The following is a 56577-nucleotide window of genomic DNA, read 5'->3' as shown; positions in this document are numbered from 1 at the left end:
CCGCGTCGCCGGGGTGCTCCTGGCGCAGGAAGGACAGGAGCTGCTTCTTCGGATCGGCCTTGGGCACGATCCGGTACTGGATGTTGGGCCGGTCGAAGCTGGCCTCGAAGTGCCGGGCCTGCGGCATGGCCAGCCGCTCGGTGATCTCGCGGTGCGTGGCGTGGGTGGCGGTGGCCGTGAGCGCGATGCGCGGTACGTCCGGCCAGCGCTGCCCCAGCAGGGACAGGGAGAGGTAGTCCGGGCGGAAGTCGTGCCCCCACTGGGAGACGCAGTGCGCCTCGTCGATCGCGAACACCGAGATCTTGCCGCGCCCCAGCAGATCCAGGGTGGCGTCGAGCCGCAGCCGCTCGGGTGCGAGGTAGAGCAGGTCCAGCTCGCCGGCGAGGAACTCCGCCTCGACCACGCGCCGCTCGTCGAAGTCCTGTGTGGAGTTGACGAACCCGGCGCGCACGCCCAGCGCCCGCAGCGCGTCCACCTGGTCCTGCATCAGCGCGATCAGCGGGGAGACCACGATGCCCGTACCCGGCCTGACCAGGGACGGGATCTGGTAGCACAGCGATTTGCCGCCGCCGGTCGGCATGAGCACGACGGCGTCGCCGCCCGCGACCACATGCTCGATGATCGCTTCCTGGTCGCCCCGGAAGGCGTCGTACCCGAAGACCCGGTGGAGCACGGCCAGCGCCTCGCTGTCCGCTCCGGTCGTCCTGCCCTCGTCCGCCATCACACTCGTCCCGCCCGTCCCGATCATCGCCCGTCCCCCGCGCCCTTGCGTCCTGTGCCGTACGCCGTGCCGTACGTCCTGTGCCCTGCGTCCTGTACCGTCCGTGCTTCCTCCAGCCCCTGCCACCATAGGCGCCCGCACCGACAGCCTCAGAGTTATCCACAGGCTCCACCCGTGCGGGCCGCAGAGGGACCAGGGAACCGGCTCCGCGGCTCGCTCGTACGTACGACGGGGCCCGGCCCCCATGGAGGAGGCCGGGCCCCGTCGTGCGTACCGCCGCCCGGCGCGCCGGGCGGGAGCGGAGCGTCAGCGGACGAACACTCCCGCCTGCCCCGCCAGATCAAGGAAGTACTGCGGCGCGACACCGAGCACCAGCGTGACCGCCACTCCCACGCCGATCGCGGTCATGGTCAGCGGTGACGGCACGGCGACCGTCGGCCCCTCGGGGCGCGGCTCGCTGAAGAACATCAGCACGATGACGCGGATGTAGAAGAACGCGGCGATGGCCGAGGAGATCACACCGACCACGACGATCGCGCCCGCGCCGCCCTCCGCCGCCGCCTTGAACACGGCGAACTTGCCCGCGAAACCGGAGGTCAGCGGAATACCGGCGAAGGCCAGCAGGAAGACCGCGAACACGGCCGCCACCAGCGGTGATCTCCGGCCGAGCCCGGCCCACTTGGACAGATGGGTCGCCTCGCCGCCCGCGTCCCGCACGAGCGTGACCACGGCGAACGCGCCGATCGTCACGAACGAGTAGGCGCCCAGATAGAACAGCACGGACGAGACGCCGTCGGGCGAGGCCGCGATGACACCGGCGAGGATGAAGCCGGCGTGGGCGATCGACGAGTAGGCGAGCAGTCGCTTGATGTCGGTCTGGGTGATGGCGACGATCGCGCCGCCCAGCATGGTGACGATGGCGACGGCCCACATGACCGGCCGCCAGTCCCAGCGCAGACCGGGCAGGACGACGTACAGGAGTCTGAGGAGCGCGCCGAAGGCCGCGACCTTCGTGGCCGCCGCCATGAAGCCGGTGACCGGTGTGGGCGCGCCCTGGTACACGTCGGGCGTCCACATGTGGAACGGCACCGCTCCGACCTTGAACAGCAGGCCCATGACGACCATGGCGGCGCCGATGAGCAGCAGCGCGTCGTTGCCCATGGTGTCGGCGAGGGCGGGGTTGATCTCGCCGATGGTGCCGTCGACTACCTGGGCGATCGTCGCGTACTTCACCGAGCCCGCGTAGCCGTAGAGCAGGGCGATGCCGAAGAGGGTGAAGGCGGAGGCGAAGGCGCCGAGCAGGAAGTACTTGACGGCGGCCTCCTGCGACATGAGCCGCTTGCGGCGGGCCACGGCGCAGAGCAGGTAGAGCGGGAGGGAGAAGACCTCCAGGGCGATGAACAGGGTCAGCAGGTCGTTGGCCGCCGGGAAGATCAGCATGCCGCCGATCGCGAAGAGCAGCAGCGGGAACACCTCGGTGGTGGTGAACCCGGCCCTCACGGCCGCCTTCTCGCTGTCGCTGCCGGGCACGGACGCCGCCTGGGCGGCGAAGGAGTCGACCTTGTTGCCGTGCGTCTCGGGGTCGAGGCGGCGTTCGGCGAAGGTGAAGACGCCGAGGATGCCGGCCAGCAGGATCGTGCCTTGCAGGAACAGGGCCGGTCCGTCGACGGCGATGGCGCCCATGGCGGCGATGCCGGCCTTGGTGGTGCCGTAGCCGCCCGCCGCCAGCGCGACGACCGCGGCGAAGGAGGCCGCGAGGGCGACGACGGAGACGAACACCTGCACGTAGTAACGGGACTTGCGCGGGACGAAGGCCTCGACGAGCACCCCGATGATCGCCGCGCCGATGACGATCAGGGTGGGCGACAATTGCCCGTATTCGATCTTCGGCGCGTCGATCTTGGTGATCGGGTCGGCCGCGGTTGTCCACAGGCTGTGGACGGCTGATGCGCTCACTTGGCCGCCTCCACCTCGGGCTGGGGGTCCTTCTTCTGGACGTCGGACATGGTGTGCTCGACCGCCGGGTTGACGATGTCGGTGAGCGGCTTCGGATAGACGCCCAGGAAGATCAGCAGGACGATCAGCGGCGCGACCACCGCCAGTTCCCGCACCTTCAGGTCGGGCATCCCCTCGACCTCGGCCTTCACCGGGCCCGTCATCGTCCGCTGGTAGAGGACGAGGACGTAGAGCGCGGCGAGGACGATGCCGACGGTGGCGATGATCCCGACCGCCGGATAGCGCGAGAACGTGCCGACCAGGACCAGGAACTCACTGACGAACGGGGCGAGTCCGGGCAGCGACAGGGTCGCGAGGCCGCCGATCAGGAACGTGCCGGCGAGCACCGGCGCGACCTTCTGGACTCCTCCGTAGTCGGCGATGAGCCGCGATCCGCGCCGGGAGATCAGGAAGCCCGCCACCAGCATCAGCGCGGCCGTCGAGATCCCGTGGTTGACCATGTAGAGCGTCGCGCCGGACTGGCCCTGGCTGGTCATCGCGAAGATGCCCAGGATGATGAACCCGAAGTGCGAGATCGACGCGTACGCCACCAGCCGCTTGATGTCGCGCTGGCCGACCGCGAGCAGCGCCCCGTAGATGATGCTGATCAGCGCCAGGACGAGGATCGCGGGTGTCGCCCAGGTGCTGGCCTCCGGGAAGAGCCCGAGGCAGAAGCGGAGCATCGCGAAGGTGCCGACCTTGTCGACGACGGCCGTGATGAGGACGGCGACCGGCGCGGTGGACTCCTGCATGGCGTTGGGCAGCCAGGTGTGCAGCGGCCACAGCGGCGCCTTCACCGCGAAGGCGAAGAAGAAGCCCAGGAACAGCCACCGCTCGGTGCTGGTCGCCATCTCCAGCGTGCCGTTGGCGCGGGCCTCGGCGATCTCCGGGAGCGAGAAGTTCCCGGCGACCACGTACAGGCCGATCACCGCGGCCAGCATGATCAGACCGCCGACCAGGTTGTAGAGGAGGAACTTCACGGCGGCGTACGAGCGTTGGGTCGCCGCCGTCTCCTCGCCGTGCTCGTGGGCCCGGTCCCCGAAGCCGCCGATGAGGAAGTACATCGGGATGAGCATGGCTTCGAAGAAGATGTAGAAGAGGAAGACGTCGGTGGCCTCGAAGGAGATGATCACCATCGCCTCGACGGCCAGGATCAGGGCGAAGAAGCCCTGCGTGGGCCGCCACCGCTTGTTCCCGGTCTCCAGCGGGTCGGCGTCGTGCCAGCCCGCGAGGATGATGAACGGGATCAGCAGGGCGGTCAGCGCGATCAGCGCCACCGCGATGCCGTCCACGCCCAGTTCGTACCGCACCCCGAAGTCCGCGATCCAGGCGTGCGACTCGGTGAGCTGGTAGCGGTCGCCGTCCGGGTCGAACCGGACCAGCACGACCAGGGCGAGCACGAGCGTGGCCAGCGAGACGATCAGCGCCAGCAGTTTCGCGGCGTTGCGCCGCTGGGCCGGGACGGCGGCCGTGGCGATCGCCCCGAGGGCCGGGAGCGCCGCCGTCGCTGTCAGCAGAGGAAAGGACATCGGTATCAGACCGCCCTCATCAGCAGGGTCGCGGCGATGAGGATCGCAGCGCCGCCGAACATCGAGACCGCGTACGAGCGGGCATAGCCGTTCTGGATCCGGCGCAGCCGCCCGGAGAGGCCGCCCATCGAGGCCGCCGTGCCGTTGACGACGCCGTCGACCAGGGTGTGGTCGACGTAGACGAGTGAGCGCGTGAGGTGCTCTCCGCCGCGGACGAGGACGACGTGGTTGAAGTCGTCCTGGAGGAGGTCGCGCCGGGCGGCCCGGGTGAGGAGCGATCCGCGCGGGGCGACGACGGGGACGGGCTTGCGCCCGTACTGGAGCCAGGCGAGGCCGACGCCGATGACCATCACGGCGACCGTGGAGATCGTCACCGTCAGGGCGCTGATCGGCGGGTGGCCGTGCGTGTGGCCGGTGACGGGCTCCAGCCAGTGGACGAACCGGTCGCCGATGCTGAAGTAGGCACCGCCGAAGACCGATCCGACCGCCAGGACGATCATGGGGATCGTCATGACCTTGGGCGACTCGTGCGGGTGCGGCTCGTGGCCGTGCTCGTCGGGCTGCCAGCGCTTCTCGCCGAAGAAGGTCATCAGCATCACGCGCGTCATGTAGAACGCGGTGATGGCCGCGCCCAGCAGGGCCACGCCGCCGAGGATCCAGCCCTGGGTGCCTCCCTTGGCGAAGGCCGCCTCGATGATCATGTCCTTGGAGAAGAAGCCGGACAGACCGGGGAAGCCGATGATGGCGAGATAGCCGAGGCCGAACGTCACGAAGGTGACCGGCATGTACTTCCTGAGGCCGCCGTACTTGCGCATGTCGACCTCGTCGTTCATGCCGTGCATGACCGAGCCGGCGCCGAGGAACAGCCCGGCCTTGAAGAAGCCGTGCGTCACCAGGTGCATGATCGCGAAGACGTAGCCGATGGGGCCGAGGCCCGCGGCGAGCACCATGTAGCCGATCTGCGACATCGTCGAGCCGGCCAGCGCCTTCTTGATGTCGTCCTTCGCGCAACCGACGATCGCACCGAAGAGGAGCGTGACCGCGCCCACGACGGTGGTGACGAGCTGCGCGTCCGGGGCGGCGTTGAAGATGTTCGCCGAGCGGACGATCAGGTAGACGCCCGCGGTCACCATGGTCGCGGCGTGGATGAGGGCCGAGACCGGGGTCGGGCCCTCCATCGCGTCCCCGAGCCAGGACTGCAGCGGCACCTGGGCGGACTTGCCGCAGGCGGCCAGCAGCAGCATCAGCGCGATCGCGGTGAGCGTGCCCTCGCTCGTCTCGCCGACCGCCCCGAGGACCGGCCCGAAGGCGAAGGTCCCGAAGGTGGTGAACATCAGCATGATGGCGATGGACAGGCCCACGTCACCGACGCGGTTGACCAGGAAGGCCTTCTTCGCGGCGGTGGCGGCGCTGGGCTTGTGCTGCCAGAAGCCGATCAGCAGGTACGAGGCGAGGCCGACGCCCTCCCAGCCGACGTACAGCAGCAGGTAGTTGTCGGCGAGGACGAGCAGCAGCATCGCCGCGAGGAACAGGTTCAGATAGCCGAAGAAGCGGCGCCGGCGCTCGTCGTGCTCCATGTACCCGATCGAGTACACATGGATGAGCGAGCCGACTCCGGTGATCAGCAGGACGAACGTCATCGACAACTGGTCGAGTTGGAAGGCGACGTCGGCCTGGAAGCCCTCGACGGGGATCCAGCTGAACAGGTACTGGCCCATCTCGCGGTGTTCGGCGTCCTTGCCGAGCATGTCGGCGAAGAGGACGGCACCGATGACGAACGAGGCGGCGGCGAACACGGTGCCGACGAGATGGCCGACGGCGTCCAGGCGCCGGCCGCCGCACAGCAGGACGGCCGCTCCGAGCAGGGGCGCCGCGATCAGCAGCGCAATCAGGTTCTCCACGATTCTTCCGACCCCTTACAGCTTCATCAGGCTGGCGTCGTCGACCGAGGCCGAGTGGCGGGACCGGAACAGCGACACGATGATCGCGAGTCCGACCACGACCTCCGCGGCGGCGACGACCATCGTGAAGAAGGCGATGATCTGGCCGTCGAGATTGCCGTGCATCCGGGAGAAGGCGACCAGGGCGAGGTTGCAGGCGTTGAGCATCAGCTCGACGCACATGAACACCACGATCGCGTTCCGCCTGATCAGGACGCCGGTGGCGCCGATCGTGAACAGCAGGGCAGCGAGATACAGGTAGTTGACGGGATTCACTTCGCTGCCTCCCCGCGCGTGCCGCCGTTGCCGCTCTTGCCGCCGTTGCCGCCGTTGCCGCTGTTGGTGCGCTCCAGGCGGTCCTCGGCGCGCTGTTCCAGGGCCTTGAGGTCGCTCAGCGCCTCGGCCGAGACGTCACGGACCTGACCCCGGTCCCGCAGGGTCTTGCTGACGGTCAGATCGGACGGGGTGCCGTCGGGCAGCAGGCCCGGGATGTCGACCGCGTTGTGCCGGGCGTACACACCGGGAGCCGGCAGCGGCGGGAGGTGCTTGCCGTCGCGTACGCGCTCCTCGGCCAGCTCGCGCTGGGTCTTGGCGCGCTCGGTGCGCTCGCGGTGGGTGAGGACCATCGCGCCGACGGCGGCCGTGATGAGGAGGGCGCCGGTCAGTTCGAAGGCGAACACGTAGTCGGTGAAGATCAGGGCCGCGAGGCCCTCCACATTGCCGCCCGCGTTCGCCGTGCCGAGGCCGTTGAACTCCGTCAGCGAGGCGTTGCCGATGCCCGCGATCAGCAGGATGCCGAAGCCGAGGCCGCACAGGAGGGCCAGCCAGCGCTGGCCCTTGATGGTCTCCTTCAGGGAGTCCGCCGCGGTGACGCCGACGAGCATCACCACGAACAGGAACAGCATCATGATCGCGCCGGTGTAGACGACGATCTGCACGACGCCCAGGAAGTAGGCGCCGTTGGCGAGGTAGAACACCGCCAGGATCACCATGGTGCCGGCGAGGCAGAGCGCGCTGTGCACGGCCTTCTTCATGAAGACGGTGCACAGGGCGCCGATCACCGCGATCGTGCCGAGCACCCAGAACTGGAACGCCTCACCGGTGGAGGTGGTGTAGGCGGCGAGCTGCGCGCTCATGCCTGTGCCTCCTCTTCTTCCGGCTTCTCACCCTTGGAGGTGGCGACCTGACGCACCGTCCCGGGCGCGGCCTCGGTGACCAGGCCCCGGTAGTAGTCCTGTTCGTCCGTGCCGGGGAAGATCGAGTGCGGCGAGTCGACCATGCCCTCGTCGAGACCGGCGAGCAGCTGCTCCTTGGTGTAGATGAGGTTGGCGCGGCTGGAATCGGCGAGTTCGAACTCGTTGGTCATCGTGAGCGCGCGCGTGGGGCACGCCTCGATGCACAGGCCGCACAGGATGCAGCGGGCGTAGTTGATCTGGTAGACGCGGCCGTACCGCTCGCCCGGGGAGTAGCGCTCCTCGTCCGTGTTGTCGGCGCCCTCCACATAGATGGCGTCGGCGGGACACGCCCAGGCACACAGCTCGCAGCCGACGCACTTCTCCAGGCCGTCCGGATGGCGGTTGAGCTGGTGCCGACCGTGGAACCGCGGGGCCGTGGTCTTCTGCTGCTCCGGATACTGCTCGGTCAGCCGCTTCTTGAACATGGCCTTGAAGGTCACGCCGAAGCCGGCGACGGGGTTCTGGAACCCCTGCTTGTTCTCTTTCGGTTCCTCAGCCATCGGACGCCTCCCTCCCATTCGAAGATCCGTCACTGTCAGTATCGGACCCACCACTGACAATCAGCTCCCGCTCCCGGCGCGGACGCCTGCGCGGCACCGGTGGGAGGGTCTGTCCGGGCAGGGGCGGTACGGGGAATCCACCGGCCATCGGGTCGAACCCGGCCGGTTCCACGGGCTGGTCCTGGGCCTCGCGCCGGTCGCGGAACATGTCCGCGACCACGGACAGCAGGAACAGGACGATGACGGCGCCGGTGACGTACAGGGCGATCTCGGCGAAGTCGTAGTTCTCGTTCCTGAGGGTCCGTACGGTCGCGACGAGCATCAGCCAGACCACGGAGACGGGGAGGAGGACCTTCCAGCCGAGCTTCATCAGCTGGTCGTAGCGGACGCGTGGGAGGGTGCCGCGCAGCCAGATGAAGAAGAACAGCAGCAGCTGCACCTTCACCACGAACCAGAGCATCGGCCACCAGCCGTGGTTGGCGCCCTCCCAGAAGGTGCTGATGGGCCAGGGGGCCCGCCAGCCGCCGAGGAAGAGCGTCACCGACACGGCGGAGACGGTCACCATGTTGACGTACTCGGCGAGCATGAACATCGCGAACTTGATCGACGAGTACTCGGTGTTGAAGCCGCCGACGAGGTCGCCCTCGGACTCCGGCATGTCGAACGGGGCGCGGTTGGTCTCGCCGACCATGGTCACGATGTAGATCACGAACGACACCGGCAGCAGCACGATGTACCAGCGGTCCTGCTGTGCCTCCACGATCGCCGAGGTCGACATCGACCCGGAGTAGAGGAAGACGGAGGCGAACGCGGCGCCCATGGCGATCTCGTACGAGATCATCTGCGCGCAGGAGCGCAGGCCGCCGAGCAGCGGGTAGGTGGAGCCGGAGCTCCAGCCCGCCAGGACGATGCCGTAGATGCCGACGGAGGCGACCGCGAGGATGTAGAGCATCGCGATCGGGAGGTCGGTGAGCTGCATCGTGGTGCGCTGACCGAGGATCGAGATCTCGTTGCCGGCCGGGCCGAAGGGGATCACCGCGATCGCCATGAACGCCGGGATGGCCGCGACGATCGGTGCGAGGACGTAGACGACCTTGTCCGCGCGTTTGACGATGAGGTCTTCCTTGAGCATCAGCTTGATGCCGTCGGCGAGCGACTGGAGCATGCCCCAGGGGCCGTGCCGGTTGGGGCCGATACGCAGCTGCATCCAGGCGACGACCTTGCGTTCCCACACGATGGAGAACAGCACGGTGATCATCAGGAAGGCGAAGCAGAAGACGGCCTTGATGACGACCAGCCACCAGGGGTCGCGGCCGAACATCGAGAGGTCTTCGGCGGCGAGGTAGTACGGGCTCATGCCTCCACCTCCTCGGGGGTCTCGGCGGGGAGGGTCGCGGGGCCGATACGGACGAGCGCGCCGGGCAGCGCCCCGGTGTCGGAGGCGACGCCCGAGCCGGTGGAGTTCAGCGGCAGCCAGACCACGCGGTCGGGCATCTCGGTGATCCGCAGCGGCAGTTCGACGACCCCGGCGGGGCCGCTGACCGCGAGGACGTCCCCGTTCTTGACGCCGGCCTCGGCGGCCGTGGCGGCGGACACGCGCGCGTGGGCGGCGTGCCGGGTCCCGGCGAGCGCGTCGTCGCCGTCCTGGAGGCGGCCCTGGTCGAGCAGCAGCCGGTGCCCGGCCAGTACGGCCTCTCCGGCGGCCGGGCGCGGCAGCCCGGCCGCGACCTCCACGGGCTCGTGGGCCCGCGCCCCGTCCCAGGCGCCGAGGCGGTCCAGCTCCGCGCGCGTGGTGCGCAGATCGGGCAGCCCCAGGTGGACGTCCATGGCGTCGGCCAGCATCTGCAGGACCCGTCCGTCGGTGGGGGCCACCTGGCGGGTCATCTGGTCGGGCTTCAGCGCGGCCTCGAACATCCGCACGCGGCCTTCCCAGTTGACGAAGGTGCCCGCCTTCTCGGCGACGGCGGCGACCGGAAGGACGACGTCCGCGCGTTCGGTGACCTCACTGGGCCGCAGCTCCAGCGAGACCAGGAAGCCCACCGCGGACAGCGCCTCACGCGCGCGTGCCGGGTCGGGCAGATCGGCGAGTTCCACACCCGCCACCACCAGGGCCCCGAGCTCTCCGGTGGCGGCGGCCTCGACGATCTGCCCGGTGTCCCGGCCGTAGCGCGCGGGGAGTTCGGCGACGCCCCAGGCGGCGGCGACCTCCTCCCGCGCGCGCGGGTCGGTGGCCGGACGTCCGCCCGGCAGCGCCGACGGCAGGGCGCCCGCCTCGACGGCGGCGCGTTCCCCGGCCCGGCGCGGAATCCACACCAGCTTCGCACCGGTCAGGGACGCGGCCCGGACGGCTGCGGTGAGCCCGCCCGCGACGGCCGCGAGGCGCTCTCCGACGACGATCACCGCGCCCTCGGCGCGCAGCGCCTCACCGGCCCGGGTGCCGTCGTCGTCGAGGCCGAAGCCGCTGGCGAGGGCGTCCAGCCACTCGGTCTCGGTGCCGGGCGCGGCCGGCAGCAGCGTGCCGCCGGCCTTCCCCAGGCCCCGGGTGGCGTGCGTGGCCAGCGAGAACACCTGCTGCTTGTGCTTGCGCCAGGCCTTGCGCAGCCGCAGGAAGACGCCGGGCGCCTCCTCCTCGGCCTCGAACCCGACCAGCAGGACCGCGGGCGCCTTCTCCAGGAAGGCGTACGTGACGCCCGTACCGTCGAGGTCACGGCCGCGGCCGGCGACCCGGGCGGCCAGGAAGTCGGCCTCCTCGCCGCTGTGCACGCGCGCGCGGAAGTCGATGTCGTTGGTGTCGAGGGCCACGCGCGCGAACTTGCTGTACGCGTAGGCGTCCTCGACGGTGAGCCGACCGCCGGTGAGGACACCGGCCCGGCCGCGCGCGGCGAGCAGCCCGCGGGCGGCGGCCTCCAGGGCCTCCGGCCAGGACGCGGGCTCCAGGACGCCGTCGGCGTTGCGGACGAGGGGGGTGGTCAGCCGGTCCGGGCGCTGCGCGTACCGGAACGCGAACCGCCCCTTGTCGCAGATCCACTCCTCGTTGACGTCCGTGTCGTTGGCCGCGAGGCGCCGCATGACCTTGCCGCGCCGGTGGTCGGTGCGGGTCGCGCAGCCGCCGGAGCAGTGCTCGCACACGGACGGCGTGGAGACGAGGTCGAAGGGGCGGGAGCGGAATCGGTACGCCGCCGAGGTCAGCGCGCCGACGGGGCAGATCTGGATGGTGTTCCCGGAGAAGTACGACTCGAAGGGGTCGCCCTCTCCGGTGCCGACCTGCTGGAGCGCGCCCCGCTCGACCAGTTCGATCATCGGGTCGCCGGCGACCTGGTTGGAGAACCGGGTGCAGCGGGCGCACAGCACGCACCGCTCGCGGTCGAGGAGCACCTGGGTGGAGATCGGCACCGGCTTCTCGTAGGTGCGTTTGCGGCCCTCGAAGCGGGAGTCGGTGTGGCCGTGGGACACGGCCTGGTTCTGCAGGGGGCATTCGCCGCCCTTGTCGCAGACGGGGCAGTCCAGGGGGTGGTTGATGAGCAGGAGTTCCATCACCCCCTTCTGGGCCTTCTCCGCGACCGGGGAGGTGAGGTGGGTCTTGACGACCATGCCGTCCGTGCAGGTGATCGTGCAGGACGCCATGGGCTTGCGCTGGCCCTCGACCTCGACGATGCACTGACGGCAGGCGCCCACCGGGTCCAGGAGGGGGTGGTCGCAGAAGCGGGGGATCTCGACGCCGAGTTGTTCGGCGGCCCGGATGACCAGGGTGCCCTTGGGCACGCTGATCTCGGCGCCGTCGATCGTCAGCGAGACGAGATCTTCCGGCGGGACCGCCGCCTCCCCGCCCCCGGAGGGAGCGCTGGTGGTCACGGTCATGCGTTCACCTCCGCGTGCTTGTCCTTGTCGGCCCAGGCGGTCGACCTGGCCGGGTCGAAGGGGCAGCCCCGGCCCGTGATGTGGTCCTCGTACTCCGCGCGGAAGTACTTGAGGGAGGAGAAGATCGGCGAGGCGGCGCCGTCGCCGAGGGCGCAGAAGGACTTGCCGTTGATGTTGTCGGCGATGTCGTTCAGCTTGTCGAGGTCGCTCATGACGCCCTTGCCGGCCTCGATGTCGCGCAGCAACTGCACGAGCCAGTAGGTGCCTTCACGGCAGGGGGTGCACTTGCCGCAGGACTCGTGGGCGTAGAACTCGGTCCAGCGGGTGACGGCCCGGACGACGCAGGTGGTCTCGTCGAAGCACTGGAGTGCCTTCGTGCCGAGCATGGAACCCGCGGCGCCCACTCCTTCGTAGTCAAGAGGGACGTCGAGGTGCTCGTCGGTGAACATCGGGGTCGAGGAGCCGCCCGGCGTCCAGAACTTGAGGCGATGCCCGGGTCGCATTCCGCCGCTCATCTCCAGGAGTTGGCGGAGGGTGATGCCGAGCGGCGCCTCGTACTGACCGGGGCTCGCGACATGGCCGCTGAGGGAGTAGAGCGTGAAGCCGGGGGACTTCTCGCTCCCCATCGACCTGAACCATTCCTTGCCTTTTTGCATGATCGCGGGAACTGACGCGATGGATTCGACGTTATTCACGACAGTCGGGCACGCGTAGAGGCCCTCGACGGCAGGGAAGGGGGGACGCAGCCGCGGTTGGCCACGGCGGCCTTCGAGCGAGTCCAGCAACGCGGTCTCCTCACCACAGATGTACGCGCCGGCGCCGGCGTGCACGGTGAGCTGGAGGTCGAGTCCGCTGCCCAGGATGTTCTCGCCGAGGAAGCCCGCCTCGTACGCCTCGCGTACGGCCTCGTGCAACCGCCGCAGTACCGGGACGACTTCACCACGCAGATAGATGAAGGCATGCGAAGACCTGATGGCATAACAGGCGATGACAATGCCCTCGATGAGGCTATGCGGGTTCGCGAAGAGGAGCGGAATGTCCTTGCACGTTCCGGGCTCCGACTCGTCGGCGTTGACAACTAGATAATGTGGTTTTCCATCACCCTGGGGAATGAACTGCCATTTCATTCCGGTCGGGAATCCCGCGCCGCCGCGGCCCCGCAGTCCGGACTCCTTGACGTACGCGATGACGTCGTCCGGTGACATGGCCAGCGCCTTGCGCAGCCCCTCGTACCCCTCGTGCCTTCGGTAGACGTCGAGCGACCATGGCCTGTCCTCGTCCCAGAAGGCCGACAGCACGGGTGCGAGCAGTTTCTCCGGGCTGGTGCCCTTGATCTCGGGTGCCAACGTCATCACTCCCCCTCCTCGGCACGCGGGGCCCCGTCCTGGGGCGCTGCGTCCTGCGGCTCGTCGTGCGGGCCGCCGTCCCGCGGATGGACCACGCGCGCGGGTCCGGTCTCTCCTCTGGCCAGGCGGAGACCGACCAGCGACGCGGGTCCCGCACCGCCGCTCGCCTCGACGGCCCCTGGCCGCTCGTCGGGGAAGCCGGCGAGGATCCGCGCGGTGTCCTTGAAGGTGCACAGCGGTGCCCCGCGCGTGGGCTCGACCTCGGCCCCCGCGCGCAGGTCGTCGACGAGCCGCTTGGCGCTGTCGACGGTCTGGTTGTCGAAGAACTCCCAGTTGACCATCACGACAGGCGCGAAGTCGCAGGCCGCGTTGCACTCGATGTGCTCCAGGGTGACCTTGCCGTCGCCGGTGGTCTCGCCGTTGCCGACACCGAGGTGGTCCTGCAGCGCCTCGAAGATCGCGTCGCCGCCCATCACCGCGCACAGGGTGTTGGTGCAGACGCCCACCTGGTAGTCGCCGGACGGCTTGCGGCGGTACATGGAGTAGAAGGTGGCGACCGCGGTGACCTCGGCCGTGGTCAGGCCGAGCACCTCGGCGCAGAACCGCATACCGGTGCGGGTGACATGGCCCTCCTCCGACTGCATGAGATGCAGCAACGGCAGCAGGGCGGACCGGGGGTCCGGGTAGCGGGCGATGACGTCGGCCGCGTCCCGCTCCAGCCGGGCTCGAACGTCGTCCGGGTAGTCGGGCGCGGGCAGTTGGGGCATGCCCAGGCTGACGCCCTCGGGGGTGGTGGTCACCGGTCGACGCCTCCCATCACGGGGTCGATGGACGCGACGGCGACGATGACGTCGGCGACCTGGCCGCCCTCGCACATCGCCGCCATGGCCTGCAGATTGGTGAAGGACGGGTCACGGAAGTGGACCCGGAAGGGGCGGGTTCCTCCGTCGGAGACGACGTGCACCCCGAGTTCGCCCTTGGGCGACTCGACCGCCGTGTACGCCTGTCCCGGCGGGACGCGGAAGCCCTCGGTCACCAGCTTGAAGTGGTGGATCAGGGCCTCCATGGAGGTGCCCATGATCTTCTTGATGTGGTCCAGGGAGTTGCCGAGTCCGTCCGGTCCCAGGGCGAGCTGGGCGGGCCAGGCGATCTTCTTGTCGGCGACCATGACCGGGCCGGGCTCCAGCCGGTCCAGGCACTGTTCGACGATCCGCAGGGACTGGCGCATCTCTTCGAGGCGGATCAGGAAGCGGCCGTAGGAGTCGCAGGTGTCGGCGGTCGGGACGTCGAAGTCGTACGTCTCATAGCCGCAGTACGGCTGGGCCTTGCGCAGGTCGTGCGGGAGGCCGGCGGAGCGCAGGATCGGGCCGGTGGCGCCGAGGGCCATGCAGCCGGACAGGTCGAGGTAACCGACGTCCTGCATACGGGCCTTGAAGATGGGGTTCCCGGTGGCGAGCTTGTCGTACTCGGGAAGGTTCTTCTGCATCTTCTTCACGAACTCGCGGATCTGGTCCACCGCGCCGGGCGGCAGGTCCTGGGCGAGTCCGCCGGGCCGGATGTACGCGTGGTTCATGCGCAGGCCGGTGATCAGCTCGTAGATGTCGAGAATGAGTTCACGGTCACGGAAGCCGTAGATCATGATCGTGGTGGCGCCCAGCTCCATGCCGCCGGTGGCGATGCACACCAGGTGCGAGGAGAGCCGGTTCAGCTCCATGAGGAGCACACGGATGATCGAGGCGCGGTCGGGGATCTGGTCCTCGATGCCGAGGAGCTTCTCCACGCCGAGGCAGTACGCCGTCTCGTTGAAGAACGGCGTCAGGTAGTCCATGCGCGTCACGAACGTGGTGCCCTGCGTCCACGTGCGGTACTCGAGGTTCTTCTCGATGCCGGTGTGGAGATAGCCGATGCCGCAGCGGGCCTCGGTGACGGTCTCGCCGTCGATCTCCAGGATGAGCCGGAGCACGCCGTGGGTGGACGGGTGCTGGGGCCCCATGTTGACGATGATGCGCTCGTCGTCGGACCGGGCGGCGGTCTCGGCGACCTCGTCCCAGTCGCCGCCGGTGACCGTGTAGACGGTGCCCTCGGTGGTCTCGCGCGGAGTTGCGTGCTGTGTGCTCATGAGTACGACCTCCGCTGGTCCGGAGCCGGGATCTGGGCGCCCTTGTACTCGACGGGGATGCCGCCGAGGGGGTAGTCCTTGCGCTGCGGGAAGCCCTGCCAGTCGTCCGGCATCATGATCCGCGTCAGCGCGGGGTGGCCGTCGAAGACGATGCCGAAGAAGTCGTACGTCTCGCGCTCGTGCCAGTCGTTGGTCGGGTAGACCGGGACGAGCGACGGGATGTGCGGGTCGGCGTCGGGGGCGGAGACCTCCAGGCGGATCAGCCGGTTGTGGGTGATCGAGCGCAGGTGGTAGACGGCGTGCAGCTCGCGGCCCTTGTCGCCGGGGTAGTGGACGCCGGAGACGCCGGTGCACAGTTCGAAGCGGAGGGCCGGGTCGTCGCGGAGGGTCCGGGCGACGCGCGGCAGATACTCGCGCTCGATATGGAAGGTGATCTCGTCGCGGTCGACGACCGTCTTGTCGATCACGTTCTCGGGGACGAGGCCCTGTTCCTCCAGGGCGCCCTCCAGTTCGTCGGCGACCTCGTCGAACCAGCCGCCGTAGGGGCGGTTCGCCGCACCGGGGAGGCGGATGGAGCGGACCAGGCCGCCGTAGCCGGAGGTGTCGCCGCCGTTGTTCGCGCCGAACATGCCGCGCTGGACACGGATCTCCTCACCGCCGTCGCCGCGCTGGCCGGGGAGGTTGGAGGCGGCGAGGTCCTTCTCGGGGTTCACCCCGTTCGAGCCGCCCGGGTCGCCGGAGGCGTTCTTGCCGTTCGCGTCGCTCATCGCAGCAGCCCCTTCATCTCGATGAGGGGGAGCGCCTTGAGCGCCGCTTCCTCCGCCTCGCGGGCCGCCTCCTCGGCGTTCACGCCGAGCTTGGACGTCTGGATCTTCTGGTGGAGCTTGAGGATCGCGTCCATCAGCATCTCGGGCCGTGGCGGGCAGCCCGGGAGATAGATGTCGACGGGGACGATGTGGTCGACGCCCTGGACGATCGCGTAGTTGTTGAACATGCCGCCGGACGACGCGCACACCCCCATGGAGATCACCCACTTGGGATTCGGCATCTGGTCGTAGACCTGCCGCAGCACCGGCGCCATCTTCTGGCTGACCCGGCCGGCGACGATCATCAGGTCCGCCTGACGCGGCGAGCCCCGGAACACCTCCATACCGAAGCGCGCCAGGTCGTAGCGCCCCGCGCCCGTGGTCATCATCTCGATGGCACAACAGGCGAGGCCGAAGGTGGCGGGGAAGACGGATGCCTTGCGTACCCAGCCCGCGGCCTGCTCGACGGTGGTCAGCAGGAAACCGCTCGGCAGTTTTTCTTCGAGTCCCATGGTCTTAGAGGCCCCTCAGTCCCATTCCAGGCCGCCGCGACGCCAGACGTACGCGTAGGCGACGAAGACGGTGAGCACGAAGAGCAGCATCTCCACGAGCCCGAAAACACCCAGGGCGTCGAAGGTGACGGCCCAGGGGTAGAGGAAGACGATCTCGATGTCGAAGACGATGAAGAGCATCGCCGTCAGGTAGTACTTGATGGGGAAACGCCCGCCGCCGGCCGGCGTGGGGGTGGGCTCGATCCCGCACTCGTAGGCCTCTAGCTTCGCCCGGTTGTAGCGCTTCGGGCCGATCAGCGTGGCCATGACCACGGAGAAGATCGCAAAGCCTGCCCCGAGGGCTCCCAGTACGAGGATGGGCGCATAAGCGTTCACCGCTCCTCGCTCCTCTCAGTCGGCACTGACTGCTGGCGGATGGCGTGGGCCCTGCTCTCCCGCCCCACCGGTCCCACGAACTCCGCCCGTCCCGACGAAGATCGCGAACATGTGAAGCAGGTCACAAGCCCAACTGCCCCGCATCCTATGCCTGCCGGTCTGTGATCTGCGACACGGGGTGCGGCACCGAGTTTGTGATCTCCACCACCTGACGATGGATCATGAAGTCGGATGAGCGTCGATCTTCATACGCGAAGCGCCAGACTGATCACCAGAAGTGACATTTTCATGCGTTACCGCTGGTCACGTAGGGCGTCTCTATATCAAGAGGATTCCGCTGCATGCAAATTGGTGCTGGACGGGGCCGCTTGGTAGAGCGCGGCGCTCACACCCCGGAGGGAGGTCCGGCACGAATGTGGACGTGTGCACGCGTTCACGAGCACCGAGGGCGACCACTCCCGCGCGGGACGCGGCGGGCACGGGTGACCGTTCCGTGACCTGCGCCACATCGGAGCGAGATCAAATCAACGGGCCTTGGCCACTCGCTGCGATCGATGGTAAGCACAGGGCAATTCGGGCGTAATCACGAAAGCGCATGATCAAAGGCCTGTTCGATCGTGTCCGCTATGCCCGTTACGGCGTCAATAAAGAGTGACGCGCAGGGAATTTGGCGCCTCCGTTGAACAACTGTGGCGCAGCACACGTTTCTTGAAGGTATGGAGGAGTCGCTGGTACCGCTTGTTCCCATGTCCCACACCGCTCACATACGCAGCCACCGGAAACCCCGCCGCAACGCGTCCTCGATCGCGATGCGCGCCGGAGTCGCCGGTGGTGTTCTCAGCACCGTGGCAGTGGCCGGCGCCTCGACGTCGGCCTTCGCCGCGGAGCCGGTGACGCAGACGCTCGAACCGCCCACCCTCACGGCCGACCTGGCCACGCAGGCCGCGCAGTCCGCGGACGCCACGCAGGCGATGGCGGCCGACTACCAGTTGCAGGCCGAGCGCGAGACGGCCGCCGAACAGGCGGCCAAGCAGGCCGAGAAGGACCTGGCCAAGGCCAAGAAGGAGGAGGCCCGCAAGAAGGCCGCCGCCGAGGCCGAGCGCAAGGCCGAGGCCGAGCGTGCCGCGCGCGACAGTGAGCGGACCACCCTCACGTCCACGTCCGGCTCGACGAGCACCACGACGACGCCGGCCACCGGCAGCGTCGGTGAGGTCATCGGCTTCCTCGAGGCGCAGGTCGGCGACGCGTACATCATGGGTGCCACCGGCCCCGACGCGTGGGACTGCTCCTCGCTCGTCCGGGCCGCGTTCAAGCAGGTCGGCGTGGACCTTCCCCGGGTCTCCCAGGACCAGTCGACGGTCGGCACCGAGGTCTCGCTGTCCAACCTTCAGGTCGGCGACATCCTGTACTGGGGCGCGAAGGGCTCCGCGTACCACGTGGGCGTCTACATCGGGAACGACCAGTACCTCGACGCGGCGAACCCCTCCAAGGGCGTCGTGATCCAGGACCTCTCCGACTACCCGGCGACGGGTGCGGTGCGCGTCCTCTGACCGACCCGGTCGCCCAAGGCGTTTTCGAAGGGCCGCTCTCCCCATAGGGGGACAGCGGCCCTCGGGCTGCCCTCAGGAAGGGCCACAGCGGCCCCACAGGGCGCTCCCGCCCCACGCCGAAGGTGTTCCACGGGTCGAGGCGACGCCGGGCCCCTCAGCGGCCTTCCAGGGTTCCGGCCGCGGGGACCCCCACGGCCGGCCGTGCCCGGGTCACGCCTTCGGGGCCACCTTGCTCAGGCCGTTGATGATGCGGTCCATCGCGTCGCCGCCGGTCGGGTCGGTGAGGTTGGCCAGCATCTTCAGCGTGAACTTCATCAGCATCGGGTGGGTCAGGCCCCGCTGCGTGGCGAGCTTCATGATCTTCGGGTTGCCGATGAGCTTCACGAACGCGCGGCCCATCGTGTAATAGCCGCCGAAGGTGTCCTTGAGGACCTGCGGGTAGCGCTGCAGGGCGAGTTCGCGCTGTCCGGGGGTGGCGCGGGCGTGGGCCTGGACGATGACGTCGGCCGCGATCTGCCCGGACTCCATGGCGTAGGCGATGCCCTCACCGTTGAACGGGTTCACCATCCCGCCGGCGTCGCCGACCAGCAGCAGGCCCTTGGTGTAGTGGGGTTGGCGGTTGAACGCCATCGGGAGGGCGGCGCCGCGGATGGGGCCCGTCATGTTCTCGGGGGTGTAGCCCCACTCCTCCGGCATGGACGCGCACCAGGCCTTCAGGACGTCGCGCCAGTCCAGCTCCTTGAACGCGGCGGTGGTGTTGAGGACGCCCAGACCGACGTTGGACGTGCCGTCGCCCATGCCGAAGATCCAGCCGTAGCCGGGGAGCAGCCGGTCCTCGCCGGGGCCGCGCTTGTCCCACAGTTCCAGCCAGGACTCCAGGTAGTCGTCGTCGTGGCGCGGGGAGGTGAAGTACGTACGGACGGCGACGCCCATCGGACGGTCCTCGCGGCGGTGCAGGCCCATCGCGAGGGAGAGCCGGGTGGAGTTGCCGTCGGCCGCCACCACCAGCGGGGCGTGGAAGGTGACTTCCCGCTTCTCGTCGCCGAGCTTGGCGTGCACACCGGTGATCCGGCCGGTGCGGTCGTCGATGATCGGCGCGCCCACGTTGCAGCGCTCGTACAGCCGGGCGCCCGCCTTCTGGGCCTGGCGGGCGAGCTGCTCGTCGAAGTCGTCGCGCTTGCGGACGAGTCCGTAGTTCGGGTAGGCGGCGAGATCCGGCCAGTCGAGCTGGAGGCGGACGCCGCCGCCGATGATCCGGAGCCCCTTGTTGCGGAGCCAGCCGGCCTCCTCGGAGATGTCGATGCCCATCGACACCAGCTGTTTGGTGGCGCGGGGCGTGAGGCCGTCGCCGCAGACCTTCTCCCTCGGGAAGCTGGTCTTCTCCAGGAGCAGCACGTCCAGTCCGGCCTTGGCCAGGTAGTACGCGGTGGTGGAACCGGCTGGCCCGGCCCCGACGACGATCACATCGGCGGTGTGTTCGGTAAGGGGCTGGGGCTCGGTCACGACGGGTTCTCCCCAAGAAGTAGAAGGATCGGAGCGAAGGTTCACCGGCCGACCGGAAACGGGAGCACCGGAACCGGAGGAGCCAGAAGAGCCAGAAAACGTGTGCCGACAGGCGTCGGACATGGGCAGTCTATTCAGCGGTACCGATCTTCGGCTGAAGGGCTGCCCCTGTGAACAGAGCTCTGCCCGACGTACGGCTGCGCGTCCCCACCGACGAGGACGCCTTCGCCTGGCACCGGATCTTCGACGATCCCGACGTCATGGAGTTCCACGGCGGCCGGCCCGCCGAGCTGTCCGTCTACGAGGAGCTCACCGCGCGCCAGCGCCGCCACGACGCCGAGCACGGGTTCTGCCTGTGGACGATCCTCGACGAGGAGGGCCGGGCCATCGGATTCACCGGCGCGCAGCCGTGGCCCCGGGAGTGGGGTCCGACGGGCGAGATCGAGATCGGCTGGCGGCTCAGCCGCGACCACTGGGGCAAGGGATACGTGACCGCCGCCGCGGCGCAGACCCTGGAGCGGGTGCGGGAGGCCGGCGTCGGCAGCGTCGTCGCGATGGTCAACGCCCGCAACGAGCGGTCCATCGCCGTGACACGACGGCTGGGCATGGAACTGGCGGAGACGTACACGACACCCGTCACACAACAGCTCGGGCACTGCTACCGCCTGACCCTGTGAGGGATCGGATGTTCGAGATTTCGACAACTCGTCACCCACGGTAGCGATTTGGCGCAGATTGCCACGCAGTGCTTCCGGCCGGGGTCGCTCGGCGGTTACCCTGCCGGTACCGCTGGGGGTGAACATCTGTGCGTATAACACCCAAGTCATTCGAAGTGCGTGTGCCACGGTTCGTCGGCCTGATGTCCGTGGACGCGCGCGAGACGGCCGAGGCGGACGGGGTCACCCTCGTCTCGCCCGACCGGCCCGACTTCCCGCTCACCGTCGTGGACTACGTCGTACGCCAGTACCCGCCGCCGGGCGTGAAGGTGCCGCGCGGGGCCGCCGTCACCGTGTGGTTCGAGTCGGGGGACGACGGCGGGGGTGTGCGGGAGCCCCGGCGCGGGGGCCCTCCGCCCGGATTGCGGAGGGCGCTGGACGAGCCGGGGGATCCGTTCGCGGTGGTTCGGTAGCGCGAGGCGCGAGGCGCGAGGCGCGAGGCGCGAGGCGCGAGGCGCGAGGCGCGAGGCGCGAGGCGCGAGGCGCGAGGCGCGAGGCGCGAGGCGCGAGGCGCGAGGCGCGAGGCGCGAGGCGCGAGGCGCGAGGCGCGAGGCGCGAGGCCAAGTGACGCGGCACTCGCCCCGCCCCCCTACTTCTGCCAGAGCAGGACCGCTGCCGCCCCTCCCCCGCCGATCGCGAAGGCCGCCGCGATGGTGAGGCCCCAGAGGAGCGTGCGGCTGCGGGGCTCGGCGGGCGGGCCGGGCGGCACCTGGTGGTGGCCCAGCTCGACGAGCGGAGGCTCGTACGGCGCCGGGATCGGGAGCGATGACATAGGCGGGGTCGACGGGGTCGACGGCATCGGTGGGACCGGTGGGATCGGCGGGGCGATCACCGCCGTACGCCCTCCGGTCATCCGGACCAGATAGGGCGCGAGGAAGGTGGCGCCGAGGATCCAGAGGAGGCCGAAGAGGAGCGCCTCGGGGAGGTCGAGGCCGACGTCCACCTGGCCCGCGGCCGAGAACTCGCTGGTGAAGTCGGTCGTGGCGGATCCGGAGGCCTCCATGCCGAAGCCGCTGACGCCGGTGAGGAGGAGGAAGAGGCCGAAGAAGACACCTGCGGCGAGGAGTTGCTCGCCGCGGCCCGAGGAGCGGCGGGCCGCGAGGACGCCGAGGATCAGGGCGCAGACCGCGCCGAGTGCCAGCACGCCCACGACCGCCCAGGAGTTGACGGCGTCGCCCAGCTCGGAGAGCCCGAACGACTCGCTCTCGTAGCCGCCGTACGGGCCGGACTCGACGAGCCCGTAGCCGTCGGACGAGCCGCCGCCGAACGACGAGTCGTCGCCGTACCGGGTGCGGCCCGCCTCACCCGTGACGGACGCGCCCCAGGAGAGGCCGAGGAGGTTGACGGCGAGGTTGGGCAGGACGAGCAGGACCAGGAGGAGCGGGTTGAGTTCCTCCTCCCATTCGGACCGCCATTCGTCGTTCGCCGCGAGTACGACGAAGGTGACGAGCGAGCAGAGGGCGAGGACGATCGCCATGGCGATCACGGCCGTCCCGGTCGCCCGGAACAGGGCCCGGGGGCCGGGGCGGGCGGCCGGCCAGGCGGCCAGGTCGTCGCGTTGCAGCAGCCCGGCCGAGACGGCGGCGGTGAGCAGCAGGGCGCCCAGTGCGGCGCGCCAAGGGGACGTCGAGACCTCGACGAACGCGATCTCGGGCTGGGCGAACAGCCCGAGCAGCAGTACGGCCGCCGTCACCAGCAGCGTGACCCGCACGGCCGCTTCGAGCCCGGCGGTACGGCTGCCGACGGGCCCCGCGCCCGGCCGACCGGCACCGGCGTACGCCCCACCGCCATACGCCCCGCCATACGCCCCGCCGTACGCCCCGCCGTACGCCCCACCGCCGTACGCCCCGCGTGTCACCAGGCGCGTACGGAGCTGTCGTACGCCGATGCAGAGCGCCCCGATGAACAGCAGCGTCACCGCGAGCGGGACCAGGGTCAGGGTGACGGCGCCCTCGGCGGACTGGAAGTCGCCCGTGTAGTCGCCGCCGCCGGACTCGGAGGCCGTGAAGCCGCCGCCGAGACCCTGGAGGAGACCGGCGAGGGCGAGGCCCAGCCGGTCGGCGAAGCCCACGAAGTCCTCCTCGTCCTGGGTGCCCTGGCCGTACGAAGGGACGGCCAGGGCGAGGGCGGCGACGAGGAGCAGCCCGACCGGCCAGAGCGCGGCCAGGGCGGAACCGCCCCAGTCGCCCCGGAAGGCCCGGCCGAGGAAGGCGCCGACGGGTGAGGGCCGGGCGGGGAGGGGCGCGTACTCGGGAGGGGGCGGCGGCGGGCCGAGGGGCGGCGCGCCCGGTGGGGCCGGTGGAACCGGCGTTGGGATGGCCGGTGGAGAGGCCGATGGCGGGGCCGGTGGGGCCGGTGGGGCCGTCGGTGGGACCGGTGGGCGTTCCCGTCCGCACTTCATGCAGAAGCGCGCCTCGTCGGGTCCCGGTGTTCCGCAGTGCGGGCAGTAGGCCGTCATGGATCCCCCGTCGTATGACATCACCGGCGCGTACCGATGTATCAACGGACGGTAGTTTCTGTTGACCGGTTCCCGTCAACACGATTACCCGGCGAGCGCCCCTCGTTCGGGTGAACTCCGCACCTCGCAGGCCGATTTGGCGGCTACGAGTGGGCCTTGAACCCCCGGTGGAGCGCGGCGATCCCGCCCGAGAGGTTCCGCCAGGCGACCTTGTCCCAGCCAGCCTTCCGCAGGCGCTCGGCGAGGCCGGCCTGGTCGGGCCAGGCGCGGATGGACTCGGCGAGATAGACGTACGCGTCCGGGTTGGACGACACCGCGCGGGCGACCGGCGGCAGCGCGCGCATCAGGTACTCGGTGTAGACGGTCCGGAACGGCGTCCACGTCGGGTGCGAGAACTCGCAGATCACGACGCGCCCACCGGGCTTGGTCACCCGGTACAGCTCCCGCAGCGCGGTGTCGGTGTCCTGCACGTTCCGCAGGCCGAAGGAGATGGTCACCGCGTCGAAGGTGTCGTCCTTGAACGGCAGCTTCGTGGCGTCGCCGGCGGTGAACGGCAGCCAGGAGTGGCGTTCCTTGCCGACCCGGAGCATGCCGAGGGAGAAGTCGCAGGGGACGACGTACGCGCCGGTCCGCGCGAAGGGCAGCGAGGAGGTGCCCGTACCGGCCGCGAGGTCCAGGATCTTCTGCGCGGGCCGGGCGTCCACCGCCTTCGCGACGTCCTTGCGCCAGCGGCGGTCCTGTCCGAGGGACAGCACGTCGTTGGTCAGGTCGTACCGTTTCGCCACTCGGTCGAACATCGAGGCGACTTCGTGCGGCTGCTTGTCCAGGGATGCGCGGGTCACGGGCCCATTGTGGCAGTACGGGCCGGACGCACCCACGTCCGGCCCACCCACTGCCCACGGCAGCGGCCTCGGCTTCTACGACAGCGGCCTCGGCGTCCAAGTCAGCAGCCTCGGCTTCTACGACAGCGGCCTCGGCGTCCAAGTCAGCAGCCTCGGCTTCTTCCTCGCCGCCACGTCCTCCACCCAGCCGCAGAGCAGGACGAAGGCACCGATCAGCAGCCAGCCGATGCCGAACATGAACCACTGGCTCTCCAGCGGGAGGTACTTCTCGAACGCGGGGACGTTCCAGAACCGGTCGATCAGCGGGACGGCGAGGATCAGGGCGATCTCGTGCCACAGGTAGATCGTCACCGCGCGGGAGTTGAAGATCGTCACCGTCCGGTCCAGGCGCCGGAAGCGGGTCAGTCCGGCGAAGTCGACCTTGAAGCGCGCCTTCGCGTAGAGCAGGAGCGTCACGAAGCCGGCGGAGAAGAACGCCTGCGCGAGGGGGATGTCGTCGAGGTCGTACGAGCCGGTCTCCTCCTGGTGGGTGAAGGCGTACCAGGCTCCGAAGCCGAGGGCCGCGAGGGAGAGGGCGGTGACCGCGAACGGCTTCAGCCGGGCGAGGACGCCCTCGCGGTGGGCGAAGCCGAGGATCCAGCAGAAGAGGAAGGTGGCCAGGTCGGTCAGGGCGTTGCCGAAGCGGTCGTCCGGGGGCTCCCAGAGGAAGTGGAGGACCAGGATGGGGGTGAGGGAGAGGAGGAGGACCGGGACCGGGGCCGGCCGGAACAGCCTCAGCAGGGGTGGGGAGAGGAGCACGAACCAGAGGTAGGTGCGCGGGTACCAGAGGATCTCCCAGGCCTGTTCGCCCCAGGCGTTGCCCGGGGGTCGCCCAGCGGGACGACCCAGAAGACGATCTGCCGGCCGGGCATCCAGCCGTGGACCAGCATCGCGGTGACCACGAAGAGGCCCCAGAACCAGAAGGGGGGCAGGAGGCGGCGGACTCGGCTCCTGATCACCTGGGGGGCGGGGCGTTCCAGGGACTTCGCCATGAGGGTGCCGGCGAGGGCGAACATGATGCCCATGGAGGGGAACACCATGCCGGCCCAGGGCCAGCCGAAGGTGTGGTAGGTGACCACGCGGATGAGGGCGAGGGCGCGCAGCGTGTCGAAGTAACGGTCGCGCCCGGTGGTTCGAGGCTGGGGCTCGGTGCTCTCGTGCGCCTGGACCACGGCGGGCTCGGCCACAACAGCGGTCGCGGGGGCACCCCCGCTCCTGTGCGACCCCATCAGCTCGCCCCCGCCGGGGTGCCGACCTCGCCCGTGCGCTTCAGTTTCTGCCAGCGCAGGCGGCCTCCTGTGAGGGCGGTGATGCAGGAGTGGATGAGGACGAGGTACATCATCTGGCGGTAGGCGAGTTGCTGGAGGGGCAGCATCAGCAGATAGCGGTACTTCTCCTTGTCCAGCTTCAAGGCGTAGGCCACGCAGACGAGTTGGACGCCGAGGACCGCCAGCCAGGCCAGCAGGGACGCCTGGAAGTCGACGAAGATCATCGCGTAGACGGTGAAGACGTCGATCAGCGGGGCGAAGACCGGGGTGATGATCTGGAAGATCACGACCAGCGGCATGCCGACACGGCCGAAGCGACCGGACGGGCCGCTGTCCGTCAGGGACTCGCGGTGCTTCCAGAGGGCCTGCATCGTGCCCTGCCCTCGTAGAGGGTGGCCCCGGTGGCGGTGCGATGGGCGGCCTGGGCGTCCGAGGTGCCCGGGGTGCCCTGCCCGTCGGCGGCGGCGGCCCCGCCCTGTGCCGCACCCTGTGTCCCGCCCCGCGCCTCGGTCCCGTGGGCGCCGCCGGGGGCACCCGCCCGCTGACCGGCGGCCGAACCGTCCGCCGAACCGTTCGCCGCGTCGTCGTCCTGCTGCAGGGCGCCGCTGACGGTGGTGAAGGTGTGGCCCTTGGCCTTCATCTTCTCGATGTACGTACCGAGGGCCTTGACGGTCCGGGAGCGGTCGCCGCCCGCGTCGTGCATGAGGACCGAGGCGCCCCTGCCGTCCTCCGGAGTGGCCCACTTGATGATCTTCTTGACGCCGGGCCGCTTCCAGTCGTCGCTGTCGGTGTCGACTGGAAGCGGCTGGTGTAGCCCTCCTCGCCGAGCTTCTTGTAGACGGGCCAGCTGTAGTTGTCATGGCGTCCGTCTCGGAGGAGTACGGGGCGCGGAAGAGCGTGGTGGTGATGCCGGCGGCGCCCGCGAGGGCGAGCTGTGTCTGGGGCATCTCCCGGGTGATCCGGGCGTCGCTCTGGTACGACAGGTCGACGTGGGTGAAGGTGTGGATGCCGGTCTCGTGCCCGTCCTCGACCATGTCCTCGACGATGGCCGGGTAGCGCGACGCCATCGAGCCGGCCACGAAGTAGGTCGCGGGGACGTCGTACTCCTTGAGGACCGTGAGGATCTCCGGCGTCCAGGTCGGGTTCGGGCCGTCGTCGAAGGTGAGCGCGATGGTCTAGTCCGGCACGGACCGGGTCTGCGCCTCACCGCTGCGGAAGGTCAGGATGGGCCCGCCGTCGAGGATGTCGTCGGGTACGTCGCTGGAGCTGGCCCCGGTGCGGACGCGCTGGTCGCCGCCGACCTCCGCGCGCAGATAGCCGTCGAGCAGCATCACGCTGGTCAGCCCGAGCAGAAGCAGCAGGGCGAGGATGACCCGGGGTTTCTGCAGGGCGGCGGCCTTGCCGGTGGCGCGCTGGAGCTTGGAGGGGGCGCGTCGGCGACCGCGGCGCGCGGGTGTCGTGGTGCTCATGAGGTGGTGCGCTCCCGTCAGTTGGCGGACGCGGACGGGGACGGTACGGCGGTGGGGGCGCCGGAGGGCGCGGTGCCGCCGGGGACTCCGCTGGGGGCGCGCGAGGGGATGCCCTCGGGGGCGACACCGCCCTGGGGCTGCGGGCCGTTTCATCATGACCATGAACTACGCCAGCGCGTACGACGGTGACATGGGCGACTACGCGGAGCAGGCGGCCGAGGCGACGCATGAACAGCTGATGGACATCTTCGGCACGAGTGAGTCGACGGCGTGGGGGGCGTTGGCGTTGACCTCGATGCTCGGTGTCAACGACGTCGACAACGAGACGTTCACGCCTCAGGACGCGGCGCGGGTGCGGGCGTTCGCCGAGGAGAAGGGGGTGGCTTGGGTTCCCATGTGGGCGACGTTCCGGGATCAGGAGTGCGATTCGGGGGCGTCGGCGGAGGATGCGTTGACGGTGTGCAGCGGGGTCGATCAGGAGGACGGGGCGTTCGGGGAGGCGTTTTCGGGATGAGAGGGGGTGGTTCTGTCGTCGGCGGGCTACGGGTTGTCCGTGGCTGATCGCGCAGTTCCCCGCGCCCCTCAAGGGTTAGCGGCGGCGGTGGACCAGGCGCCCCGCGCACACCGTGGCCATACAGACGTCGGCCTCGTCGAAGATCGCCAGGTCTGCTCGGCCCTGCTCGACAATCAGCGTGGGACTCAGCGAGGGCAGGAGCACCACGTGGTTGCGCTCGGCCGCCGAGCGGAGTTCCGGGGTGTTCGTGTGCTGTTCCAGTACCGCCGTCGCGCCCGACTTGAGCACCGCGTGGACGCGTTCGCGGGGGGAGGGGGCGTCCGGGAGGGGGCCCTCGTGCACGCGGCCGGGGCCCAGGACTCCGGGCCAGTGTCGTACCCGGGCGTTCGGGAATCGCTCTCGGACCTCGGTCAGCGGGCCCAGGCCCACGACGCGGGTGCCGTCCACCGCGACGGCGCCGGCGTTCACCCGGTCCGCGTCGTCGCCCCAGCCGTACCGGACCTCGTCGGCGGCGTGAATCGTCAGCACATGAACCCTGGTCGGACGCTAGTTGGCGTTCAGCAGCTTCAGTTCGGGGTGGGCCGTGCCGCCCTCGATGGCCGTGGACGAGATGTGGGACATGACGCGCTCGTCGACAGGGTCGTTCGCCGGGTCGTCGTGGACGAGGAGGTGCTCGTAGGTCGTGGCTCGCTGGGCAGGGACGCGGCCCGCCTTGCGGATCAGGTCGATGATCTCCAGCCGGTTGGAGCGGTGCTTGGCCCCGGCGCTGGAGACCACGTTCTCCTCCAGCATGATCGAGCCGAGGTCGTCCGCGCCGTAGTGCAGAGAGAGCTGGCCGACCTCCTTGCCGGTGGTGAGCCACGAGCCCTGGATGTGGGCGATGTTGTCCATGAAGAGCCGGGCGATGGCGATCATGCGCAGATACTCGAAGAGCGTGGCCTGCGTACGGCCCTTGAGGTGGTTGTTCTCGGGCTGGTAGGTGTACGGGATGAAGGCCCGGAAGCCGCCCGTCCGGTCCTGGACGTCACGGATCATCCGCAGGTGCTCGATGCGCTCGGCGTTGGTCTCGCCGGTGCCCATGAGCATCGTGGAGGTGGACTCGACGCCCAGCTTGTGCGCGATCTCCATGATCTCCAGCCAGCGCTCGCCGCTCTCCTTCAGCGGGGCGATGGCCTTGCGGGGGCGCGCGGGGAGCAGCTCCGCGCCGGCGCCGGCGAAGGAGTCCAGACCGGCCGCGTGGATCCGCGTGATCGCCTCCTCCACACCCACCTTGGAGATCCGGGCCATGTGCTCGACCTCGGACGCGCCGAGGGAGTGGATGACCAGCTGCGGGAAGGCCTTCTTGATGGCGGCGAAGTGCGTCTCGTAGTACTCCACGCCGAAGTCCGGGTGGTGGCCGCCCTGGAACATGATCTGCGTGCCGCCCAGTTCGACGGTCTCCGCGCAGCGGCGCAGGATGTCGTCGAGATCGCGCGTCCAGCCCTTGTCCTTGGCCTTCGGCGGGGCGTAGAACGCGCAGAACTTGCACGCCGTGACGCACACGTTCGTGTAGTTGATGTTCCGCTCGATGATGTACGTCGCGATGTGCTCCGTGCCCGCGTACCGCCGCCTGCGGACCGCGTCGGCGGCGGAGCCGAGCGCGTGCAGCGGGGCGTCGCGGTAGAGGACGAGCGCCTCCTCCGGAGTGATCCGCCCACCCTGTGCGGCACGGTCGAGAACGGCTGTGACATCAAAAGACGTGAGCTCGGCCTTCTCGGTCACCGGGAGTGTCCCTTTCCTCAGGGTCGAACGGACCAGGCCAGCCTACGCCAGGGCATCGGATCGGCCGACGGCGGCTCAGGCCGCGTACGCCTCCAGCAGCAGTCCCGCGAACGCGCCCGCGATCATGAACGGGCCCAGGGCGATCAGCTGTCCGCGTACGGCACGGCCCCGGGCCGCGAGGACCAGGGTGTACGCGCTGCCGATCAGCGCGCCGGCGAACGTGCCGAGGTACAGGGCGCCCCAGCCGTACCAGCCGAGGACGGCGCCCAGGCCGAGGGCCAGCTTCACGTCGCCGAAGCCGAGGGCGGCGGGTCTGATGAGGAAGAAGAGGAAGTAGAGGCCGCCGAGGGCGAGCGCGCCGTACAACGCGGTGCGCCACTGGCCCACGTGCTCGGGTACGAACGCGACCGCGCCCAGGAGGGTGAGGGCCAGCGCGGCGAAGGGGAGGGTGAGGGGGTCGGGGAGGCGTTGTGCCTTGAGGTCGACCAGGGTGAGGAGTACGCCGAGGGGGGCGAGGAGCAGCCATACGGCGAGTTCGGGGCGGGTGCCGGTGGCCAGGGCGAGGGCCGCGCAGACCAGGGCGGTGGTGGTGGCGACGGTCGGGGTGGCGGGGCCGTAGGAGCAGGAGGGGGTTTCCTGGCAGCGGGCCGGGCCCAGCCAGCCGTTCGCGGTGCCGGTGAGGGGGTGGCCCTCCGGGCACTCCTGATGCCAGGGCTGGTCGGCGTCGACCGTGAAGCGGTAGGCGGGGCGGGGGAGGAGGGTGCCTGTGGCTGCTCCCCAGAGGGCGGCGACGAGGGTGAGCGCGATCAGCCAGGGGTCGAGGGGCACGGGCTCAGCCTATGTGGGGGGCCGGGTGTTCGGCTGCGGGTCCGGTGGGGGCTTCTCGCGCAGTTCCCCGCGCCCCTGAAAGCAACGGCCCCTGCGGGCCGTTGAAAAAGCACGGGGCGCGGCCCCTGCTTTTTCCGGGGCGCGGGGAACTGCGCGACCAGCCCCACCGGACCCGCGGACGAACAACCCGCCCCCTTCACTTCACCTTCGCCAAGCGCGCCGTGGGATCCCCCGCGTCCGCGTTGTCCGCGGTGTATTCGAGTTCCGCGCCCACGAGGGTGAGGGTGACCTCGTGGGTGTTGCTGGTGCAGGTCTTGGGGTTGTTCTTGGTGTCGGCGGTGCTGGTGACGAGGATGTGGTCCTCGGTGACCTCCTTGAGGACGAACGTGTCGTCGCAGGCGCCGCCGAGCAGGTCGACGGAGCGGAAGCTGCCCAACCGGTCGCCCACGGCGCCCTGTTCGAGGGTGACCGTGAAGGTGCCGGCGGGGAGGTTGCCGTCGAGGGCGTAGCCGTCGCCCTTCCAGGTGCCGAGGTACCTGTCGGGGAGGTCGCCCGCCCCGTCCTGTGGTTCCGAGTCCTGCGTCTCGTCGCTGGGGCCGCTGCTCGCCGACGGTGCCTTGCTCGCCGCGTCACCCCCCTCGTCGTCGCCCTGGAGCATGCCGAGGCCGAACAGGATGCCCACGCCCACCATCGCGCACGCCCCCGCGACCGCGAGGGCGACCGAGCAACTCACGCGTCGGCCGCGCCCGTTCGCCGCGGTCGTGGAGCTGGCGGCCACGCTCAGGGACAGCTTGCCCGGCGCCGCGGAGGGAGAGGGTGAGGAGGCCGCCGCCGGTGGTGCGGTGTCCGCCACCACCGCCTCGGCCCGCTGCCCCGGTACGTGCGTCACGGGCCCCGTCTGCGGTGACATCACCGGAGGCGGTCCGAACACCCCGCTCGCGGCCGGGACTTCGGCGCCCGTCGACGTGCCCGTGCCCGCCACCGACTCCGCCACCCCCACCGACGGGTTGCTGAAGCCCACCGGCCCGGACGGAACCTGCTCCGCCGCCTCCAGGTTGAGCAGTTGCACGGCGCTGCGGCCGACCTGTTCCACCAGGGGGCCCGGCAGCCAGCCCGCCGCCACCAGGCGGGCCGCGCCCTGCGGGGCCAGGGTGCGGGCGACCTCGTCGGGGGTCGGGCGGGCGGTGGGGTCCTTGGCGAGACAGTGCTCGACCAGATCGTGGAGATCGCCCTCCAGGCCGTCCAGTCGGGGCTGTTCGTGGACCACCTTGTAGAGGAGGGCGGCGGAGGAGTCGCCGGGGAACGGAGACTGTCCCGTCGCGGCGTACGCGAGGACCGCGCCGAGGGAGAAGACGTCCGCCGCGCCGGTGATGCCCTTGCCGAGGATCTGCTCGGGGGACATGTAGCCGGGGGAACCGATGGAGACGCCCGTCGAGGTGAGGGAGGCCGTGCCGTCCGTGGCGCGGGCGATGCCGAAGTCGATGAGGAGCGGGCCGTCGACCGTCAGCAGCACATTGGACGGCTTCACGTCCCGGTGGACCAGGCCCAGCGCGTGCACCGCCGACAGTGCTTCCGCGAGGCCCGCGCCGAGGACCCGTACGGAGTGGGGCGGGAGCCGGCCGCCGTCCGCGATCGCCGCCGCGAGGGACGGACCGGCCGCGTAGCCCGTCGCCACCCAGGGGACCGACGCCTCCGGGTCCGCGTCCAGGACGGGGGCGGTCCAGGAACCGCCCACCCGGCGGGCCGCGTCGACCTCGCGCCGGAAACGGGCGCGGAACTCCTCGTCCAGGGCGAAGTGCGGGTGCACGACCTTGACCGCGACGGTCCGGCCGCCCGCGCTGCGCCCCAGATAGACCCGGCCCATCCCGCCGGACCCGAGCCGGCCGAGCAGCCGGTAGGGCCCCACGACCGTGGGCTCGCCGACATCGAGCGGTTGCATGGACGACCCCTCCCCGTACGAACTCTCCCCGCCGCACGACTCCCCAGCAGCGTAGTGCCGTACGCCCGAATGGGAATGCGAACGTCGGCGGCCGATCCTCGGCCGGTCGCCCTGAGCCAATCCCACGGAAGGCCCAATTCGTCAAACGAAATTCCGGGAAGTTCGCCGGGGCTTCCCCGGGAATTGCTCAGGAAAGCAGGTCGACCTTCACGTGCGCCGGAAAACCGGTGGTCGGACCGACCCGCCGCGCGAACTCGGCGACCGCGCTCAGCTGGGGGCCGCCGAAGCGGAAGTCGAGGGTGGTGAAGTACCGCTCCAGGACCCGCTCGTCGAAGGCCTCCCAGCGGGCCGCCTGCTCGGCGACCTTGGACACCTCGGTTAGGGACAGATCGCGGGAGGCCAGGAACGCCTCGTGCACCTTCCGGGTGACCTCCGGCTCCCGCTCCAGGTAGTCCCGGCGCGCCGCCCACACCGCGAAGACGAACGGCAGCCCCGTCCACGCCTTCCACATGGCGCCCAGGTCGTGCACCTCCAGGCCGAAGTTCGGGCCGTCGAGCAGGTTGGCCCGCAGCGCCGCGTCGCCGATGAGTACCGCCGCCTCCGCCTCCTGCATCATCAGCGAGAGGTCGGGCGGGCAGGTGTAGTACGACGGCCGGACGCCGACGCTCTCGGCCAGCAGCAGTTGCGCCAGGCGCACGGAGGTGCGGGAGGTGGAACCCAGGGCGACGCGTGCGCCGTCCAGGCGTTCGAGGGGCACCTGGGAGACGATGACGCAGGACATCACCGGCCCGTCGCAGCCGACCGCGATGTCGGGGAAGGCGACCAGGTCGTCCGCGTTGCGCAGGAACTCGACGAGCGTGATGGGCCCGATGTCGAGGTCCCCGCGCACCAGCTGCTCGCTGAGCTTCTCCGGGGTGTCCTTGGTCAGCTCGAAGTCGAGGAGCGTGCCCGTTCTCGCGAGCCCCCAGTACAGGGGCAGGCAGTTCAGGAACTGGATGTGGCCGACGCGCGGCCGGTTGCGAGAATTGTCCACATCGCGAGGCTAGCCCTCATGGGGTACGGTGCGGGCTCCGGGGGCCGGGAGAGGTCCGCCAAACCGGAAGTACACCCCGTGTCAATGCTTTCGACGGCGTGTCGTCAGTGGGGCCGGTGGTGCAGAAGAGGCGATGCGTCAACCCGCGACCCGAGCCGGTCAAACATCCGAGTGACGTGATCTTGCCCTCTATTGCATTCCCCTGCCCGCGTGCTAGGCTCGCCCGCAAGTTGCAGTTTGGTTTCCCTTGCAGTACAGAGCCTGCGGAGCATGTGACCGCGGGCTCTCGTCGTTTTCAGACGTATGCAGTTGTGCGGCATCTTGTTTTCACACTTGCAGGGTTCTGGAGCAGGGCAACCCTTTGGGCCCAAGGAGGGCTTATGGCTACCGGAACCGTGAAGTGGTTCAACGCCGAAAAGGGCTTTGGCTTCATCGCCCAGGAAGGCGGCGGCCCCGACGTCTTCGTCCACTACTCCGCCATCAACGCGAGCGGCTTCCGTTCGCTGGAGGAGAACCAGCAGGTCTCCTTCGACGTGACGCAGGGCCCGAAGGGTCCGCAGGCGGAGAACGTCACCCCCGTCTGATCCGAGGGATGCCCCTCTGACGACGTCTGAGAGCAGTACCCAAGGAGCCCCTAGCCGTTCGCGGCGCAGGGGCTCCTGCCTTTTCCCCCACTCCAGGCCGCTGCTCCTACCCCGTTCCGGCGCGTTCAGATGTGCTGCATCACCAGAACGAACGTCGTACCGGGGGCCAGCGCCTCGTACGAGTGCGGGACGTCGCCCCGGAACGCCATGTAGTCACCGGGGCCGAGTTCCACCTCCTCGCCCCTCGGGCCCGCCTTCACCCGGCCCGTGCTCACGGTGAGGTGCTCCACCGTCCCCGGGATGTGCGGCTCCGACTCCCGGACCGACCCCGGTTCGAGCCGGGTCCGGTAGAGGTCGCGGCGCGCGCCGGGCGGGCTCGCGGACAGCAGGACCGCCGTGTAGCTGGAGTGCTCGGAGTGGACGGTCGGCCCCTCCCCCGCCCGGATCACCCGCACCGCCGGGACGGGCGGCTCGATCAACGCGCTGAACGGCACCCCGAGCGCCACACCCAGCGCCCACAGCGTCTCCATGCCGGGATTGCCGCTCGCCGCCTCCAGCTGGGACAGCGTGGACTTGGCGATCCCGGCGCGTTTGGCCAGTTCGGAGAGGGAGAGCCCGGCACGGGTGCGCTCCCTGCGCAGGGAGGCGGCGATCCAGTCGAGGGGAAGCTTCGACGGGGGCTTCGCTCCCTCGGGGGCTGCGTCGGACATGTCGTTCGCTCCAGAAGTACGATCGTTCGCCTTGACGAACACCAGGGCTTCTGTTCATTGTAGAGAACATGCGTTCGCTGCACCGAACACTCCAGATCCATGACCCCGTACTGCTCCGGGACATCTCCCTCGTCTGCGCCGCCGGAGGTGTCGTCGGCGTCTCCTTCGGCGCGATCTCCGTGGCGGGAGGGCTGCCGGTGTGGGTGCCGGTGGTGATGTCGCTGGTCGTGTACGCGGGGGCGGCACAGTTCAGCGCGGTCGGGATCCTGCTGGCCGGGGGCGGACCGCTGGCGGCGGCGGCCACGGGGCTGCTGCTCAACACCCGCAACGCGGCGTTCAGTCTGGCGGTCGCCGACGTCCTGGGGCCGGGGCGGCTCGCCCGGTTCGTGGGCGCGCACCTCGTCACCGACGAGACGGCCGCCTTCGCCCTCGCCCAGCGCGATCCGGAACGGCGCCGGGTGGCGTTCTGGGTGTCCGGGCTCGGCCTCTTCACGGTGTGGAACGTGTGCGTGCTGGCCGGGGCCCTGGCCGGCACCGCGCTGGGCGACACCGCCACATACGGTCTCGACGCCGCCTTCCCCGCCGTGCTCGCGGCGCTGGCCCTGCCCGCGCTGCGGGACCGGCCGCCCGTACGGCGGGCCGCGCTGCTCGGCGCGGCGGTCGCGCTGGCGGCGACCGCGGTGACACCGACCGGGGTTCCCGTCCTGCTGGCACTGGCCGGGCTGGCCGTATGGCGGGCGTCATGAGCGGCGGTGAGGGGGCCGTCGTCGCCCTGCTCGTGCTCGCCGTGGGGACGTACGCCCTCCGGCTCACCGGGCCCGTGCTGCACGGGCGGGTCGAGATCCCCGTACGGGTGAGGGAGTTGTCGGCCGGGGCCGCCGTGGTGCTGCTGGTGGCGCTGCTGGCCACGGGCGCGCTGACCGAGGACGGCGGCTTCGCCGGGTGGGCGCGGCCCGCCGGGGTGCTGATGGGCGGAGTGCTGGCGTGGCGGCGGGCGCCGTTCGCGGTGGTGGTGCTGGGCGCGGCGGCGACCACGGCGGGGCTGCGGGCGATGGGCGTCGGCTAGCGCCTCGGGCAGCGCCCTCAAGGGGCGCGGTGAACCGCGCGACCGGCCACGACGGACCCGCGGCCGAACCCCCCGACCTCAGACCCCCTTCGCGGCCAACTCCTCCAGCACCCGTCGCAGCCGGACGCCCCGCCCCAGGTCCGGTTCGAGGCCCTTGGCCTTGAGGAGCGCGGTCAGGGACGCCTGGACGACCTCCGCGCCCTCGGGGGCGACCCGCTTGGAGACCTCCAGCCACTCCAGGGACCCATCGCCGGCCACCGTGCAGTGCTCCAAGGTCACTTCGTGGTGGTCGAGGCGTACGCCGCGCCAGCGGACCGTGTCGACGGGGCCGAGGACGTCGAGCGAGCCGAGGCCGACGTCGATGTCGGCGCAGTCGGTGAGGAAGGCGCGCTGGCCGTCGGAGAAGACGAGGTCCAGCGGCTTGGTGCCGGTGGCGGCGGCCTCCACGGCCGTACGCCCGCGAGTGGAGACGAGAGTGGCGGACAGGACCCGGCGGTCGCCCGACCAGGCGCCCGTCAGATGGAAGGAGTCCGGTCCCTGCTCACGGAAGCGCAGCCAACGTTCCGAGAGCCGGGACCGGCGGCAGGGCCGCAGTTCCGCTGTCGCGGCCCCGCCTCGCCCGCTCCCCGCCCGTAGGCGCAGGATCAGCCCCGCATCCAGAAGCGGCAGTTGTCCTGGCGCCGTGGAGCGGGCGAGGTCCTCACAGAAGTAGACGCGGCGCCGGGCTCCCCCGGTGTCCGGCGCCAGCGCCCAAGTCGCGGCGACCGCGCCCGCACCCGAGAACGTCACCTTGATCTCGACCGAGTCCAGCCGGTCGGATCCCGAGGTGAGATCCCCGCGTCCCACGGATGCCGGCATGGGCCGTCCCCCTAGTTCCGCGACCTGGTTCATTTGCTCTGTACCCCTTGCTTTTCCTGGTGGTGCGATCCCCCTGTCGTGCTGTTGCGCATCACCATTGAAGGCCGGGGGCGACCCCCCACGCTTCCGGGAAGTCCCTACATCTCCCCTGACAACTCCCCCTGGGGGATGATGGACGCGCGGGGCCGGGCACAGGCGGGCACCAGGGGGTGGCGCATTGTTACGGGGACTCGTCGGTCGGGAGCGCGAACGCCGGCTGATGGACGACCTGCTCGTGGCGGGTGGGGTGGGTGGGGCGGCGCTGTTGCTGTGGGGCGAACCCGGCATCGGCAAGACGGCCCTGCTGGAGTACGCGGCGGAGCGCGCGACGGCCGGAACCTCCGGCGCGGCCCCGGCGACCGTCCTGCGCGCCCGGGGCATCGAGACCGAGACCGTGCTCCCCTTCGCCACCCTCGGCGACCTACTGATGCCCCATTCATCCCTTTTCAGGGAACTCCCCGGCGTCCAGCGCTCGGCCCTGGAGTCGTGTCTCGCGCTGAGCGGCGACCCGGCGGACCCGCCGGGCAATCCGTACGCCGCCTGCATGGGAGCCCTCAACGTCCTCGCGGCGCTCGGCGACGAGCGCCCCCTCGTCGTCCTGGTCGACGATCTGCACTGGGTGGACCCCTCCTCCCAGCGGGTCCTGCTCTTCGTGGCCCGCCGGCTGTCCAGTGAACGGGTCGCCCTGGCCCTCGGCTCCCGCGAGGACCACGGCGAATCGGGCGCCCGCCGCAGCATCCCGGCCGTGCAGGTGGGCGGGCTGGCACCGGAGGAGTGCGCCACACTGCTGGACGGCCGGGTGACCCCCAACGTGCTCGCCGACCTCGTCCGGATCAGCGGCGGCAATCCGCTCGCCCTGCGGGAGATCGCGAGCGGGCTGACGGACGAACAGGCGTGCGGGGAGCGGCCGTTACTGGACCCGCCGTCCCTCGGCAGCCATCTGGAGCGGGCCTGGGCGACCCGGATCGACGGGCTGCCGGACCCCGCCCGCCGGGCGCTCGTGGTGCTGGCCGCGAGCCGTTCGACGGCGGCGGGTCCGCTGCGCAAGGCGCTGGAGGCGGCCGGGCTGTCCCTCGACGCGCTCTCCCCCGCCGAGGAGGACGGCCTGATCACGGCCACGGCGGACGGGCTGGACTTCCACCACCCGGTGCTGCGGGCGCTGGTGCTGGGCCGGGCGCCCCTCGCGCACCGCTACGCCGCGTTCCAGGCGCTGGCCGAGGTCAGCACGGGCCCGCTGCACGCCTGGTACCGGGCGTCGGCGACCCCCGGCCCCGACGAGGAGGCCGCGGCGGCGCTCGCCGAGGCCGCGCGGGAGGCCCGGCGCCGCAGCGCCTTCGGCGAGTCGGCGCTCGCCTGGCGGCGCGCCGCCGAACTCACCCCCGACCCCGCGCCCCGCGCCGACCGCCTCCACCACGCCGCCTCCGACGCCCTGCTCAGCGGCTCCCCGGCGGGCCCGCAGTGGTGCGAGGAGGCCCTGCGGATCACCCCCGACCCGGCCGTACGCGCCGCGATCCAGGGCCTGTTGGGCCGGATGTACACCTGGAAGGGCGAGACCGCGCAGGCGTACGGCCTGCTCATGGACGCCGCCGACGCCGTACGCGACACCGACCGCACCCGTGCCTGTCTGCTGCTCGCGGAGGCGACGGCCGCCGCGCGGCTGGACGGTCATGTCCCGGCGGCGGTCCGGGTGGCCGAGGAGTCCCTCGCCCTGGCCTCGGAGTCCGGCCCCGAACGCTGGTACAGCCTCACCCTCCTCGGCGGCGCCCTCGTGATGTCCGGCCGTACGGCCGAGGGGCGCGCCATGCTGGAGGCCGCCGACCGGCACGGCACCGGCGGCGACCCCGTCCGGGACCAGCAGGTCTACGCGATCGCCGGACAGGCGTGGAGCCGTGCGGAGGAGTTCACGCACGGGCGCCGGCTGCTGAACACGGCCGTGGAGTCGGCCCGGCGGCACAGCGCGGTGGGTGTGCTGGGCTTCACCCTCGCCGTACGGGGGGAGTTGGAGACCCGGATCGGGCAATGGGCGTCCGCGCGCGGTGACTTGACGGAGGCGTTGCGCTGGGCGGAGGAGCTGGGCCAGCTGACCTGTGTGAGCTACGCCCTGTACTGCCTGGCCCGGCTCGAAGCGCTGCGGGGCGAGCGGGTCGAGTGCGAGGAGCATGTGGCGCGGGCACGGCGGGAGTGCGGGGCGTACGGGATCGGCTGCCAGGAGTTCCATATGACGGCGGTGCTCGGCCTGTCGGCGCTCGCCCACGGCGACTACGACGCCGCCGCCGACCAGTTGGAGCAAACGTTGTCACTGGCCGTGGAGCAGGGCATCGGCAACCCCGAGGTGGTGCCCTTCGCGGCGGACCTGGCCGAGGCGCACGTACGCGCGGGGAATCCGGTGCGGGCCGGTGAGGTGGTCGGGTGGCTGGAGGAGCGGGCCCGCGAGACGGGGCTCGCCTCGGCGGAGGCCGCGGCGGCCCGGGTGCGGGGGCTCCTGGCGGGGACGCCGGAGGAGGCGGAGGCGTACTTCGGGGCGGCGTCCAAGGCCCATCAGCGGACGACGGGCCCCTTCGACTGGGCCCGGACCCAGCTGTGCGAGGCGGAGGTGCTGCGCCGCTACCGCCGCCCGGGAGCCGCGCGGGCGCCGCTGGTCGCCGCGCTGGCCTGCTTCGAACGGCTCGGCGCGGTCCCGTGGGCCCGCCGCGCGGCGAGCGAACTCGCCGCGGCGGGGGGCATGTCGAGCACCGACCGGTCGACGGCGGGCGGTATGGGCGGGGCGGCCCTGAACCAGCTGACGCCCCAGGAGTTCCAGGTGTCCCGGGCCGTCGCCCGCGGCCTCAACAACACGGAGGCGGCGGCCTCGCTGTTCGTGTCCAGGAAGACCGTGGAGGCCCATCTCACGCGGATCTACCGGAAGTTGCACGTACGGTCACGGACGGATCTGACCCGTCTGCTGACGGCGGCGGATCTGGTGGACTGATTGAGTACGGGTACGCATGTGGGCGGTCGCGGGTGTCCAGCATGGTTACGACGGTGGTGAGGGCTGCGAGATACCCCTCTTCCCCACACCATCCACATCCGCGACTCCAAGCACCCCACCGGCTCCAACCTCGTCCGCTCCCCAACGGCCTGGACCACGCTCCTCTCCAAGAAGCTGACGGATGGAAGCATCACTGCCCTGAGCTGAGTTCAGGTGATGATGAATCCCGCACACCCCTGGTCGAGCCATTGCTTTGCCTGAGTGCGGTCGCCCTGCGGGAGGCTGGGGTCGTCGGCAAGGGCGACGAGTAGCTCAGCAAGGTCAGCGAAGCTCGTGTCGTCCAGCCGGGACAAGGCCCAGACTGCGAACAGCCGGTCAACGCCGGGATCTTGAGACAGGTCAAGCAGCAGGGCGACACCACGTGAAGGCTCCAGCCTTGCAAGACGCCAAGCTCCTGCCACGCGTGCGCCGGCACGGACGGCCGTGTCCCGCGCCAGGTACATGAGGAGATCGGCAGCACGCGCGTCACCGTAGTGCTCCAATCGATCTGCGCATTCCTGGCGAAAATGCCCGTGCAGGCTGGGGTCGAGGCCAAGCTCATAGAGGAGGTCAATGCCACGGAGGTCACCGGACTCTGCCAGACACTCGGCTGCCCACAGGCGGCAGTCGGTCATGTCGACGAGGAAGTCTTCGTCTTCGAACTCGTCGTCGAGGCTCTCAGGATCGAGCCCGACAGTGGTGTCGCCGGCCAGAGCTACGAGGAGGTCGCCACCCCGCACGTCGTCCAGCGGATACAAGATCCGTGCCGCGTTCACGCGGTCCCAACCGTCGCGGGTGGCGTCCCGGGCAACGCGCGAGACCAGGGAGACGGCGGCCTCCGCGACGGGAACGGGGATGGGGATGGGTGTTCCCAGCTCCGCCTGCACGGCGATGACGTCGCATCCTTGGACTCCTCCGATGCCGATCACACGCTTCAGGAGCCTGGTCACCTCACGAGTGTCGGGTATGGCATCGAGGAGGAAGCCGAGAGAAGACCCGTTGCCGAGCCTCCGCGCCATTTCCTCCCACCAGACGTGCGAGCTGATGCGACGTGCGTGGGTCCAGGGCCAGCGTCCGTACCAAGGGAGGCGGAACAGTGCGCGGAGCGCCCGAGCACGAGCCTGGGCGTCGCGAGTGGCATGGCGTACGGCGCAATACTCAAGCAGCGTCTGGTGCGGGAAATCGAACCTGTCGGCGCGTTCGATGAGCAGGCCACTGCTGCGCAGGATGCTCCCGAGGAATCTCTCTGGTGCGCGGGAGTGGATGTGGGTGGGTGGTGTCGTGTCGTGCATCTCGGCGGCGGGTTGCTTCTCGGCGGGGAACTGGCGTTCTTACATCGAATGCGTGACCTTCCTGGGTGGTGTTCGTTTGTCATGGCGGCAGGGTTCTTCGGTGGCATCGGGAGGGGGAGACGGGGTGGGTGGGCTGAGGAGTGCGGCGGAGCCGTTCGTCGCGTCCGGCCCCAGCGGTGTGGCTGTCCGGACCCGCCTCAAGCACCTGACGCCCGGCGATGAGCAGGTGCTGCGTCTGGTGGGCGCGCACCTGGGGTCGCTGGCGGCGAAGGACCTCAAGGTGCGCTGCCGGGACGGCCTGGACCACTCCGGTGAGTCGTGGGCGGTGCGTAAGCGGGAGCTGACGCCGCTGTCGTCGTCGCGGTGGGCGGGCAGTATCACCAAGGCCACGCACGACCAGTGGGCACTGGCGCGGCGCTGCCATCTGGCGCACATCCAGAACCTGGAAGCCGGCGTCCGCACCATCGAGGACCGGCTGTCGCCGCCGGTCGGGCAGAAGGGGACGAGGAAGGCGCCCGGGGGTTACCGGTCCGCGCGGGAATGGCATGCCAAGTCGCGGCGCCTGCGGGTGCTGGAAGACCGGTTGACTGCCGCGCGGGCCGACCGCGAGGCGGGCATCGTGCACGTCGTACGTGGCGGCAAGCGCCTGGCCCGCACCCGGCACCACCTGGAGGCGGCCGGGCTGACCGAGTCCGCGTGGCGGGGGCGTTGGGAGGCGGAGCGCTGGTTCTGCCAGGCGGACGGGGAGTCCGGCAAGCGCTACGGCAACGAGACCATCCGCGTCAGCCCCGACGGCGAGGTGAGCATCAAACTCCCTGCCCCGCTCGCGCATCTGTCGAACGCCCCGCACGGCCGCTACGTCCTCGCCGACCGGGTCGCGTTCGCCGACCGGGTCGCGTTCGCCGACCGGGTCGCGTTCGCCGACCGGGTCGCGTTCGCCGACCGGGTCGCGTTCGCCGACCGGGTCGCGTTCGCACACCGGGGCGGCGAGTGGGCGGACCGCGTCGCGGCCGACCGGGCCGTCGCCTACCGCATCCACTACGACACCGGCCGCACCCGCCGGTACCTGACCGCCTCCTGGCAGATCCCGCCCACCCCCACCCTCCCGATCGAGACCGCGCTCGCGCACGGTGTGATCGGCGTCGACATGAACGCCGACCACCTCGCCGCCTGGCAACTCGACACCCACGGCAACCCGACCGGCAGCCCGCGCCGCTTCTCCTACGACCTGACCGGCACCGCCGAACACCGTGACGCCCAGATCCGCCACGCCCTCACCCGCCTCCCGCACTGGGCCCACGCGTGCGGCGTCAAGGCGGTCGCGGTGGAGGACCTGGACTTCGCCGCCGAGAAGACCCGGGAGAAGCACGGACGACGTAAGCGGTTCCGGCAGCTTGTTTCCGGTATGCCCACCGGCAAGCTCCGCGCCAGACTGGCGTCGATGGCGGATCAGACGGGTATCGCGGTCATCGCCGTCGACCCCGCCCACACCAGCCGCTGGGGCGCCCAGCACTGGCAGAAACCCCTCACCAGCACGACCCGCAAGACCACTCGCCACGATGCTGCCGCCGTGGCGATCGGAAGGCGCGCCCAGGGACACCCGATCCGGCGACGGACGGCACCGCCCCCACAGCACCGGAGTGATGCGGTGGGGCATCGGACCGTCCAGGCCCGACCAGGAGCCCTTGGGCGTGAGGGAACCCGCCCCCGCGTCCCCGGACCACGGACACGATCCGTGCCGCCCGGACGCGGAGCGAACGCGGGCAACCAGAACGCCCAACACCGTCCGGGGCGTTCGGCCGAGCATGGGTTCTGGCAACAGGACTCACTCCCGCTCAGTCCTTAGGAACGGTCCCACTGGAAGTAGCCGTCCAGTCAGCCCGCGTACGACGAACCCCGGGGTGCCGCCTACGAGTTGGTGCGGGAGTTCGTTGAGGGCGCGCGCGGGCAAGTCGATGTCATGGTGCTGGAGGGGAGCGTCGACTACTTCAACCCCGTCCGGCTCACCTACGACAGAACCGGCCAGGAGCAGGAGTTGCTGCTGGTCAAGGACGACGGGCACTGGTGGGTCGCTCTGGGCGACGGCGACCCGGCGGCGGGGATGTAGGGCGATGTAGGGCGACTCGGGGCGTGGGAGGCCCGCTCGGGGACGCCGGGGCTACTTCTCGTACAGGCCCTCGATCTCCGCCGTGAAGGACCTCTCCACGACCTCCCGGCGCAGCTTCATCGACGGGGTGAGGTGGCCCTCCTCCTCGGTGAAGCCGCCGGGGACGATCGTGAAGGCGCGGATGGATTCGGGGCGGGAGACCAGGCGGTTGGCCTCGTCGACCGCGCGCTGGAGGACGGCTCGCAGGTCCGGGTCCGTGGTGAGCTGTTCGAGGGGCATGCCCTGCTTGGCGTTCATCAGGGTCCAGTGGGTGATGCCCTCGGGGTCCAGCGTCAGCAGGGCCGTGACATAGGGGCGGCGGTCGCCGATGACCATGGCGTGGGCGATCAGGGGATGGGAGCGCAGCCAGTTCTCCAGCGGGGCCGGGGCCACGTTCTTGCCGCTGTCGGTGACCAGGATCTCCTTCTTGCGGCCGGTGATCGTGAGGTACCCCTCGTCGTCGAGCCGCCCGATGTCGCCGGTCGCGAACCAGCCGTCGGGGCCCGCCGGGACGACCCCGCCGGCCTGCGGGTCCCAGTAGCCGCGGAAGATCTGGCCGCCGTGCAGCAGGATCTCGCCGTCGGCGGCTATCCGGACCCGGGTGCCGGGCAGCGGCCGGCCGACCGTGCCCAGCCGGGGGCGGTTGGGCGGGGTGACGGTCACGGCCGCCGTCGTCTCCGTCATGCCGTACCCCTCGAAGACGTCGATGCCGGCGCCCGCGTAGAAGGCGGCGAGCCGGCGGCCGAGGGGGCTGCCGCCGCAGATGACGTAACGGACCCGGCCGCCCAGCGCCTTGCGGATACGGCGGTAGACCAGCGGGTCGTAGAAGCTGCGGGCCGTCTTGAGGAAGGCGGACGGGCCGGGGCCGGTGCCGTGCTGTTCGGCCTCCAGGGCCTCGCCGTAGCGGCGGGCGACGGCGGCGGCGCGGTCGTAGGAGGAGGCGCGGCCCATGCGTTCGGCGGAGGCGCGGGCCGTGTTGAAGACCTTCTCCAGGACGTAGGGGATCAGCAGCAGGAACGTCGGGCGGAAGGACTTCAGGTCGGCGAGCAGGTCCTCCGTGCGGAAGCTCGGCGAGTGGCCGACGCGGATCCGTGCCCGCATACAGGCGACCGCCACCATACGGCCGAACACATGGGCGAGCGGGAGGAAGAGGAGGGTGGACGCCTCCTCGTCGGTCTTCGCGCGGAAGATGGGGTAGAGGAGGTCGATCGCGTTGTCGACCTCGGCGCAGAAGTTGCCGTGGGTCAGGGCGCAGCCCTTGGGGCGGCCGGTCGTGCCCGAGGTGTAGATCAGGGTGGCGAGGGTGTCGGGGCCCAGCACCCCGCGCCGTACGGCCACTTCCTGGTCCGACACGTCCCGGCCCCGCTCGGCCAGCCGGCCCAGATGACCCTTCTCGAAGACCCACATATGGCGCAGGTCGGGGATGCGGTCGAGTTCGGGGCCGAGCGCGGCGGCCTGGCCGGCCGTCTCCACGGCCAGCGCGACCGCGCCGGAGTCCTGGAGGATCCAGCGGGTCTGGAAGACGGAGGAGGTCGGATAGACGGGGACCGTCACCAGGCCCGCCGCCCAGGCCGCGAAGTCCAGGAGCGTCCACGCGTACGTCGTCCGCGCCATGATCGCGATCCGGTCGCCCGGCATCAGCCCCTCGGCGATCAGCCCCTTCGCCAGCGCGAGCACCTCGGCGGCGAACTCGGCCGCGGTCACGTCCCGCCACCGGCCGTCGCCGTCGCCCCCCTCCCCGCTTCCGTCGCCGTCCGCGGCCCCGGATCCGGGGCTGCCGTGCTTGCGGCTGAGGACGACCGCGCCGGGCTCGTGGGCCGCGTTGTCGAACGGGATGTCCGCGAGCGAGCCGTACGCGGCGGGCTCGGCGAGCGCGGGCACGTACGCCTCTCGCACGGTGCCGTCCAGCCTCTTCAACTCGGGTTTCACCAGGGCGGGTTGGGTGTGTTCGAGGCTGGACACTGGCGGCTCCCGGGCGTTCGGCGTGTCCGGATCGTACGGGGTTGGTGTGTGAGGTTCGTGCGAGTGTGGCGATGGTCCGGAGATGGAACCGGGCCGGGGATGTGCAGTGTCGCAGACCGTCCGCGCACGGCTCAAGCGCAGGTCAAAGGCGCGCCAAGTTACCTGAGGGTCATTCAGCTCCCGGCCCGCACAGCAGGCCTGACAACCCCTTACCTTGGGTAACCTGACTCTCGAGTAAGAAGAGAGAAGAAGACGAAGAAGACAGAGAGAAGAAGGGGACGAGGAACGATGCGCACGCTCACCCTCACCGACGCGCCCGCCCTCACGCCCCTCCTCGCGCGGGGCGCGCTCCGCTCGCCGGGCAAGAGCCTCAAGTTGCCCCGCGCGACGGCCCGGTACGGCCCGGACACGACCTCCCGGCCGACGCCTCCCACCCGGCTCCCCCGGCTCGTCCTGCCCGGCGTCCGGATCGACCTCGCCCGGCTCGCCGCGTACGAGCGCGTCTGCGGGTTCCCCACCGGGGAGGACGCCGTTCCGCTGACGTATCCGCATGTCCTCGGCTTTCCGCTCGCCATGCGGATCATGTCCGGCCGGGATTTCCCGCTGCCCCTCCTCGGGCTCGTGCACACCTCGATCGAGATCACCCGGCGGCGCCGGCTGCCCGCCACCGGGACGTACGAGATCACCGTGTACGTCGCCGAGCTGGCCCCTCATCGGCGGGGCACGGAGGCGACGGTGGTGACCGAGGTGCGGGATGGGAGGGAGGAAGAGGGGGAGGGGGAGGGAGCAGGACAGGGAGAGCGTGCGGGCGCGGGCGCCGTCGCCGGGGATGGCGGGGGCGGCGGGGTGGCGTGGGAGTCGCGGAGCACGTATCTCGCACGGCACCGGCGGAGCGGGAGTGCGGGTGGGGGCGCGGGCGCGGGCGTACGGGAGGAGCGGGCGCCGGAGGAGCGGGTGGCGTTGCCCGCTGTGGCCGAGTGGCGGTTGGGCGGGGATGTGGGGCGGCGGTACGGGGCCGTGTCCGGGGACCGCAATCCGATCCATCTGCACCCTCTCACCGCCCGGCTGTTCGGTTTCCCCGGGGCGATCGCGCACGGCATGTGGACGGTGGCGCGCTGCCTGGCCGAGCACGGCGCACCCCCGGCGGCCCTCGTCCGCGCCGAGTTCCGGGCGCCGGTACCGCTGCCGGGCACGGTGACCTACGCGGCCGACGGACAGGCGTGGGGCGGCTTCGAACTGCGGAGCGGAGACGCCCCCGGACCCGGCGGGGAAGAGGCCCGCGACAGGGCCCGGACCAAGATCCATGTGAGGGGCCACGTGTACCCGCTCGCCGTCTGAGCACACGTGAACATCACAGAAACACTTCATGGCGGGGGGACGACGCCGACTGCCGGGCCTTTCGGGCAAGTTGCTTGAAAATCAAGGTAGTTGGCACGTCCGGCACCACGGAAGCACAGACTCCGCCCGAACTCCACGGGAAAACGCTCATACGACACTCAGGAATCCTTCTTAATCTCTCCGCACCGCGCGAACATGCCGAACCGGGGCGCGCGCCGGACGATTCACGCCAGGAAGGGCCCTGAGCCATGCCTCCCAGACGCATCGCCGTACTCGCCGACTCGGACACCCGCTGGAAGTGGGGCGCGGCCGTGGCTCAGCAGCTCGCCCCCGGGCACGCGCTCGACGCGTACTTCCTCAGCGGCCGGTCGACCCCGACCGAGCGGCAGCTCGCCGAGATCGGGATCGTGCCCGACACCCGGCGGGAGGTGACCGCCGCCGAGTTGGTCGGCGACGAGGAGCTGGCCGCCGCCGACATCGTGGTGATGGCGCTGCTCGGCGGTACGGTCCTCACGCTCACACACAGCCTGGGGCTGGCCTGGGAGGGGCGGGAGCGGCGGCCGATCACCGTCACGGGGTATGTGGGTGTCGTCTACGAGAAGATGGTCGACGGGCTGATGACCCGCGCCGGCAGCGATCTCGTCCTCGCCAACTCGGCGTACGACGCGGGCCGCTTCCGGCGGGCGTTCACGAGTGTGGGCGTCGACCCGGACACGGTCGTGGAGTGCGCGCTGCCGTTCCTCGGGGGCGAACCGTATCTGCCGCCGGGGCCCGGCGGGCGGCCGTTCACGCTCACCTTCGCCGTGCAGCCGTCCGTGCCGAAGGGGAAGGCGGCGCGGCTGGCGCTCCTCGAACGGGCCGCCGCGCACGCCCGCCGGTTCCCCGACCGGGAGGTGCTGATCAAGCTGCGCAGCATGCCCGGGGAGGCGACCACGCATGTCGAGGCCGACCCCTACCAGCTCCTCGTCGAGGAACTGGCCGGGTCCGCGCCGGCCAACCTCCGGCTCGTCTACGGCAACATGGGCGAGGTTCTCGACCGTACGGATCTGCTGGTGACGGTCAGTTCCACGGCGGCGCTGGAGTCGATGCACCGGGGGATCCCGACCGCGATCCTCACGGACTTCGGGGTCCGGGAGGCGCACGGCAACCACTACTTCCTCCACTCCGGCTGCCTGGCCTCCTGGGACGACCTCGACTCGGGAGCGCTGCCGCAGCCGGACCCGGCGTGGGCGGCGGCACAGGGCATCGGCAAGTCCGACCCGTACGCCGCGGCGCGCGCCCGGGTGGCCGAACTGCGCGCCGGGGGCGTGGTGCTGCCGCCGCTGCGGCCGTACTACACGCCCCAGCGGGCGAGTCTGTACCTCGGTGACCTCCTCCGCCGCCACGGTCTCGACGAGAAGGGCCACGCGTTGCCTGCGGCGCTCGGCGGGGGTGACTCCGGCCGGGTCAAGGCGGCGGTGCGGCGGGTGGCGCGGAGCGGGGCGAAGTCGTTGTACCGGGTGGGGCGGCAGAGGGTGGCGCCTACGTTGCGTAAGTGGGGGGCGGCGTAGGGGGTTGCTTGTCGGGCGCGGGTCCGGTGGGGCTTCTCGCGCAGTTCCCCGCGCCCCTGAGAACAACGGCCCCTGCGGGCCGTTGAAAAAAGCACGGGGCGCGGCCCCTGCTTTTTCAGGGGCGCGGGGAACTGCGCGACCGGCCCCCACCGGACCCGCACCCGCCAACGAACCCGCACCCCCGAGCTCTCACCCGCCCGGCGAAGCCCTCACGCGCTCGGCGGGGCCCACGCGCGCCCTTCCATCAGGTCCCCCAACCCCGCCCACGCGAAGTTCATCAGGGTCGCCGCGGCCTGTCGGGCCGTGATGCCGGGCGTCGCGTTCGCCCACGCGGCCAGCGACTCCGCCGCCCCCACGAGCGCCTCGGCGAGCCCCGAGACCTCCCGTTCCGGCAGCGACGGATCCCGCCGTGCCTGCCGTGCCGCCACCAGGATCAGCCCGGTCACGAACGCGACCATCTCCTCCCGCATCGCCGCCACTTCGGCGGCGAACGGCTCCCCGTGCGTACGCGCCTGAAGGTGCAGCACGGCCCACGCGTCCGGATTGCGCGCGGTGTGCGTGAAGAACGCCCGCAGCCCATCCCAGAGTTGGCGGTCGGCGGGCAGCTCGGGATCCACACCCGCCCGTACGGCGGTGGTGAGCGCCTTGGCCTCGCGGCGGATGCAGGCCGTGAAGAGGTCTTCCTTGGAGTTCAGGTACAGGTACACCAACGGCTTGGAAACGCCCGCCAGTTCGGCGATCTCGTCCATCGACGCGGCCCGGTAGCCCCGCTGCCCGAACGTCCGTACCGCCGCGTCCAGCATTTGCTGTTCCCGCACCGCGCGGGGCATCCGTTTGCTCTTCACAGCACCCATGCGCGCAAGCGTACGGTTCCGGCGGCGGGGACGGAGGGCCGCGCGGGGGTGGTGTGACGCGTCAGGAAGCCTTGCCGGACGCGGACGTCGGCTGCGCGGCGGGGGCCGGGTCGGCGGTGGTGGGCGCGGCGGTGTCGTCGGCCGGCGCCGCGCTCCCCGTGCGGGCCTCGTCGTCGGCCTCGTCCTCCTGGCTGCGGTTGGCCGCGAGGTTGGACTTGACGCGGCCGATGGAGCGGTCGAGGCGGGGGGCGATCCGGACGGAGGCCCGGTCGCGCTCCTTGCGGAGGGCCACGAAGCTGATCGGCGCGGAGACCAGCAGGGCGAGGACGACCATCCACATGCCGTTGGAGGCGCCGAGGCCGCGCGGGGCGATGCCGGAGTAGACGAGGGCCCAGACGACCACGAAGCAGCCCACGAAGATCCCGAGGCGCATCAGTGTGTAGCGGAGCATCTCAATCCACTCTTCCGTTTCCGTTCCGAACAGTGCCCCCATGGTTCGCAGGGCATCGTCCAGTGAAGCACGGTCGGCGGGCGATCTTGCAGGGGGGTGCGGGGCGCGCGGCGGTGCGCCCCCGGCCGCTCTCAGGTCAGGGGCAGCAGCATCGTGATGTCGTCGCGGTGGTCGTCGGGGGCGACCCGTATCGCGCCGGGGACTCGGCCGACCTCCTTGTAGCCGCAGGAGGCGTAGAAGTGTTCGAGGCCGTGGCCGCCTCGGCAGCCGAGGCGGATGGCGTCTATGCCGTCGAAGTCGCGGGCCGCGTCCTCGGCCGCGGCCAGGAGGGCGCGGCCGTAGCCCTTGCCCTGGTGGGCGGGGTGGACCATGACCGTGTAGAGCCAGACCCAGTGGGTCATCAGGCGGTGGGTGTTGAAGCTGAGGAAGGCGGTGGCGGCGGGGGTGCCGGTGGGGTCGAGGCCGAGGAGGAGGCGGTGTCTGCCCTCCGCCATCGCCGTGAGGTGCTTGAGCAGTTCCGGACGGATCTCCTCCGGGGTGACCGGGGGGACGAAGCCCACGGCTCCGCCGGCGTTGGAGACGTCCGACCAGAGGGTGAGGATGCCGTCGTGGAGGGTGGGGGTGAGAGGTGGGTCCAGGTGGAACGTAAGGGTCATGGGGCGACCGTAGCCATTACGCACCGCTCCGCTCAAGAGAGATCCGCCCCCGCCGCCCCGCGCCCCTGAAGGGCGCGGGGAATCGATCACGCCCGCGTCAGACCCGCATCGGCTGAGGGGACTCTCGGCGGGTCGGGTCCGGACCCTCGTACTCGCGGATGATCTCGTACCGCGTGTTGCGTTCGACGGGGCGGAAGCCGGCGTCGCGGATGAGGTCCAGGAGGTCCTCGCGGGTCAGCTTGTTCGGCGTGCCGTAGTTGTCCGCGTCGTGGGTGATCTTGTACTCGACCACCGAGCCGTCCATGTCGTCGGCGCCGTGCTGGAGGGCCAGTTGGGCCGTCTGGACGCCGTGCATGACCCAGAAGACCTTGACGTGCGGCACGTTGTCGAAGAGCAGCCGGGAGACCGCGAAGGTCTTCAGCGCCTCGGCGCCGGTCGCCATCTGCGTCCGTGCCTGAAGCCGGTTGCGTACCTTGCCGTCCTGCATGTCCACGAAGTCGTGCTGGTAGCGCAGCGGGATGAAGACCTGGAAGCCGTTCGTCTCGTCCTGGAGTTCACGCAGGCGCAGGACGTGGTCGACGCGGTGGCGGGGCTCCTCGATGTGGCCGTACAGCATGGTGCAGGGGGTCTTGAGCCCCTTCTCGTGCGCCAGGCGGTGGATCCGCGACCAGTCCTCCCAGTGCGTGCGGTGGTCGACGATGTGCTGCCGGACCTCCCAGTCGAAGATCTCCGCGCCGCCGCCCGTCAGGGACTCCAGCCCCGCGTCGATCAGCTCGTCCAGGATCTCCGACGCCGACAGACCGCTGATCGTCTCGAAGTGGTGGATCTCCGTGGCCGTGAAGGCCTTCATCGAGACGTTCGGGAGGGCGGCCTTCAGCTCCTTCAGGGAGCGCGGGTAGTAGCGCCACGGAAGGTTCGGGTGCAGGCCGTTGACGATGTGCAGCTCGGTGAGGTTCTCGCCCTCCATCGCCTTGGCGAGTTTCACCGCCTCCTCGATCCGCATCGTGTACGCGTCCTTCTCCCCCGGCTTGCGCTGGAAGGAGCAGTACGCGCAGGAGGCGGTGCACACATTGGTCATGTTGAGGTGGCGGTTGACGTTGAAGTGGACGACGTCGCCGTTCTTCCGCGTCCGCACCTCGTGCGCCAGACCGCCCAGCCAGGCCAGATCGTCCGACTCGTAGAGCGCGATGCCGTCCTCACGGGTCAGCCGCTCACCGGAGCGGACCTTCTCCTCCAGCTCGCGCTTGAGCCCGACGTCCATGCCTCCGCCTTTCCTCGTCCTCACCGACAAACTCCCGCAACCGTACGCCTACGCTCCCCCCACTCCTCCTCCTACTCCTCCTCCGGCAGCTCACCCACCCGGTTCTCCCACTTCGTGGAGAGGATGATCGTCGTACGGGTCCGTGAGACGCCCTTCGTGCCGGAGAGCCGGCGGATGGTCTTCTCCAGGCCGTCGACGTCGGGGGCGCGCACCTTGAGCATGTACGAGTCGTCGCCCGCGATGAACCAGCAGTCCTCGATCTCGGCCAGCTCCCGCAGCCGGTTCGCCACGTCCTCGTGGTCGGCGGCGTCGGAGAGGGAGATACCGATGAGCGCGGTCACGCCGAGGCCGAGGGAGGCCGCGTTGACGGTGGCGCGATATCCGGTGATGACACCGGCCGCCTCCAGCCGGTTGATGCGGTCGGTGACACTGGGTCCCGACAGACCGACGAGGCGCCCCAGCTCCGCGTAGGAGGCCCGGCCGTTCTCCCTCAGGGCCTGGATGAGCTGCCTGTCCACCGCGTCCATGCGATCGGTTGCCTTCCGCTGAAGAGTTGCGTTGTAGGTGCTGCGTGATGCGTTGTGGTGCGAGGGGCCGGGGGAAAGACCGCCCGTCGGAGGTGTCACCTGTCGGCGGAACGCGCTCCGCCCACGTCGCCCTCCCAGCGCCGGTACAGGGCGTGCGGAACGCCCGCCGCGTCCAGCGCCCGTCCGGCGACGAAGTCCACCAGGTCCTGGATGTGGGTGGCGCCCGCGTAGAACGCCGGGGACGCGGGCAGTACGGTCGCGCCCGCCTCGTCCAGGGTCACCAGGTGCCGCAGGGTCTGCCCGTTCAACGGCGTCTCGCGTACGGCGACCACCAGGCGCCGTCCCTCCTTGAGGGTCACACTCGCCGCCCGCTGGAGCAGGTCCTTGCTCAGCCCCAGGGCCACGCCCGCGACGCACGCCGTCGACGCGGGGACGATCAGCATGCCCTTGACCGGGTACGAGCCGGAGGACGGACCGGCGGCCAGGTCGCCCGCGCTCCAGTGCCGTACGCGGTCGCCGTCGAGGTCCACGGCGAACGTGCCGGGTTTGCCGTCGGCGCCGCGGGCCAGCCATTCGCGCAGGTCGTCGCGCCAGTGCGCGTCGCGGAAGGAGATGCCCGTCTCGTCCAGCAGGGTCAGCCGCGAGGCCCGGGACACCACGAGGTCGACACGCTCGCCGGCGGCGAGGAGCGCGCGGAGCACCGCCGCGGCGTATGGGGTGCCGGATGCGCCGGACACCCCTACGATCCAAGGCGTACGCGGCGTCTCTCCTGGCTTGACTGGGTTCACGACACCGAGCCTATCCGGCGGCGCGGGACGGGAACCGGTCAAGGGGGCACGGCCGTTTCCCGGAGGGGACGAGTTGAGCGGGGGTTCGACATGGCTGGTGGAGTACGTGGGGCGCTGAGTCCGGAGCGGGAGTGGTCGCGCGGGGACCGTGCGAAGGCCGCGGCCAGGCTGATGGTGGGCTGGGTGGCGTTGCTGTGGCTGCTCGAAGTGATCGATGTGGCGACGGGGCACTCGCTGGACGAGTTCGGGATCGTGCCGCGGTCGGTGCCGGAGCTGGTGGATGTCGTGCCGGCGTCCTTCATCCACTTCGGGTTCGGCCATGTCGCGGCGAACAGCGTGCCGCTGCTGGTGCTGGGGTTCCTCTCGGCGCTCGGCGGGTTGCGCCGGTTCCTTGCCGTGTGCGCGCTGATCATCGTCGCGGACGGGCTGGGGGTGTGGCTGATATCCCCGGACAACACGAACACGGCGGGGGCGTCCGGCGTCGTCTTCGGCCTCTTCGGCTTCCTCGTCGTCACCGGCTTCGTCGAGCGGCGGTTGCTGGGGGTCGCGGTGGGGGTGCTGGTCGCGGCGGTGTGGGGCGGCTCGATCCTCGGAGGCATCGCCCCCACGGAGACCGGCATCAGCTGGCAGGGTCATCTGATCGGGCTGGTGACGGGGGTGGTGGCGGCGTTCCTGTTCCGCCGCCGGGTCCCTGGGGGCGCGGCATAGCTCGGGGGTGCGGCATAGCTCGGGGGCGCGGGTGCGGGTGCGTCGGCGAGTGCGGGTGGTTGGGGGCTGGTCGCGCAGTTCCCCGCGCCCCTGAAAAGCAGGGGCTGCGCCCCAATGCTTTTCAGGCCCGCGGGGGCCTGTTCTTTCAGGGGCGCGGGGAACTGCGCGAGAAGCCCCACCGGAGCCGCACCCGCCGACGCACCCGCGCCCCCGACCCCTCAGGCGATCATCACCCCTAGACGGTCAACCCCCGCACCACCAGATCCAGCAGCGCACACACGAACAACGCGATCCCGATGAACCCGTTGACCGAGAAGAACGCCCGGTTCAGGCGCGACAGGTCGTGCGGCCGGACGATCGTGTGCTCGTACACGAACGCGCCCGCGACGATCGCCAACCCCAGCCACAGGAACGCCCCCGCGTCGGTCAGGATCGCGTACCAGATGAACAGGGCCGTGGTCAGCGCGTGGCACACCCTCGCCGCCCACACCGCCGCCGGGATGCCGAAGCGCGCCGGGACCGACAGAACGCCGGACTCGCGGTCGGAGTCGACGTCCTGACAGGCATAGATCAGGTCGAAGCCGCCGATCCAGATGCCGACGGCCAGACCGAGGACGACCGCGTCCCAGGACCAGGAACCCGTGATCGCGAGCCATCCGCCCACCGGCCCCATGGCCTGGGCGAGGCCCAGGATGGCCTGCGGGTAGTTCGTGAAGCGTTTGCCGTAGGGGTAGACCACCATCGGGATCACGGCGACGGGGGCGAGCGCCAGGCAGAGCGGGTTCAGCAGCGCCGCCGAGCCGAGGAAGATCACGACCGCGATCAGCGCGCCCGTCCAGGCGTGCCGCACCGACATCGCCCCGGTCACCAGCTCACGCTGCGCCGTACGCGGATTGCGGGCGTCGATCTCGCGGTCGATGATCCGGTTCACCGCCATCGCGAACGTCCGCAGCCCCACCATGCAGATGGTGACCAGCAGCAGCCGCGCCCAGTGGATGTTGCCGTCCAGCTGGAACATGGCGGTGAGCGCGGCGATGTACGCGAAGGGCAGCGCGAAGATCGAGTGTTCGATCATCACCAGGCGGAGGAAGGCCTTGGTGCGCCCCGGCTGCTGCGGGATCGCGGCGGAGGCGCTGCTCACAGGCCGTACTCCTTCCAGCGGCGGTCGACGAGCGCCGCCGTGGCCGGGTCCGACTCGACCATGTCCGGCCAGCCCCCGTCCCGGGTGTAGCCCTCCTCGACCCACTTCCTCGTGGCGTCGATGCCCGCCTTGCCGCCCCAGAACTGCTGGTAGGAGGCGTGGTCCAGATGGTCCACCGGGCCCTCGACGATCGACAGGTCGCGGGCGTAGTCCGTGTTGCCCAGTGCCCGCCAGGCGACCTCGTGGAGGTCGTGGACGTCGCAGTCGGAGTCGACGACCACGATCAGCTTGGTCAGGGACATCATGTGGGCGCCCCAGATCGCGTGCATGACCTTCTGCGCGTGCTTGGGGTACTTCTTGTCGATCGAGATGATCGCGCAGTTGTGGAAGCCGCCCGCCTCGGGAAGGTGGTAGTCCACGATGTCCGGCACGATGATCTTCAACAAGGGCAGGAAGAAGCGTTCCGTCGCCCGCCCCAGCGGACCGTCCTCCGTCGGCGGCCGACCCACCACGATCGACTGGAGCAACGGCCGCTTCCGCATCGTCACACAGTCGATCTTCAGCGCGGGGAACGGTTCCTGCGGGGTGTAGAAGCCGGTGTGGTCGCCGAACGGGCCCTCGGGGAGCATCTCGCCGGGCTCCAGCCAGCCCTCGATCACGACCTCCGCCTGCGCCGGCACCTGCAGCGGCACCGTCTTGCAGTCGACCATCTCGATCCGCTTGCCCGAGACGAACCCGGCGAACAGGTACTCGTCGATGTCACCGGGGAGCGGGGCGGTGGAGGCGTACGTCACGGCGGGCGGGCAGCCGAAGGCGATGGCGACCGGCAGCCGTTCACCGCGCTTCGCGGCGACCTGGTAGTGGTTGCGGCTGTCCTTGTGGATCTGCCAGTGCATGCCGATGGTGCGCTTGTCGTGGCGCTGGAGGCGGTAGAGGCCGAGGTTGCGAACGCCGGTCTCGGGGTGCTTGGTGTGGGTGAGCCCGAGGTTGAAGAAGGAGCCGCCGTCCTTCGGCCAGGTGAAGAGGGCCGGGAGCTGGTCCAGGTCCACGTCGTCGCCCTGGAGGACCACCTCCTGGACGGGCGCGCTGTCCGGCTTCACCTTCTTCGGCGGGACATGCGTCATCGCGCCGAGCTTCCCGAACGCCTCGCGCACACCGACGAAGCCCTGCGGCAGCTCAGGCTTGAGCAGACCGCCGATCTTCTCGCTGATCTCGCCGTACGACTTCAGGCCGAGGGCCTTCAGCAGGCGGCGGTCGGTGCCGAAGACGTTCATCGCGAGGGGCATCTTGGAGCCCTTCACGTTCTCGAAGAGCAGGGCGGGGCCGCCGGCCTTGTTCACCCGGTCGACGATCTCCCCGACCTCCAGGTAGGGGTCGACTTCGGCCTTGATGCGCTTGAGATCGCCCTCGCGCTCCAGTGCGCGGAGCAGGGAGCGAAGATCGTCGTAAGCCATGGGGTCAAGTATCCCCGAGGGGCTACCCTGGCCCCGTCACGGGGCCCGGCGCACGGCCCCGCCGTCACTTCCGGGGGCCGTACACCGACCCACCGCCGCTTCCAGGGGGCTGTTCCATGCTCAGGGTGTTGATGTACCTCGTGCCGCTGGCGCTGACGATCTACGCGTTCATCGACTGCCTCAACACCCCCGAGGACGAGGCGAAGCACCTGCCGAAGATCGCCTGGGTCTTCATCATCCTGCTCTTCTGGATCGTCGGCCCGATCGCCTGGCTCGCCGCGGGCAAGCTCCGCAACGCCCCCGCCGGTGGTCGTACGCCCTCCGAGTGGCACCGCGACCGGCGTACCCAGTACGTCGCCCCCGACGACAACCCCGAGTTCCTGAAGTCCCTCTCCGAGGACAACGAGCGGGAGGACGCGCAGAAGGACGAGGCCCTGCTCAAGAGCTGGGAGGCCGACCTCCGCCGCCGCGAGGAGGAGCTGAAGCGGCAGGAGGAGGACGGCCCGAACAAGGGCGACCAGGGCGACCAGGGGGAGGGAAAGAAGGGCGGCCAGGACTGACGCGGGCCCTCAGTCCTCGCGCAGGACGAGGCCCAGCAGGCCCGGGAAGCGGGCGTCGAACTCCTCGCGGCGCAGCCGGTTGACGCGCTTGGCGCCCTCGTCGCGCTGCTCGACGAGCCCCGCGCCGCGCAGCACCGAGAAGTGGTGGCTGAGCGCCGCCTTGCCGACCGGTACGTCGAAGCTGCCGCAGCTACGGGTCCAGACCGACGAGCCCGCCAACTCCCGCACCAGCGTGACGCGTACGGGATCGGCGAGGGCCGCGAGGGCGGTGAGGACCGGGACGTCGTCGGGGTGGGTGTGTTCCGGGGCCGCCCGGTGACCGGCGCGTTCCGCCATGCCCGTCTCTCCCCCGTCCCGCTCCTCCCGTGGAGCGTGCGCGCCTTGCAGAGTGTTCGATGAGAACCTTACACTCGCCAGTGTTCGCTTTCCGTTGAACACTCGTGTCCTTCAGCCGGCCGAGCGGGAGTCCGGTATGCGCGCGATCGAGTTCCAGGAGTACGGCGATCCCGAGGTCCTGAAGGTGGTGGAGGCGGAGGCCCCCGAGCCCGGACCGGGGCAGGTGGGCGTCGAAGTGGCGTACGCCGGGGTGAACTTCGCCGATCTCAAGGCCCGCGCCGAGGGCTACCGGGTCCCCGCGCTCCCCTACCGCCCCGGCCTTGAGGTCTCCGGACGGGTGCGCGCGCTCGGCGCCGGCGTCACGGGGCTGAGCGTCGGACAGCAGGTCACCGCGCTGACGGACGCGGGCGCGTACGCGGAGGTCGCGGTGGCC

Annotated in this window: 52 protein-coding genes and 3 pseudogenes (2 of these 55 only partly in view); 16 read left to right on the top strand and 39 right to left on the bottom strand. The window is 70.5% G+C overall.

What is annotated here, in order from left to right; translation table 11 throughout:
• From recQ to F9278_RS29990, 15 genes are all read right to left on the bottom strand, one after another.
• Positions 1 to 748 carry the start of a DNA helicase RecQ gene (gene recQ, locus F9278_RS30060; protein ID WP_152171112.1) on the bottom strand. It extends 1304 nt beyond the left edge of the window, so 748 of the gene's 2052 nt are visible here — the first part of the coding sequence; its start codon is at positions 746 to 748; its stop codon lies off the left edge, out of view.
• Positions 749 to 1027: 279 nt separating this feature from the next.
• A complete protein-coding gene (gene nuoN, locus F9278_RS30055) occupies positions 1028 to 2677 on the bottom strand; it encodes an NADH-quinone oxidoreductase subunit NuoN (protein WP_152171111.1) in 1650 nt (549 codons plus the stop codon).
• Positions 2674 to 4245 (bottom strand): NADH-quinone oxidoreductase subunit M, encoded by a 1572-nt coding sequence (locus F9278_RS30050; RefSeq protein WP_152171110.1) that lies wholly within the window; start codon positions 4243 to 4245, stop codon positions 2674 to 2676. Before F9278_RS30050 ends, nuoN begins: the two co-directional genes overlap by 4 nt.
• A gap of 5 nt (positions 4246 to 4250) precedes the next feature.
• Complete coding sequence (gene nuoL / locus F9278_RS30045; RefSeq protein WP_152171109.1) at positions 4251 to 6146, bottom strand: NADH-quinone oxidoreductase subunit L; 1896 nt, start codon at positions 6144 to 6146, stop codon at positions 4251 to 4253.
• Positions 6147 to 6161: 15 nt separating this feature from the next.
• Entirely contained in the window at positions 6162 to 6461 is a 300-nt protein-coding gene (nuoK, locus tag F9278_RS30040; protein WP_009310327.1) for an NADH-quinone oxidoreductase subunit NuoK, read from the bottom strand.
• The gene (locus F9278_RS30035) at positions 6458 to 7321 is read right to left on the bottom strand and encodes an NADH-quinone oxidoreductase subunit J (protein ID WP_152171108.1); all 864 of its coding nucleotides are present in this window, start codon (positions 7319 to 7321) and stop codon (positions 6458 to 6460) included. Before F9278_RS30035 ends, nuoK begins: the two co-directional genes overlap by 4 nt.
• Positions 7318 to 7920, bottom strand: a complete 603-nt coding sequence (gene nuoI / locus F9278_RS30030) for an NADH-quinone oxidoreductase subunit NuoI (protein WP_152171107.1) — start codon at positions 7918 to 7920, stop codon at positions 7318 to 7320. The genes F9278_RS30035 and nuoI overlap by 4 nt, the downstream gene beginning before the upstream one ends.
• Positions 7913 to 9277, bottom strand: coding sequence for an NADH-quinone oxidoreductase subunit NuoH (gene nuoH, locus F9278_RS30025; RefSeq protein WP_152171106.1), 1365 nt, complete (start codon positions 9275 to 9277; stop codon positions 7913 to 7915). The genes nuoI and nuoH overlap by 8 nt, the downstream gene beginning before the upstream one ends.
• The gene (locus F9278_RS30020) at positions 9274 to 11778 is read right to left on the bottom strand and encodes an NADH-quinone oxidoreductase subunit G (RefSeq protein ID WP_152171105.1); all 2505 of its coding nucleotides are present in this window, start codon (positions 11776 to 11778) and stop codon (positions 9274 to 9276) included. The genes nuoH and F9278_RS30020 overlap by 4 nt, the downstream gene beginning before the upstream one ends.
• Positions 11775 to 13133 (bottom strand): NADH-quinone oxidoreductase subunit NuoF, encoded by a 1359-nt coding sequence (gene nuoF / locus F9278_RS30015; protein WP_152171104.1) that lies wholly within the window; start codon positions 13131 to 13133, stop codon positions 11775 to 11777. The genes F9278_RS30020 and nuoF overlap by 4 nt, the downstream gene beginning before the upstream one ends.
• On the bottom strand, positions 13130 to 13924 hold the full coding sequence (nuoE, locus tag F9278_RS30010; protein ID WP_226967025.1) for an NADH-quinone oxidoreductase subunit NuoE: 795 nt from the start codon (positions 13922 to 13924) through the stop codon (positions 13130 to 13132). Before nuoE ends, nuoF begins: the two co-directional genes overlap by 4 nt.
• Positions 13921 to 15243 (bottom strand): NADH-quinone oxidoreductase subunit D, encoded by a 1323-nt coding sequence (locus F9278_RS30005; RefSeq protein WP_152171103.1) that lies wholly within the window; start codon positions 15241 to 15243, stop codon positions 13921 to 13923. The genes nuoE and F9278_RS30005 overlap by 4 nt, the downstream gene beginning before the upstream one ends.
• Entirely contained in the window at positions 15240 to 16010 is a 771-nt protein-coding gene (locus F9278_RS30000) for an NADH-quinone oxidoreductase subunit C (RefSeq protein ID WP_152171102.1), read from the bottom strand. Before F9278_RS30000 ends, F9278_RS30005 begins: the two co-directional genes overlap by 4 nt.
• Positions 16007 to 16561, bottom strand: a complete 555-nt coding sequence (locus F9278_RS29995; protein ID WP_046913396.1) for a NuoB/complex I 20 kDa subunit family protein — start codon at positions 16559 to 16561, stop codon at positions 16007 to 16009. The genes F9278_RS30000 and F9278_RS29995 overlap by 4 nt, the downstream gene beginning before the upstream one ends.
• A gap of 15 nt (positions 16562 to 16576) precedes the next feature.
• On the bottom strand, positions 16577 to 16936 hold the full coding sequence (locus F9278_RS29990; RefSeq protein ID WP_007383963.1) for an NADH-quinone oxidoreductase subunit A: 360 nt from the start codon (positions 16934 to 16936) through the stop codon (positions 16577 to 16579).
• 716 nt (positions 16937 to 17652) lie between these two features.
• On the opposite strand from F9278_RS29990, the gene F9278_RS29985 reads away from it, so the two are divergent.
• A complete protein-coding gene (locus F9278_RS29985) occupies positions 17653 to 18486 on the top strand; it encodes a C40 family peptidase (protein ID WP_152171101.1) in 834 nt (277 codons plus the stop codon).
• Positions 18487 to 18696: 210 nt separating this feature from the next.
• On the opposite strand, the gene F9278_RS29980 is transcribed toward F9278_RS29985, so the two are convergent.
• On the bottom strand, positions 18697 to 19989 hold the full coding sequence (locus F9278_RS29980; RefSeq protein ID WP_152171100.1) for a geranylgeranyl reductase family protein: 1293 nt from the start codon (positions 19987 to 19989) through the stop codon (positions 18697 to 18699).
• Between the two features lie 170 nt (positions 19990 to 20159).
• Between F9278_RS29980 and F9278_RS29975 the strand changes: the two genes are divergently transcribed.
• Together F9278_RS29975 and F9278_RS29970 are read left to right on the top strand one after the other, a co-directional pair.
• Positions 20160 to 20666 carry a GNAT family N-acetyltransferase gene (locus F9278_RS29975; protein ID WP_152171099.1) on the top strand — a complete coding sequence of 169 codons (507 nt, stop codon included), beginning with the start codon at positions 20160 to 20162 and terminating at the stop codon, positions 20664 to 20666.
• A 128-nt stretch (positions 20667 to 20794) separates the two neighbouring features.
• Positions 20795 to 21118 carry a PASTA domain-containing protein gene (locus F9278_RS29970; protein ID WP_152171098.1) on the top strand — a complete coding sequence of 108 codons (324 nt, stop codon included), beginning with the start codon at positions 20795 to 20797 and terminating at the stop codon, positions 21116 to 21118.
• A gap of 176 nt (positions 21119 to 21294) precedes the next feature.
• Here F9278_RS29970 and F9278_RS48270 read toward each other — a convergent pair whose 3' ends face one another.
• From F9278_RS48270 to F9278_RS49060, 5 genes and pseudogenes are all read right to left on the bottom strand, one after another.
• Positions 21295 to 23163 (bottom strand): zinc ribbon domain-containing protein, encoded by a 1869-nt coding sequence (locus F9278_RS48270; protein ID WP_152171097.1) that lies wholly within the window; start codon positions 23161 to 23163, stop codon positions 21295 to 21297.
• 143 nt (positions 23164 to 23306) lie between these two features.
• On the bottom strand, positions 23307 to 24005 hold the full coding sequence (locus F9278_RS29955; RefSeq protein WP_152171096.1) for a demethylmenaquinone methyltransferase: 699 nt from the start codon (positions 24003 to 24005) through the stop codon (positions 23307 to 23309).
• 117 nt (positions 24006 to 24122) lie between these two features.
• A pseudogene (locus F9278_RS29950) lies at positions 24123 to 25273 on the bottom strand (acyltransferase family protein).
• Positions 25273 to 26436 (bottom strand): polysaccharide deacetylase family protein, encoded by a 1164-nt coding sequence (locus F9278_RS29945; protein WP_450373565.1) that lies wholly within the window; start codon positions 26434 to 26436, stop codon positions 25273 to 25275. Before F9278_RS29945 ends, F9278_RS29950 begins: the two are co-directional and overlap by 1 nt.
• A 51-nt stretch (positions 26437 to 26487) precedes the next feature.
• On the bottom strand, positions 26488 to 26781 hold the full coding sequence (locus F9278_RS49060; protein ID WP_450372696.1) for a hypothetical protein: 294 nt from the start codon (positions 26779 to 26781) through the stop codon (positions 26488 to 26490).
• 151 nt (positions 26782 to 26932) lie between these two features.
• Here F9278_RS49060 and F9278_RS29940 point away from each other — a divergent pair.
• Positions 26933 to 27295 (top strand): annotated as a pseudogene (locus tag F9278_RS29940) (hydrolase); the annotation flags it as partial.
• A 75-nt stretch (positions 27296 to 27370) separates the two neighbouring features.
• On the opposite strand, the gene F9278_RS29935 reads toward F9278_RS29940, so the two are convergent.
• The 5 genes from F9278_RS29935 to F9278_RS29915 form a co-directional block, all read right to left on the bottom strand.
• Positions 27371 to 27823, bottom strand: coding sequence for an imidazolonepropionase-like domain-containing protein (locus F9278_RS29935; RefSeq protein WP_152171095.1), 453 nt, complete (start codon positions 27821 to 27823; stop codon positions 27371 to 27373).
• Positions 27824 to 27841: 18 nt separating this feature from the next.
• On the bottom strand, positions 27842 to 29056 hold the full coding sequence (gene mqnC / locus F9278_RS29930) for a cyclic dehypoxanthinyl futalosine synthase (protein WP_152171094.1): 1215 nt from the start codon (positions 29054 to 29056) through the stop codon (positions 27842 to 27844).
• 75 nt (positions 29057 to 29131) lie between these two features.
• Positions 29132 to 29884, bottom strand: a complete 753-nt coding sequence (locus tag F9278_RS29925) for a prepilin peptidase (protein WP_152171093.1) — start codon at positions 29882 to 29884, stop codon at positions 29132 to 29134.
• A gap of 196 nt (positions 29885 to 30080) precedes the next feature.
• Positions 30081 to 31823, bottom strand: coding sequence for a serine/threonine-protein kinase (locus F9278_RS29920; RefSeq protein ID WP_152171092.1), 1743 nt, complete (start codon positions 31821 to 31823; stop codon positions 30081 to 30083).
• Between the two features lie 187 nt (positions 31824 to 32010).
• Positions 32011 to 32856, bottom strand: a complete 846-nt coding sequence (locus F9278_RS29915; RefSeq protein WP_152171091.1) for a menaquinone biosynthetic enzyme MqnA/MqnD family protein — start codon at positions 32854 to 32856, stop codon at positions 32011 to 32013.
• Positions 32857 to 33236: 380 nt separating this feature from the next.
• Here F9278_RS29915 and F9278_RS29910 point away from each other — a divergent pair, with 380 nt between their 5' ends.
• Positions 33237 to 33440 (top strand): cold-shock protein, encoded by a 204-nt coding sequence (locus F9278_RS29910; protein ID WP_003992177.1) that lies wholly within the window; start codon positions 33237 to 33239, stop codon positions 33438 to 33440.
• Between the two features lie 125 nt (positions 33441 to 33565).
• Here the strand turns inward: F9278_RS29910 and F9278_RS29905 are convergent, their stop codons facing one another.
• Positions 33566 to 34150: a helix-turn-helix domain-containing protein gene (locus tag F9278_RS29905; RefSeq protein WP_152171090.1), complete on the bottom strand. Its 585-nt coding sequence runs from the start codon at positions 34148 to 34150 to the stop codon at positions 33566 to 33568.
• 68 nt (positions 34151 to 34218) lie between these two features.
• On the opposite strand from F9278_RS29905, the gene F9278_RS29900 reads away from it, so the two are divergent.
• Positions 34219 to 34896, top strand: a complete 678-nt coding sequence (locus tag F9278_RS29900) for an AzlC family ABC transporter permease (RefSeq protein ID WP_152171089.1) — start codon at positions 34219 to 34221, stop codon at positions 34894 to 34896.
• Entirely contained in the window at positions 34893 to 35216 is a 324-nt protein-coding gene (locus tag F9278_RS29895; RefSeq protein WP_152171088.1) for an AzlD domain-containing protein, read from the top strand. Before F9278_RS29900 ends, F9278_RS29895 begins: the two co-directional genes overlap by 4 nt.
• A gap of 78 nt (positions 35217 to 35294) precedes the next feature.
• On the opposite strand, the gene F9278_RS29890 is transcribed toward F9278_RS29895, so the two are convergent.
• On the bottom strand, positions 35295 to 36074 hold the full coding sequence (locus F9278_RS29890; RefSeq protein WP_152171087.1) for a hypothetical protein: 780 nt from the start codon (positions 36072 to 36074) through the stop codon (positions 35295 to 35297).
• Positions 36075 to 36333: 259 nt separating this feature from the next.
• Here F9278_RS29890 and F9278_RS29885 point away from each other — a divergent pair, with 259 nt between their 5' ends.
• Both F9278_RS29885 and F9278_RS29880 read left to right on the top strand, forming a co-directional pair.
• A complete protein-coding gene (locus F9278_RS29885) occupies positions 36334 to 39081 on the top strand; it encodes a helix-turn-helix transcriptional regulator (protein WP_404818957.1) in 2748 nt (915 codons plus the stop codon).
• 63 nt (positions 39082 to 39144) lie between these two features.
• Positions 39145 to 39288, top strand: a complete 144-nt coding sequence (locus F9278_RS29880) for a DUF397 domain-containing protein (protein WP_152174213.1) — start codon at positions 39145 to 39147, stop codon at positions 39286 to 39288.
• Between the two features lie 2 nt (positions 39289 to 39290).
• On the opposite strand, the gene F9278_RS29875 is transcribed toward F9278_RS29880, so the two are convergent.
• Complete coding sequence (locus F9278_RS29875; protein WP_152171085.1) at positions 39291 to 40070, bottom strand: HEAT repeat domain-containing protein; 780 nt, start codon at positions 40068 to 40070, stop codon at positions 39291 to 39293.
• Positions 40071 to 40536: 466 nt separating this feature from the next.
• Here F9278_RS29875 and F9278_RS29870 point away from each other — a divergent pair, with 466 nt between their 5' ends.
• Positions 40537 to 42258: a transposase gene (locus F9278_RS29870; protein WP_152171084.1), complete on the top strand. Its 1722-nt coding sequence runs from the start codon at positions 40537 to 40539 to the stop codon at positions 42256 to 42258.
• Positions 42259 to 42372: 114 nt separating this feature from the next.
• Positions 42373 to 42519, top strand: coding sequence for a hypothetical protein (locus F9278_RS47515; RefSeq protein WP_226967024.1), 147 nt, complete (start codon positions 42373 to 42375; stop codon positions 42517 to 42519).
• Positions 42520 to 42570: 51 nt separating this feature from the next.
• Here F9278_RS47515 and F9278_RS29860 read toward each other — a convergent pair whose 3' ends face one another.
• Positions 42571 to 44520 (bottom strand): AMP-dependent synthetase/ligase, encoded by a 1950-nt coding sequence (locus tag F9278_RS29860; protein WP_152171083.1) that lies wholly within the window; start codon positions 44518 to 44520, stop codon positions 42571 to 42573.
• A 288-nt stretch (positions 44521 to 44808) separates the two neighbouring features.
• On the opposite strand from F9278_RS29860, the gene F9278_RS29855 reads away from it, so the two are divergent.
• Positions 44809 to 45858: a MaoC/PaaZ C-terminal domain-containing protein gene (locus F9278_RS29855; RefSeq protein WP_152171082.1), complete on the top strand. Its 1050-nt coding sequence runs from the start codon at positions 44809 to 44811 to the stop codon at positions 45856 to 45858.
• 248 nt (positions 45859 to 46106) lie between these two features.
• Positions 46107 to 47408 carry a DUF6716 putative glycosyltransferase gene (locus F9278_RS29850; protein ID WP_152171081.1) on the top strand — a complete coding sequence of 434 codons (1302 nt, stop codon included), beginning with the start codon at positions 46107 to 46109 and terminating at the stop codon, positions 47406 to 47408.
• A gap of 209 nt (positions 47409 to 47617) precedes the next feature.
• On the opposite strand, the gene F9278_RS29845 is transcribed toward F9278_RS29850, so the two are convergent.
• The 6 genes from F9278_RS29845 to F9278_RS29820 form a co-directional block, all read right to left on the bottom strand.
• Complete coding sequence (locus F9278_RS29845) at positions 47618 to 48262, bottom strand: TetR/AcrR family transcriptional regulator (protein WP_152171080.1); 645 nt, start codon at positions 48260 to 48262, stop codon at positions 47618 to 47620.
• A gap of 61 nt (positions 48263 to 48323) precedes the next feature.
• Positions 48324 to 48713, bottom strand: coding sequence for a DUF4229 domain-containing protein (locus F9278_RS29840; protein WP_152171079.1), 390 nt, complete (start codon positions 48711 to 48713; stop codon positions 48324 to 48326).
• Positions 48714 to 48844: 131 nt separating this feature from the next.
• Positions 48845 to 49369: a GNAT family N-acetyltransferase gene (locus F9278_RS29835; protein WP_152171078.1), complete on the bottom strand. Its 525-nt coding sequence runs from the start codon at positions 49367 to 49369 to the stop codon at positions 48845 to 48847.
• 97 nt (positions 49370 to 49466) lie between these two features.
• On the bottom strand, positions 49467 to 50630 hold the full coding sequence (gene mqnE, locus F9278_RS29830) for an aminofutalosine synthase MqnE (protein ID WP_152171077.1): 1164 nt from the start codon (positions 50628 to 50630) through the stop codon (positions 49467 to 49469).
• 71 nt (positions 50631 to 50701) lie between these two features.
• Positions 50702 to 51157: an Lrp/AsnC family transcriptional regulator gene (locus F9278_RS29825; RefSeq protein WP_152171076.1), complete on the bottom strand. Its 456-nt coding sequence runs from the start codon at positions 51155 to 51157 to the stop codon at positions 50702 to 50704.
• Positions 51158 to 51252: 95 nt separating this feature from the next.
• Entirely contained in the window at positions 51253 to 51945 is a 693-nt protein-coding gene (locus F9278_RS29820) for a UbiX family flavin prenyltransferase (RefSeq protein WP_152171075.1), read from the bottom strand.
• A gap of 90 nt (positions 51946 to 52035) precedes the next feature.
• On the opposite strand from F9278_RS29820, the gene F9278_RS29815 reads away from it, so the two are divergent.
• Positions 52036 to 52653 (top strand): rhomboid family intramembrane serine protease, encoded by a 618-nt coding sequence (locus F9278_RS29815; RefSeq protein ID WP_152171074.1) that lies wholly within the window; start codon positions 52036 to 52038, stop codon positions 52651 to 52653.
• Positions 52654 to 52888: 235 nt separating this feature from the next.
• On the opposite strand, the gene mqnP is transcribed toward F9278_RS29815, so the two are convergent.
• The gene (mqnP, locus tag F9278_RS29810; RefSeq protein WP_152171073.1) at positions 52889 to 53794 is read right to left on the bottom strand and encodes a menaquinone biosynthesis prenyltransferase MqnP; all 906 of its coding nucleotides are present in this window, start codon (positions 53792 to 53794) and stop codon (positions 52889 to 52891) included.
• Positions 53791 to 55248: a menaquinone biosynthesis decarboxylase gene (locus F9278_RS29805; protein WP_152171072.1), complete on the bottom strand. Its 1458-nt coding sequence runs from the start codon at positions 55246 to 55248 to the stop codon at positions 53791 to 53793. The genes mqnP and F9278_RS29805 overlap by 4 nt, the downstream gene beginning before the upstream one ends.
• A gap of 116 nt (positions 55249 to 55364) precedes the next feature.
• Here F9278_RS29805 and F9278_RS29800 point away from each other — a divergent pair, with 116 nt between their 5' ends.
• Positions 55365 to 55808: a PLD nuclease N-terminal domain-containing protein gene (locus F9278_RS29800; RefSeq protein ID WP_152171071.1), complete on the top strand. Its 444-nt coding sequence runs from the start codon at positions 55365 to 55367 to the stop codon at positions 55806 to 55808.
• A 9-nt stretch (positions 55809 to 55817) separates the two neighbouring features.
• Here F9278_RS29800 and F9278_RS29795 read toward each other — a convergent pair whose 3' ends face one another.
• Positions 55818 to 56144 carry an ArsR/SmtB family transcription factor gene (locus tag F9278_RS29795; RefSeq protein ID WP_152171070.1) on the bottom strand — a complete coding sequence of 109 codons (327 nt, stop codon included), beginning with the start codon at positions 56142 to 56144 and terminating at the stop codon, positions 55818 to 55820.
• A gap of 136 nt (positions 56145 to 56280) precedes the next feature.
• On the opposite strand from F9278_RS29795, the pseudogene F9278_RS29790 reads away from it, so the two are divergent.
• Positions 56281 to 56577, top strand: a pseudogene (locus F9278_RS29790) (quinone oxidoreductase family protein) (its annotated part continues 201 nt past the right edge of the window); the annotation flags it as partial.

Origin of the sequence: Streptomyces phaeolivaceus (genome assembly GCF_009184865.1) — a bacterium.
GTDB lineage: Bacteria > Actinomycetota > Actinomycetes > Streptomycetales > Streptomycetaceae > Streptomyces > Streptomyces phaeolivaceus.
Note: the sequence above shows the minus strand (reverse complement) of the source record. Positions and strands in the feature narration are given on the sequence as shown.

Coding starts and splice junctions, on each gene's coding strand:
- F9278_RS29825 (WP_152171076.1), bottom strand. CDS start 51,157: ATGGACGCGGTGGACAGGCAGCTCATCCAGGCCCTGAGGGAGAACGGC.
- F9278_RS29890 (WP_152171087.1), bottom strand. CDS start 36,074: ATGCCGGCATCCGTGGGACGCGGGGATCTCACCTCGGGATCCGACCGG.
- F9278_RS29815 (WP_152171074.1), top strand. CDS start 52,036: ATGGCTGGTGGAGTACGTGGGGCGCTGAGTCCGGAGCGGGAGTGGTCG.
- F9278_RS29800 (WP_152171071.1), top strand. CDS start 55,365: ATGCTCAGGGTGTTGATGTACCTCGTGCCGCTGGCGCTGACGATCTAC.
- F9278_RS29895 (WP_152171088.1), top strand. CDS start 34,893: ATGAGCGGCGGTGAGGGGGCCGTCGTCGCCCTGCTCGTGCTCGCCGTG.
- F9278_RS29855 (WP_152171082.1), top strand. CDS start 44,809: ATGCGCACGCTCACCCTCACCGACGCGCCCGCCCTCACGCCCCTCCTC.
- F9278_RS30035 (WP_152171108.1), bottom strand. CDS start 7,321: ATGAGCGCGCAGCTCGCCGCCTACACCACCTCCACCGGTGAGGCGTTC.
- F9278_RS29905 (WP_152171090.1), bottom strand. CDS start 34,150: ATGTCCGACGCAGCCCCCGAGGGAGCGAAGCCCCCGTCGAAGCTTCCC.
- F9278_RS29920 (WP_152171092.1), bottom strand. CDS start 31,823: ATGCAACCGCTCGATGTCGGCGAGCCCACGGTCGTGGGGCCCTACCGG.
- mqnE (WP_152171077.1), bottom strand. CDS start 50,630: ATGGACGTCGGGCTCAAGCGCGAGCTGGAGGAGAAGGTCCGCTCCGGT.
- F9278_RS29805 (WP_152171072.1), bottom strand. CDS start 55,248: ATGGCTTACGACGATCTTCGCTCCCTGCTCCGCGCACTGGAGCGCGAG.
- F9278_RS29885 (WP_404818957.1), top strand. CDS start 36,334: ATGGACGACCTGCTCGTGGCGGGTGGGGTGGGTGGGGCGGCGCTGTTG.
- F9278_RS29910 (WP_003992177.1), top strand. CDS start 33,237: ATGGCTACCGGAACCGTGAAGTGGTTCAACGCCGAAAAGGGCTTTGGC.
- F9278_RS29850 (WP_152171081.1), top strand. CDS start 46,107: ATGCCTCCCAGACGCATCGCCGTACTCGCCGACTCGGACACCCGCTGG.
- F9278_RS29835 (WP_152171078.1), bottom strand. CDS start 49,369: ATGACCCTTACGTTCCACCTGGACCCACCTCTCACCCCCACCCTCCAC.
- F9278_RS29900 (WP_152171089.1), top strand. CDS start 34,219: ATGCGTTCGCTGCACCGAACACTCCAGATCCATGACCCCGTACTGCTC.
- F9278_RS29795 (WP_152171070.1), bottom strand. CDS start 56,144: ATGGCGGAACGCGCCGGTCACCGGGCGGCCCCGGAACACACCCACCCC.
- nuoI (WP_152171107.1), bottom strand. CDS start 7,920: ATGGCTGAGGAACCGAAAGAGAACAAGCAGGGGTTCCAGAACCCCGTC.
- F9278_RS30050 (WP_152171110.1), bottom strand. CDS start 4,245: ATGTCCTTTCCTCTGCTGACAGCGACGGCGGCGCTCCCGGCCCTCGGG.
- F9278_RS49060 (WP_450372696.1), bottom strand. CDS start 26,781: ATGAGCACCACGACACCCGCGCGCCGCGGTCGCCGACGCGCCCCCTCC.
- F9278_RS29995 (WP_046913396.1), bottom strand. CDS start 16,561: ATGGGACTCGAAGAAAAACTGCCGAGCGGTTTCCTGCTGACCACCGTC.
- F9278_RS29840 (WP_152171079.1), bottom strand. CDS start 48,713: ATGCTCCGCTACACACTGATGCGCCTCGGGATCTTCGTGGGCTGCTTC.
- F9278_RS29985 (WP_152171101.1), top strand. CDS start 17,653: ATGGAGGAGTCGCTGGTACCGCTTGTTCCCATGTCCCACACCGCTCAC.
- F9278_RS29845 (WP_152171080.1), bottom strand. CDS start 48,262: ATGGGTGCTGTGAAGAGCAAACGGATGCCCCGCGCGGTGCGGGAACAG.
- F9278_RS30020 (WP_152171105.1), bottom strand. CDS start 11,778: ATGACCGTGACCACCAGCGCTCCCTCCGGGGGCGGGGAGGCGGCGGTC.
- F9278_RS48270 (WP_152171097.1), bottom strand. CDS start 23,163: ATGACGGCCTACTGCCCGCACTGCGGAACACCGGGACCCGACGAGGCG.
- F9278_RS30005 (WP_152171103.1), bottom strand. CDS start 15,243: ATGAGCACACAGCACGCAACTCCGCGCGAGACCACCGAGGGCACCGTC.
- F9278_RS30000 (WP_152171102.1), bottom strand. CDS start 16,010: ATGAGCGACGCGAACGGCAAGAACGCCTCCGGCGACCCGGGCGGCTCG.
- F9278_RS47515 (WP_226967024.1), top strand. CDS start 42,373: ATGGTGCTGGAGGGGAGCGTCGACTACTTCAACCCCGTCCGGCTCACC.
- nuoH (WP_152171106.1), bottom strand. CDS start 9,277: ATGAGCCCGTACTACCTCGCCGCCGAAGACCTCTCGATGTTCGGCCGC.